Source organism: Opitutus sp. sgz309028 (assembly GCF_059821195.1).
Window position 1 is genome coordinate 164979 of record NZ_JCAMRR010000004.1, and the last position, 56161, is coordinate 221139.

51 protein-coding genes (2 of these 51 only partly in view) are annotated in these 56161 nt (G+C 66.6%); 23 read left to right on the plus strand and 28 right to left on the minus strand.

Going from position 1 to position 56161, the window contains the following annotated elements; translation table 11 throughout:
- Together AC6RV7_RS16290 and AC6RV7_RS16295 are read right to left on the minus strand one after the other, a co-directional pair.
- On the minus strand, nt 1–436 hold the 5' portion of the coding sequence (locus AC6RV7_RS16290; protein ID WP_500095086.1) for a MotA/TolQ/ExbB proton channel family protein. Its footprint begins 236 nt before the window's first position; only the first 436 of its 672 coding nucleotides appear in the window; it begins with the start codon at nt 434–436; its stop codon lies off the left edge, out of view.
- 53 nt (nt 437–489) lie between these two features.
- Nucleotides 490–3117 carry a tetratricopeptide repeat protein gene (locus tag AC6RV7_RS16295; RefSeq protein ID WP_500095087.1) on the minus strand — a complete coding sequence of 876 codons (2628 nt, stop codon included), beginning with the start codon at nt 3115–3117 and terminating at the stop codon, nt 490–492.
- A 128-nt stretch (nt 3118–3245) separates the two neighbouring features.
- On the opposite strand from AC6RV7_RS16295, the gene AC6RV7_RS16300 reads away from it, so the two are divergent.
- Both AC6RV7_RS16300 and AC6RV7_RS16305 read left to right on the plus strand, forming a co-directional pair.
- Nucleotides 3246–3845: a LemA family protein gene (locus tag AC6RV7_RS16300; protein WP_500095088.1), complete on the plus strand. Its 600-nt coding sequence runs from the start codon at nt 3246–3248 to the stop codon at nt 3843–3845.
- Nucleotides 3846–3930: 85 nt separating this feature from the next.
- Nucleotides 3931–5898: a M48 family metallopeptidase gene (locus AC6RV7_RS16305; RefSeq protein WP_500095089.1), complete on the plus strand. Its 1968-nt coding sequence runs from the start codon at nt 3931–3933 to the stop codon at nt 5896–5898.
- 57 nt (nt 5899–5955) lie between these two features.
- Here AC6RV7_RS16305 and dctA read toward each other — a convergent pair whose 3' ends face one another.
- Nucleotides 5956–7275, minus strand: coding sequence for a C4-dicarboxylate transporter DctA (gene dctA, locus AC6RV7_RS16310; RefSeq protein ID WP_500095090.1), 1320 nt, complete (start codon nt 7273–7275; stop codon nt 5956–5958).
- Between the two features lie 101 nt (nt 7276–7376).
- Nucleotides 7377–7826, minus strand: a complete 450-nt coding sequence (locus tag AC6RV7_RS16315) for a hypothetical protein (RefSeq protein WP_500095091.1) — start codon at nt 7824–7826, stop codon at nt 7377–7379.
- Nucleotides 7827–7901: 75 nt separating this feature from the next.
- Here AC6RV7_RS16315 and AC6RV7_RS16320 point away from each other — a divergent pair, with 75 nt between their 5' ends.
- The 3 genes from AC6RV7_RS16320 (at nt 7902) to AC6RV7_RS16330 (ending at nt 10857) form a co-directional block, all read left to right on the plus strand.
- Complete coding sequence (locus AC6RV7_RS16320; protein WP_500095092.1) at nt 7902–8321, plus strand: SufE family protein; 420 nt, start codon at nt 7902–7904, stop codon at nt 8319–8321.
- 11 nt (nt 8322–8332) lie between these two features.
- Nucleotides 8333–9217 carry a TatD family hydrolase gene (locus AC6RV7_RS16325; RefSeq protein ID WP_500095093.1) on the plus strand — a complete coding sequence of 295 codons (885 nt, stop codon included), beginning with the start codon at nt 8333–8335 and terminating at the stop codon, nt 9215–9217.
- 206 nt (nt 9218–9423) lie between these two features.
- Nucleotides 9424–10857, plus strand: a complete 1434-nt coding sequence (locus tag AC6RV7_RS16330; protein ID WP_500095094.1) for a nitronate monooxygenase — start codon at nt 9424–9426, stop codon at nt 10855–10857.
- Between the two features lies 1 nt (nt 10858).
- On the opposite strand, the gene AC6RV7_RS16335 is transcribed toward AC6RV7_RS16330, so the two are convergent.
- A complete protein-coding gene (locus tag AC6RV7_RS16335; protein WP_500095095.1) occupies nt 10859–11653 on the minus strand; it encodes a tRNA threonylcarbamoyladenosine dehydratase in 795 nt (264 codons plus the stop codon).
- Between the two features lie 130 nt (nt 11654–11783).
- On the opposite strand from AC6RV7_RS16335, the gene AC6RV7_RS16340 reads away from it, so the two are divergent.
- Together AC6RV7_RS16340 and AC6RV7_RS16345 are read left to right on the plus strand one after the other, a co-directional pair.
- The gene (locus AC6RV7_RS16340; protein WP_500095096.1) at nt 11784–12089 is read left to right on the plus strand and encodes a putative quinol monooxygenase; all 306 of its coding nucleotides are present in this window, start codon (nt 11784–11786) and stop codon (nt 12087–12089) included.
- A gap of 53 nt (nt 12090–12142) precedes the next feature.
- Nucleotides 12143–13297, plus strand: coding sequence for an iron-containing alcohol dehydrogenase (locus AC6RV7_RS16345; protein WP_500095097.1), 1155 nt, complete (start codon nt 12143–12145; stop codon nt 13295–13297).
- Between the two features lie 24 nt (nt 13298–13321).
- On the opposite strand, the gene AC6RV7_RS16350 is transcribed toward AC6RV7_RS16345, so the two are convergent.
- The 5 genes from AC6RV7_RS16350 to AC6RV7_RS16370 form a co-directional block, all read right to left on the minus strand.
- A complete protein-coding gene (locus AC6RV7_RS16350) occupies nt 13322–13483 on the minus strand; it encodes a hypothetical protein (protein WP_500095098.1) in 162 nt (53 codons plus the stop codon).
- A 42-nt stretch (nt 13484–13525) separates the two neighbouring features.
- Nucleotides 13526–14065 carry an AAA family ATPase gene (locus AC6RV7_RS16355; protein WP_500095099.1) on the minus strand — a complete coding sequence of 180 codons (540 nt, stop codon included), beginning with the start codon at nt 14063–14065 and terminating at the stop codon, nt 13526–13528.
- On the minus strand, nt 14062–14643 hold the full coding sequence (gene pnuC, locus AC6RV7_RS16360) for a nicotinamide riboside transporter PnuC (RefSeq protein ID WP_500095100.1): 582 nt from the start codon (nt 14641–14643) through the stop codon (nt 14062–14064). The genes AC6RV7_RS16355 and pnuC overlap by 4 nt, the downstream gene beginning before the upstream one ends.
- Before the next feature lie 90 nt (nt 14644–14733).
- A complete protein-coding gene (locus AC6RV7_RS16365; protein ID WP_500095101.1) occupies nt 14734–15555 on the minus strand; it encodes a sugar phosphate isomerase/epimerase family protein in 822 nt (273 codons plus the stop codon).
- Nucleotides 15556–15619: 64 nt separating this feature from the next.
- Nucleotides 15620–16438 carry an Hsp33 family molecular chaperone HslO gene (locus AC6RV7_RS16370; protein ID WP_500095102.1) on the minus strand — a complete coding sequence of 273 codons (819 nt, stop codon included), beginning with the start codon at nt 16436–16438 and terminating at the stop codon, nt 15620–15622.
- A 191-nt stretch (nt 16439–16629) separates the two neighbouring features.
- Between AC6RV7_RS16370 and AC6RV7_RS16375 the strand changes: the two genes are divergently transcribed.
- The 3 genes from AC6RV7_RS16375 to AC6RV7_RS16385 all read left to right on the plus strand — a co-directional run bounded on the left by AC6RV7_RS16375 (nt 16630) and on the right by AC6RV7_RS16385 (nt 19745).
- Nucleotides 16630–17772, plus strand: a complete 1143-nt coding sequence (locus AC6RV7_RS16375; RefSeq protein ID WP_500095103.1) for a putative porin — start codon at nt 16630–16632, stop codon at nt 17770–17772.
- Nucleotides 17773–17792: 20 nt separating this feature from the next.
- Nucleotides 17793–18851, plus strand: coding sequence for a transglutaminase-like domain-containing protein (locus tag AC6RV7_RS16380; RefSeq protein ID WP_500095104.1), 1059 nt, complete (start codon nt 17793–17795; stop codon nt 18849–18851).
- 126 nt (nt 18852–18977) lie between these two features.
- Nucleotides 18978–19745, plus strand: coding sequence for a 3-keto-disaccharide hydrolase (locus tag AC6RV7_RS16385; RefSeq protein WP_500095105.1), 768 nt, complete (start codon nt 18978–18980; stop codon nt 19743–19745).
- On the opposite strand, the gene AC6RV7_RS16390 is transcribed toward AC6RV7_RS16385, so the two are convergent.
- Nucleotides 19717–22803, minus strand: a complete 3087-nt coding sequence (locus tag AC6RV7_RS16390; RefSeq protein ID WP_500095106.1) for an autotransporter-associated beta strand repeat-containing protein — start codon at nt 22801–22803, stop codon at nt 19717–19719. The two genes, AC6RV7_RS16385 and AC6RV7_RS16390, sit on opposite strands and share 29 nt — an antisense overlap.
- Before the next feature lie 143 nt (nt 22804–22946).
- On the opposite strand from AC6RV7_RS16390, the gene AC6RV7_RS16395 reads away from it, so the two are divergent.
- Nucleotides 22947–23444, plus strand: coding sequence for a thioredoxin family protein (locus tag AC6RV7_RS16395; protein ID WP_500095107.1), 498 nt, complete (start codon nt 22947–22949; stop codon nt 23442–23444).
- Between the two features lie 102 nt (nt 23445–23546).
- A complete protein-coding gene (locus AC6RV7_RS16400; protein ID WP_500095108.1) occupies nt 23547–24446 on the plus strand; it encodes a LytTR family transcriptional regulator DNA-binding domain-containing protein in 900 nt (299 codons plus the stop codon).
- A gap of 39 nt (nt 24447–24485) precedes the next feature.
- Here AC6RV7_RS16400 and AC6RV7_RS16405 read toward each other — a convergent pair whose 3' ends face one another.
- The 4 genes from AC6RV7_RS16405 to ettA form a co-directional block, all read right to left on the minus strand.
- The gene (locus tag AC6RV7_RS16405; RefSeq protein WP_500095109.1) at nt 24486–25151 is read right to left on the minus strand and encodes a hypothetical protein; all 666 of its coding nucleotides are present in this window, start codon (nt 25149–25151) and stop codon (nt 24486–24488) included.
- A 125-nt stretch (nt 25152–25276) separates the two neighbouring features.
- Nucleotides 25277–26308, minus strand: coding sequence for a glycosyltransferase family 2 protein (locus AC6RV7_RS16410; protein ID WP_500095110.1), 1032 nt, complete (start codon nt 26306–26308; stop codon nt 25277–25279).
- A 38-nt stretch (nt 26309–26346) separates the two neighbouring features.
- Complete coding sequence (msrA, locus tag AC6RV7_RS16415) at nt 26347–26892, minus strand: peptide-methionine (S)-S-oxide reductase MsrA (RefSeq protein ID WP_500095111.1); 546 nt, start codon at nt 26890–26892, stop codon at nt 26347–26349.
- 137 nt (nt 26893–27029) lie between these two features.
- Nucleotides 27030–28718 carry an energy-dependent translational throttle protein EttA gene (gene ettA / locus AC6RV7_RS16420; protein WP_500095112.1) on the minus strand — a complete coding sequence of 563 codons (1689 nt, stop codon included), beginning with the start codon at nt 28716–28718 and terminating at the stop codon, nt 27030–27032.
- Nucleotides 28719–29038: 320 nt separating this feature from the next.
- On the opposite strand from ettA, the gene ilvB reads away from it, so the two are divergent.
- Nucleotides 29039–30784: a biosynthetic-type acetolactate synthase large subunit gene (gene ilvB, locus AC6RV7_RS16425; protein ID WP_500095113.1), complete on the plus strand. Its 1746-nt coding sequence runs from the start codon at nt 29039–29041 to the stop codon at nt 30782–30784.
- A complete protein-coding gene (gene ilvN / locus AC6RV7_RS16430; RefSeq protein WP_500095114.1) occupies nt 30777–31082 on the plus strand; it encodes an acetolactate synthase small subunit in 306 nt (101 codons plus the stop codon). Before ilvB ends, ilvN begins: the two co-directional genes overlap by 8 nt.
- Nucleotides 31083–31119: 37 nt before the next feature.
- Here the strand turns inward: ilvN and AC6RV7_RS16435 are convergent, their stop codons facing one another.
- Nucleotides 31120–31485 carry a YciI family protein gene (locus tag AC6RV7_RS16435; RefSeq protein ID WP_500095115.1) on the minus strand — a complete coding sequence of 122 codons (366 nt, stop codon included), beginning with the start codon at nt 31483–31485 and terminating at the stop codon, nt 31120–31122.
- 255 nt (nt 31486–31740) lie between these two features.
- Here AC6RV7_RS16435 and amrA point away from each other — a divergent pair, with 255 nt between their 5' ends.
- From amrA to AC6RV7_RS16450, 3 genes are read left to right on the plus strand one after another with little or no spacing between them, the layout of a single operon-like run.
- Nucleotides 31741–33102: an AmmeMemoRadiSam system protein A gene (gene amrA, locus AC6RV7_RS16440; protein WP_500095116.1), complete on the plus strand. Its 1362-nt coding sequence runs from the start codon at nt 31741–31743 to the stop codon at nt 33100–33102.
- 40 nt (nt 33103–33142) lie between these two features.
- Entirely contained in the window at nt 33143–34225 is a 1083-nt protein-coding gene (gene amrS, locus AC6RV7_RS16445) for an AmmeMemoRadiSam system radical SAM enzyme (protein WP_500095117.1), read from the plus strand.
- 46 nt (nt 34226–34271) lie between these two features.
- Nucleotides 34272–34949: a DNA methyltransferase gene (locus AC6RV7_RS16450; protein ID WP_500095118.1), complete on the plus strand. Its 678-nt coding sequence runs from the start codon at nt 34272–34274 to the stop codon at nt 34947–34949.
- Between the two features lie 96 nt (nt 34950–35045).
- On the opposite strand, the gene AC6RV7_RS16455 is transcribed toward AC6RV7_RS16450, so the two are convergent.
- The 3 genes from AC6RV7_RS16455 to AC6RV7_RS16465 are packed head-to-tail and all read right to left on the minus strand — an operon-like array spanning nt 35046 to nt 39180.
- Nucleotides 35046–35753, minus strand: a complete 708-nt coding sequence (locus AC6RV7_RS16455) for a platelet-activating factor acetylhydrolase IB subunit (RefSeq protein ID WP_500095119.1) — start codon at nt 35751–35753, stop codon at nt 35046–35048.
- Nucleotides 35754–35809: 56 nt separating this feature from the next.
- On the minus strand, nt 35810–36079 hold the full coding sequence (locus tag AC6RV7_RS16460) for a YkgJ family cysteine cluster protein (RefSeq protein WP_500095120.1): 270 nt from the start codon (nt 36077–36079) through the stop codon (nt 35810–35812).
- On the minus strand, nt 36076–39180 hold the full coding sequence (locus AC6RV7_RS16465; protein ID WP_500095121.1) for a DUF748 domain-containing protein: 3105 nt from the start codon (nt 39178–39180) through the stop codon (nt 36076–36078). Before AC6RV7_RS16465 ends, AC6RV7_RS16460 begins: the two co-directional genes overlap by 4 nt.
- 220 nt (nt 39181–39400) lie before the next feature.
- On the opposite strand from AC6RV7_RS16465, the gene AC6RV7_RS16470 reads away from it, so the two are divergent.
- Nucleotides 39401–39862 (plus strand): YiiD C-terminal domain-containing protein, encoded by a 462-nt coding sequence (locus AC6RV7_RS16470; RefSeq protein WP_500095122.1) that lies wholly within the window; start codon nt 39401–39403, stop codon nt 39860–39862.
- Between the two features lie 52 nt (nt 39863–39914).
- On the opposite strand, the gene AC6RV7_RS16475 is transcribed toward AC6RV7_RS16470, so the two are convergent.
- Nucleotides 39915–40286 carry a dUTPase gene (locus AC6RV7_RS16475; protein WP_500095123.1) on the minus strand — a complete coding sequence of 124 codons (372 nt, stop codon included), beginning with the start codon at nt 40284–40286 and terminating at the stop codon, nt 39915–39917.
- 286 nt (nt 40287–40572) lie between these two features.
- Between AC6RV7_RS16475 and AC6RV7_RS16480 the strand changes: the two genes are divergently transcribed.
- The 3 genes from AC6RV7_RS16480 (at nt 40573) to ruvB (ending at nt 44376) form a co-directional block, all read left to right on the plus strand.
- Nucleotides 40573–41745 (plus strand): translation initiation factor IF-2, encoded by a 1173-nt coding sequence (locus tag AC6RV7_RS16480; protein ID WP_500095124.1) that lies wholly within the window; start codon nt 40573–40575, stop codon nt 41743–41745.
- A 186-nt stretch (nt 41746–41931) separates the two neighbouring features.
- On the plus strand, nt 41932–43221 hold the full coding sequence (locus AC6RV7_RS16485) for a UDP-N-acetylglucosamine 1-carboxyvinyltransferase (RefSeq protein WP_500095125.1): 1290 nt from the start codon (nt 41932–41934) through the stop codon (nt 43219–43221).
- Nucleotides 43222–43335: 114 nt separating this feature from the next.
- Entirely contained in the window at nt 43336–44376 is a 1041-nt protein-coding gene (ruvB, locus tag AC6RV7_RS16490) for a Holliday junction branch migration DNA helicase RuvB (protein ID WP_500095126.1), read from the plus strand.
- Nucleotides 44377–44385: 9 nt separating this feature from the next.
- On the opposite strand, the gene creD is transcribed toward ruvB, so the two are convergent.
- The 8 genes from creD to AC6RV7_RS16530 all read right to left on the minus strand — a co-directional run bounded on the left by creD (nt 44386) and on the right by AC6RV7_RS16530 (nt 52650).
- On the minus strand, nt 44386–45792 hold the full coding sequence (creD, locus tag AC6RV7_RS16495; RefSeq protein WP_500095127.1) for a cell envelope integrity protein CreD: 1407 nt from the start codon (nt 45790–45792) through the stop codon (nt 44386–44388).
- Nucleotides 45793–45978: 186 nt separating this feature from the next.
- The gene (locus AC6RV7_RS16500) at nt 45979–47301 is read right to left on the minus strand and encodes an ATP-binding protein (RefSeq protein ID WP_500095128.1); all 1323 of its coding nucleotides are present in this window, start codon (nt 47299–47301) and stop codon (nt 45979–45981) included.
- Nucleotides 47298–48023 (minus strand): two-component system response regulator CreB, encoded by a 726-nt coding sequence (gene creB, locus AC6RV7_RS16505; protein WP_500095657.1) that lies wholly within the window; start codon nt 48021–48023, stop codon nt 47298–47300. Before creB ends, AC6RV7_RS16500 begins: the two co-directional genes overlap by 4 nt.
- 22 nt (nt 48024–48045) lie before the next feature.
- The gene (locus AC6RV7_RS16510) at nt 48046–49422 is read right to left on the minus strand and encodes an MATE family efflux transporter (protein WP_500095129.1); all 1377 of its coding nucleotides are present in this window, start codon (nt 49420–49422) and stop codon (nt 48046–48048) included.
- A 163-nt stretch (nt 49423–49585) separates the two neighbouring features.
- The gene (locus tag AC6RV7_RS16515) at nt 49586–49972 is read right to left on the minus strand and encodes a hypothetical protein (protein WP_500095130.1); all 387 of its coding nucleotides are present in this window, start codon (nt 49970–49972) and stop codon (nt 49586–49588) included.
- A 298-nt stretch (nt 49973–50270) separates the two neighbouring features.
- Nucleotides 50271–50999, minus strand: coding sequence for an SDR family oxidoreductase (locus tag AC6RV7_RS16520; protein WP_500095131.1), 729 nt, complete (start codon nt 50997–50999; stop codon nt 50271–50273).
- A gap of 63 nt (nt 51000–51062) precedes the next feature.
- The gene (folE2, locus tag AC6RV7_RS16525; protein ID WP_500095132.1) at nt 51063–52043 is read right to left on the minus strand and encodes a GTP cyclohydrolase FolE2; all 981 of its coding nucleotides are present in this window, start codon (nt 52041–52043) and stop codon (nt 51063–51065) included.
- A gap of 106 nt (nt 52044–52149) precedes the next feature.
- Complete coding sequence (locus tag AC6RV7_RS16530; protein WP_500095133.1) at nt 52150–52650, minus strand: 6-pyruvoyl trahydropterin synthase family protein; 501 nt, start codon at nt 52648–52650, stop codon at nt 52150–52152.
- A gap of 181 nt (nt 52651–52831) precedes the next feature.
- Here AC6RV7_RS16530 and AC6RV7_RS16535 point away from each other — a divergent pair, with 181 nt between their 5' ends.
- Both AC6RV7_RS16535 and AC6RV7_RS16540 read left to right on the plus strand, forming a co-directional pair.
- Entirely contained in the window at nt 52832–53680 is an 849-nt protein-coding gene (locus AC6RV7_RS16535) for a sugar phosphate nucleotidyltransferase (RefSeq protein WP_500095134.1), read from the plus strand.
- Nucleotides 53677–56161: the 5' portion of a UTP--glucose-1-phosphate uridylyltransferase gene (locus AC6RV7_RS16540; protein ID WP_500095135.1), read on the plus strand. The gene runs 959 nt beyond the window's last position; 2485 of the gene's 3444 nt are visible here — the first part of the coding sequence; it begins with the start codon at nt 53677–53679; the stop codon falls past the right edge of the window. The genes AC6RV7_RS16535 and AC6RV7_RS16540 overlap by 4 nt, the downstream gene beginning before the upstream one ends.

Below are 56161 nucleotides of genomic sequence, written 5' to 3' on the forward strand. Positions count from 1 at the left end.
TGGCGTAGTCCTTCTCGAAGGCGAGAAAGGTCGTCACCATCCCGAGGATCGTCCCGAGCAGACCGACGAGCGGCGCGACCTGCGCGATCGCCGCGATCGCCCCGAGGCGCCGCTCCAGCGCGGGCAGCTCGATCACCGCCGCCTCCTGCACATGGAATCGCATCTGATCCGCGTTGTCGTCGGCGTGCAGCAGCGCCGCCTTCACCACCGCCGCGACCGGTCCGGGCGTCTCCTCGCACACGGTCAACGCTTCCACGATGCGGCGCTTCGCGAGGATGTTCTTGATGCCGTTCAGAAACGCGGTGGAGCGAATCTGCCCGCGATGCAGATAAAGGGTCCGCTCGACGAACAACATGACGCCGATCAGGCCCATCACGAGCAGCACCCACATCATCGGGCCGCCCTTGGCGAAGAGTAAAAGATCGAGATCGCGCATCGTGATCAGCGTTAGACCGCGTTCCCCGCTCGGCGTAAATGCGAAACCCGCGGTCAGGCCTTGGCCTCGGGAAGCCCGAACCGCGCCAAACGGGCCCGCGCCAGCGCTTCGCCGTAGCCCAGCTTCGCCTCCAGGATCAGCAACCAGGCCTGCTTGGCCTGTTCCAGTTTCTCCTGCTGCTCATACAGCCCGCCGAGCTCGAGCAGGGTCCGGGTCATCCAGTAGCGGCCTTTGTCGCTCAACTGCTCGGCCCGGCCCGGCTGTATCAAAAATTCCGTGACGACGTCGCGCCACCACACCTCTTCCGCCTTCGCCGGCTCGCCGCGCCGGGCGCGGAGCAGGCCGAGGTTGAACCCGGCCTCCACCCGCGCGTCGAGCGGCGCGTCGACGCGATCGCGCACGTGCTCGAACAGCACCAGCGCGCTTTCCGCATGGCTGGGTTCGTTCGCCGACTGGGCGTTGTGCGTCTCCGCCAGGGCGAGCTGCGCCAGCGCCACATCCGGCCGCTGCGAGAACCGGTTCACCAGCTCTTCATAAACGCGCTGCGCCGCGGGGAAATCGTTCAGCTTCCGCAGCAGGTCGCCCTGCTTCATCCGCGCCGCAAACACGAGGTCGCTCTGCGGATACTTGCCGACAAGATCCTCGATCAGTCGGTAAGCCTCGCGGTAATTCGCCTCCTGCCCGCGCCGCTCCGCCTGCAGCGCCGCCTGAAACAGGGCGAACGGCGCGTAGAATTGCTTCTCCGGAAAGCTGTCCTGCTCCGCCAGCTGGATCAGCAACTGCTGCGCCTCGACGGTTTTGTCCTGCTCGGAATAATGCTTCGCCTCGACGAAATACGAAGACACCGCCGCGACCGATCGCGGATAATCCGTCCGCAGTTTTTTCAACGTTTCCAGCGCGGCGGCGTCCCGATCGAGCGCGAAGCTCGCCTCCGCCTTCAAGAGCGCGCCCGAGCTCGCGATCTCGTCTCGCAAGGCCGGCGTCACATTCGCCAGCACGCCGGAAAATGCCTCCACCAGTTGCAGCGTCTGCTCCGGCCGCCCGGCCGCAAACGCCAGCCGCGCCTGCAGCCACGCCATGCGCGCGCGCAACTCCGTCGGCACCGCCCGCGCGCCCGTGGTTTGCGCGCTGTCGAGCACCCGGTTCACCCGTTCCAGCGCCTGATCGGTCTTGCCGCGCACCTGCAGCGCCCGCGCCAGATTCCACTCCGCCTCCCAGCGGTTCACCTGATCGAAGCCCGGATCGCGCGCGAGATCGTCCAGCATCGCGACCGCCACCTCCGGCGTCCCGGCGCGAATCTCCGACAACACACGTTGAAACATCAGCTCGCCGGGATTCGCCTTCGCCGGACCCTCCCGCAGGACGGCCGCATATGCGTCGGCCGCACTGCGATAATCGCCCGCCCGAAACCACGCCTCGGCAATCAACAGGCCGAGCGCCGCGCGCGACGCCCCTTCCGGCAACTCGGCCCGCGCCTTCACCGCGTTGTCCGCCGCCGTGCGATACCGGCGCTGATCCCACGCCGCCTGCGTCAGCACCGCGTAGGCATGCGCCTTCAACGGCGAACCGGGAAACGTCTGCAGCAACGTGCGCGCATCCGTCTCCGCTTGGGCATAACTGGCCGAACCGCCTTCGGCCCGCGCCATCGTCAACGCCACCTGCGCCCGGTAAAGATAAAGGTCCTCGAGCAGCGGGTGCGGCGTCTTCGCAGCGATCAACTCGTCGAGCAGCCTCCGAAACGCGGCCAGCTGCGGATTGCGGGTCGAGGCTTCGGCGAGCGCCTGCAACGCGATGCGCTGCTTGTTGCGATCGTTGCCGCGCTCCAACAACCGCTCGAGCGCGCTTCGCCCCGGTCCTTCGCTCGCGCCGCCGATCAAGCCGAGAAGCAGCCGCGTGTCGTCGAGTTCCCCGCGCTCCTCCGCCGGAAGCGACAGCAATTGCCGCTGCAGCACCGCCACCGCCTCGGCTTTGCGCCCGAGTTCGTCCAGCGTCGTCGCATACACGCGGCCCCATTCGTATCCGCGCGCGCGGCCCTGAAACTCCTCCATGTTTTTCCGCGCCGTGAGCGCCGCCATTTCCGAGACCGGTCCCCGCTGCAGCCGCACCTGTTCGCGTTTGAGAAGGATCTGAGCCCGCGCCGGTGGCGACACCGCCAGCTCGATCGCCTGGTCAAACAGCGCCACCGCCTTGTCTGGCTCGTTGTCCGAGGTCGCGATTAACCCCTGCAAAAACAGATGCCACGCGCGATCCGCCGGCGCCAGTTCCCCGATTCGCGTCGCGTCGCGCTCGTTTTTCGCCGTCGTGATGAAGTTCTGCTGCCACGCCGCCAGGCCTTTCCGCAGATGCCACGCGGGACTGCGCGGGCCTTCCCACGCGTGCAGCACGCGCTCGGCTTCCGCGCCTTTGCCTTCGTCGAGCAAGGCCGTCGCGAGTCCCAACATCGCCGCCTCGCGGTCGACGTCGGGCCGCTGCATCAGCTCGCGGTAGATTGCTGCCGCCGCCGACGGAAATCCCATCTCCTGCGCCCGCTGCGCCGCCACCAGCGACAATGCATCGCGACCGGCAGACTCCATCGCCGAAGACGGCTCGACAAAGGGCACCGGCGGATTGAGCGGCGTTTGCGCACGACCGGCCAGCGCACCCATCAACCACACTCCCGCGAGGAAAATTGAAAATCGCATCACGTCCCCGGTGAAATTGCGCCGCGCCCCGCCAACAATCAACCGCGTTGTCGTCAGTTCCGACTCGCGCGCTCCCCCCGCTCCCGCCATCCTGCGACCTCGTTGCGCAACCACCTCCCCTCCTCCCCATGAGCGCTCTCGTCGTCCTCGGCATCTTCGCCGCCCTCGTTCTCCTGCTCGGCCTCTGGATCGTCGGCATCTACAACAGCCTCGTCAGCCTCCGCAACCGTTTCAAAAACGCCTTCGCCCAGATCGACGTGCAGCTGAAGCGACGCTACGACCTGATCCCGAATCTGGTCGAAACGGCCAAGGGTTACCTGAAGCACGAACGCGAAACCCTCGAGGCCGTCATCCGCGCCCGCAACATCGCCGCCGCTGCCGCGCAAACCGCCGCCGCCAATCCCGCCGACGCCAGCGCCGTCCGCAGTCTCGCCGCCGCCGAAACCGGCCTCACCGGCGCGCTCTCGCGGCTGCTCGTCGTCTCGGAGCAATATCCCGATCTGAAGGCCAACCAGAACATGATGCAGCTCACCGAGGAGCTCACCTCGACGGAAAACAAAATCGCCTTCGCCCGTCAGGCCTACAACGACAGCGTCATGACCTACAACACCGCCCGCGAGACCTTCCCCAACGTCGTTTTCGCCGGCATGTTCGGTTTTCATCCGGCCGAACTCTTCAAGATCGACGACGCCACCGAGCGGACGGCGCCCAAGGTGTCGTTCACCTGAAGCTCAGAGTTCAGAGCTGAGAGCCCAGAGCTCGATCCGCCTCCGATCCGTTCCGGCTCTAGGCTCTTAGCTATCAGCTTCGCCCATGGACTTCTTCGAAGCCCAGGCTCGTGCCAAGAAACGCACGTCCCGGCTCGTCGCGCTTTTCGTCTTGGCCGTGCTCGGCACGATTGCCGCGAGCTACTTCGCCGCCCTTCTCGGCTTCGGCTTCGTCGAATCGGAACAACCCGAGCGCTACGCCGAAACTGCGACCGCGTCTGATTCCGCGCCCGCGTTGTGGCGGCCGAAACTCTTCTTCGGCGTCACCTCCGCCGTGCTCGCCGTCGTCACGTTCGCTTCGCTCGCGAAATGGACGCAGTTCTCCGCCGGTGGCCGCGCCGTCGCCGAGAGCGTCGGCGGCCGCCGCATCGACCCGCGCACGACCGATCTGCGCGAGCGCCGCCTCCTCAACGTCGTTGAGGAAATGGCGATCGCTTCCGGCACGCCGGTGCCGGCCGTCTACGTGCTCGACGACGAACCCGCGATCAACGCTTTCGCCGCCGGGCTCACGACGTCCGACGCCGTCGTCGCCGTCACCCGCGGCACACTCGAGAAACTCAACCGCGACGAGCTGCAGGGCGTCGTCGGCCACGAGTTCAGCCACATCCTCAACGGCGACATGCGCCTCAACCTGCGCCTCACCGCGCTGCTGTTCGGCATCCTCGTCCTCGGACTCGCCGGTCGCGGCATCTTGTGGAGTTTGCGCTACGCGCGCGTTTCCCGCGGTTCGCGCAACAACAAGAATTCCGGCGGCGTCCTCGCCGCGATCGTCTTCGTCGGCCTCGCCCTGCTGGTCATCGGCTATGTCGGCTACTTCTTCGGCCGGCTGATCCAGGCCGCCGTCTCCCGCCAGCGCGAATACCTCGCCGACGCCGCCGCGGTCCAGTTCACCCGCAATCCTACCGGCCTCACTGGCGCGCTGAAAAAAATCGGCGGCTACGCCCTCGGCTCGCGCCTCCAAACCAGCAAGGCTGCCGCGATCGGCCATTTCTTTTTCGCCCAAAGTTTCCGCTCCGGTTTCACCGGCCTCTGGTCAACCCATCCGCCGCTCGCCGAACGCATCCGCGCGATCGAGCCACAATTCGACGACCAGATGTTCGAGCCGCCGGAACAGGTCGACGTCGCCGCCGAGTCGTTTGTCTCCGCCGGCCTCCATCCGCCGAAACGGCAAATTCCCCGGCCCGAACTCCCCACCTTCAGCGCCGCCGCCGCACTCGCTCACGCCGGCACGCTGGGGCCGGAACACGTCACCGCCGCCGAATCGCTCCTCGCCGCCGTCCCCGCAAGCCTGCGCGAGGCCGCCCGCGATCCGTCCACCGCCCCGATCCTCATCTACGGCCTGCTGCTCGATGCGAATCCGGATCTACGCGAGCCGCAGCGCCGCCTCATCTCGCTTCACGCCGGAGCCGACGCCCTTGCTGCCGTCGACCGCCTCGCGCCCGAGTTGCTCGCGCTCGGCCCGGAGCACAAACTCCCCCTCGTTCAACTTTCGCTGCCCGCACTTCACCTGCTGTCACGCGAGGCGCTCGCGCCGTTTCTGCAGACGCTCGACGAACTCGTGCACGCCGATGGACGCGTCTCAGCGTTCGAATTTGCGCTGCAAAAACTCCTCACCCGCGCGCTCGCGCTCGGACGCGATCCCGGCGCCGCTGTCGTACAGTTTCATTCCTTCAACGCTCTCGTCGGCGAGATCGGCACCGTGCTTTCCGCGCTCGCCCATGCGTCGACCGACGATGCGGCCGCGGCCCGACAGGCCTTCGCCACCGGCGCCGCGCAGCTCAAGCTGATCGAGCCGCAGCTGACGTTCGATCCGACGCCAGTCGATTTCGAGCGGCTCGATGCCGCGCTCGACAAACTCGCCGTCGCCAGCGGTCCGATCAAACAACGCACGTTGCTCGCCGCGGGCTGCGTCGTGAGCGCCGACGGCACGATATCGATCACGGAGGCCGAGTTGCTCCGCGCCGTCGCCGCCACGCTCGGCGTGCCGATGCCGCCGCTCGCCGCCGGCGCCTGAGTTCGTCGGCCGGCCACGGCCTGCCGGCGAAGTTTATGCGCGTTCGGATCCGCTTCGCTAAACGTCAACCTGCGCCGCGCCATTCACCAGCACCGGATTCGCCAGCACCTCGCCGGCTTTGGTCACGTCGAGCTCGCGATCCCATTTCGCGACCACCAGCGTCGCGACGGCATTGCCGATGAAATTCGTGATCGCCCGCGCCTCCGACATGAACCGATCGACGCCGAGGATCAGCGCGAGTCCGGCGACCGGCACGTGTCCGGTCGCGGACAGCGTCGCCGCCAGCGTGATAAAGCCGCCGCCCGTCACCGCCGCCGCGCCTTTCGAGGTCAACAACAACACCGCGAGCAGCCCGAGTTGTTGCCCCAGCGCCAGCGGTGTATCCGTGGCCTGCGCGATGAACAGCGCCGCCATCGTCAGGTAGATGCACGTGCCGTCCAAATTAAACGAATACCCGGCCGGCACCACGATGCCGACGACCGGACGCGCACAGCCCACGCGCTCCATCTTCTGCATCAAGCCGGGCAGCGCCGATTCCGACGACGAGGTTCCCAGCACGATCAGCAGTTCGTCGCGGATGAGTTTGAGAATTTTCCACAAGCTGAAGCCCGCCAGCCGCGCCACCAGACCGAGCCCAACGAACACAAACACGAAGCACGTCAGGTAAACGCACGCCAGCAACGACACCAGCCGTGCCAGCGAGGCCAGCCCATACGCGCCCACCGTGAACGCGATCGCGCCAAACGCCGCGAGCGGCGCGATCCGCACGACGATGCTCACGATCCCGAAAAACACGCGGCCGATGTCATTGATCAGGTTCATCACCGGCCGCGCGTGCTCGCCCAGCCCCGCCATCGCCAAGCCGAACAACACCGCGAGCAGCAAGACCTGCAAAATCTCCCCTTCAACAAACGCCCCGACAAAGCTGTTCGGAATGATGTGCAGCAGAAAATCCACCGTGCTGAGCGACTGCGCCGCCGTTGTGTAGCGCGCGATCTCGCCCGCTCGCGCGCCGAGACTCTCCGCCGTCGCGTGAAACCCCGCTCCCGGCTGAAACACGTTCGCCACCACCAGACCGATCAGCAGCGCGAACGTCGTCACGATTTCGAAATACAGCAGCGCCTTGGCGCCGACGCGGCCCACTTTCTTCAAATCGCCCATCCCCGCCAAGCCCACGACCACGGTCGTGAAAATGATCGGTGCGATCAGCATCCGCACGAGCTTGATGAACGCCTCGCCGAGCGGCCGCAGCGATGCGCCAAAATCGGGCCAGACGCAGCCCACGACCACACCCAGCGCAATCGCGATCAGGACCTGCAGATAAAGCGTATCACGACGGCGCTTAACTCCATGCGGGGCAGCGGTAACGGGGGCCATGCTCCGCGACTCCATCGGGTCCGCTAATGGCGGTCAAAGATTTCCTACTCAACGGCGTGAATGAAAACGCCGCTCGCTCGGACGGACGCCAGTGCGCCCGATTACGGTTCCAAAAGCTTCGGGTTCTGCGCGCCGTCGATGCCGGTATCGACTTCGTCCATCACCGGATCGGTCGCTTCCGCGAAACGCAGCCCATGCTCGAAGCGCCAGAGCCAGCACGCGCCGTCGCGGCGGTCGTGAATCAACATGTAATCCGGCAGCCGGTCGCGCGCCGCGCTCGCGATGCTGAACTGACCTTGCGTCACATAGTCGACGACTTCCGGCAGTTGCGAAATCGGCGGCTGCAGATCGAGCGTCACCGTCCAGTTACCGCTGACCGACATGGGAACATTGCCCCGAAAATAATAGGCAAAGAAGCGCGACGGCACGAAATGCCCGGTCGCGCGCAACCGGCGCAGATGTTCGTCCACCGCCGCGATGAAACCGACCCGCCAGGGAAAATCGGTCGGCAGGGAAAAGCCGGGCAGCGGAATGAGGACGTTATCGGACATGGCGGCGCGTTTGTCCTCTATTAACGGCCAACTTCCCTTGGATTTTAGCGCCTAATTCGACAGACTGCGCCTCGCATGCGACTCAACGCCCGCCAGCAAGCGCTGCTCGAAGAACTGGAGCTTTGTCACGATCCGCAGGAACGCCTCGCCGCGATCGTTGATCGCGCCCGTCGCCGGCCGCCGCTTTCGCCCGCGGAACGCACGCCCGAGCGCCTCGTTCCTGGCTGTTCCTCGAGTGTCTGGCTCGTGAGTGAGTTCCGCGACGACCGCCGCTGTTATTTTCGCGCGGATGCCGATTCCCCGGTCGTGCGCGGCCTCGTGAACGTCCTTGCGGATTTCTACAGCGGCGCCCTCGCCGCCGAAATCGCCGCCAGCGACGCCGACCCGCTCGCGACGCTCGATCTCCTGCGCACGTTGTCGCCCACCCGCCAGCGCGGACTCGCCGCCGTGCGCGCCGCCATCGTGTCCTTCGCCCGAGCGCACCTCGCCAGCTGAAAGATTCCGCCGTGGTCCCGTTGCTCGACGCTCATAATCACCTGCAGGACCCGTGGCTGAAGCCTCACCTGGAACGCGTGTTGCGCGAGCTCCCGCCCGCCGGCGTGCGCGCCTGCGTCGTCAACGGCACCAGCGAACAAGACTGGCCCGACGTCGCCCAGTTGTGCCGCACTTCCGACTCTCAACCCTCAGCCCTCAACTCTCAACTCAGCCGTCTCCCCACCTACGGCCTCCACCCGTGGAACGTCGGCAACGCCTCCCCGCACTGGCGCGACGCGCTGCTCCGTCACCTCGACGCCGATCCTCGCGCGAGCATCGGCGAGATCGGCCTCGATCGCTGGATGCTCGATCGCGCAAAGCCCGACGACTCGCGCCTCGCCGGTCTGCGCCGCGCGCCACTCGAGGAACAACGCGACGCTTTTCTCTGGCAGCTCGAACTCGCCGCCGCGCGCAATCTGCCCGTCACGATTCATTGCATCGACGCCTGGGGCGCGCTCGCCGACGCCCTTCGCCGCGCGTCGCTGCCATCGCGCGGTTTCCTGCTGCATTCTTACGGCGGCTCGGCCGAGCTCGCGCGCGAGTTTGCCGCCGCGGGTGCTTATTTTTCGTTCAACGGCTACTTCCTCGGCGAACGCGCCACGGCCAAACGCGACGTCTTCAAGACGCTTCCCTCCAACCGCTTGCTCGTCGAAACCGACGCTCCCGCGATGCCGCTCCCGGCCGAGCGCCGCACACACGAGCTCCCGGGCCTCGCCGATGGCAATCCGATCAATCACCCTGCCAATCTCCGCGCCGTCTACGCCGGTCTCGCCGAGATTCGCGGCCTCGAATTCGACGCCCTCGCGGCGCAGATCGAGCAGAACTTCCACACGCTCTTTGGCCCGCCGACCCGTTAGCCCATTCGCCGCCCCCAGCTTTTCGCGTTTCAGGCAGCCAGGGACGGGCCCCAACTCGCCCTACACCACACGAACGCTCCGCATCGCTTGTCCTGCGCGGCGCGGGCGCAAGATCTGCGCAGTCTTTTCCTGTTCGCGCGGCACGTCCGCCCTTCCGTCCGCGCACCGCCGGTGGCAAGGTCGCGGTTTCACCACACGCCTCACCCGTGTCACTTCCCACGATCATTCAAGGCGGCATGGGCGTCGCCGTCTCCAACTGGCGCCTCGCCCGCGCCGTCTCGCTCACCGGTCAGCTCGGCGTCGTCTCGGGCACCTTGCTCGCGGTTGTCCAAACCCGGCTCCTCCAACAAGGCGATCCAGGCGGCCATCTCCGCCGTGCGTTCGACCATTTTCCGCTGCCCGCCGTCGCCGAACGCATCTGGCGCGATTACTACGTCCCCGGCGGCCTGCCGGCCGGCCAGCCGTTCAAAGCGGTGCCCATGCCCGCGCTCCCGTTGAGTGCGGCGTTCATCGAGCTGTGCGTTCTCGCCAATTTCGCCGAGGTCTTTCTCGCGAAGGAAGGTCACTCCGGCCAGGTCGGCCTCAATCTCCTCGAAAAAATCCAACTCCCCACGCTGCCTTCGCTCTACGGCGCCATGCTCGCCGGCGTCGATACCGTGCTGATGGGCGCCGGCATCCCGCGAGCGATTCCCGGCGTGCTCGATGGACTCGCCCGCGGCGAGGCCGTCGAACTGAAGCTCGACATCGAAGGCGCCGCGCCCGACGACCCGCTGCGCGTGCTGCGCTTCGATCCGCAATCGCTGTTTCCCGGACAACCGCTTCCGCCCGTCCCGCGTCCGCGTTTTCTCGCCATCGTTTCTTCCGCGACCCTCGCGGCCACGCTCGCCAAAAAGTCCTCGGGCCGCGTCGACGGTTTCGTCGTCGAGGGCGCCGTCGCCGGCGGTCACAACGCTCCTCCGCGCGGTTCGTTGCAACTGTCTTCAACGGGCGAGCCCATCTACGGCCCGCGCGACACGCCGGAGATTCCGAAAATCCGCGAGCTGGGCCTGCCGTTCTGGCTCGCCGGCGCATTTTCCCGGCCGGGCAAAATCGCCGAGGCCCAGGCCCAGGGTGCCGTGGGCGTGCAGGTCGGCACCGCGTTCGCGTTCTGCGAGGAGTCCGGCATCATCCCCGATCTGAAACGTCGTTTTCGCGATCTGATCCGCGCCGGCGCCGCCCGCGTTCACACCGATCCGCTCGCTTCGCCCACCGGCTTCCCCTTCAAGATCGCCCAACTCGCGCAAACCCTCTCCGACGCCACCGCGTTCGCGAAACGCCAGCGTATCTGCGACCTCGGCTACCTGCGCCAACTTTTCCGCCGCAGCGACGGCTCCATCGGCTATCGCTGCGCCGCCGAGCCGGTCGCCGACTTCATCCGCAAAGGCGGCACCGAAGCCGAGACCGTCGGCCGCAAATGTCTCTGCAACGGGCTCACGGCGACCGCCGGCTTCGCGCAAGTGCGCGACGGCGAAGCGGAGCTTCCGATCGTCACTGCCGGCGACGAACTCGTGCAGCTGGCCCGCTACTTCGATTTCAGCCGCGATTCCTACAGCGCCGCCGACGTCATCCGCGTTCTGCTGCGCGGAGCCGCGGTCGCGTAAACTAACGCGGACCGGCCTCCGCGATCGTCCGCACCACGTCGCCCGCCGCGGCGAGTCCGAACGCGCCCGTCACGAACACGCCGGTGCCAAACCCGCTCGCGCAGTCGAGCCGGAGTTCCGATCCCGGCTCCGGGTCCGCGGCGCACGTGCCATTGGCCCACGGAAACACCGGCAGCTCGCTCGACCACACGCAGCGCACATCCCAGAACATTTTCCCGGTCTGCTCGCCGTGCGCGAAACCGTGATCGCGGCGCAGCTTCTTCCGCACCTGACGCAACAATTCGTCGCCCCACGAATCGCCGAGATCGCCCGTGCGCACCTGCGTCGCATCGCGTTTCCCGCCCGCGCCGCCGATCGTCAACACGCGAAAACCGCGCGCCCTGCTCGCCGCGATCAGCAGCGCCTTGTTCGAAAGTTTGTCGATCGCGTCGACAACGAAATCGAAGCGCGACGCGAGCAACCGCTCCGCCGAAGCCGCCGTAAAAAACTCCGCGTGCGGCGTCACACGACAGCCCGGATTGATCGCGCGCACGCGCTCCGCGAGCACCTCCACTTTCGGTCGCCCGATCTGCCCGTCGAGCGCCGGCAGCTGGCGGTTGACGTTCGTCACGCACACATCGTCCAGATCGATCAGCGTCAACGCGCCCACGCCGCTGCGCGCGAGGCCTTCCACCACCCAGGAACCGACGCCGCCGACGCCCACCACGCCGACGTGCGCGTCGCGCAGCCGCGCCAGACCCGCCCGCCCCACGAGCCGCGCCACGCCGCCAAACCGATCTTCAAAATCGTCCGTCATCCTGCGCCGATGTAGTCACGCGCGGCGCCGCGTCCAGCGCCCATTCGAAATCGCGTCGCTGGTGCCCGCCGAATCCTGGCGTGTTTTTCCCGTCATTTCGTGGTTGGCTTCCGCCAGCCCCCTCCCCGCCATGCACCTCCTTCATGTTTCGGCTCGCGTAAAACCCGAGTGCATTGACGCCTTCAAGGCCGCCACGCTCGCCAACGCCCGCGCGAGCCTGGCCGAGCCCGGCGTCGCCCGCTTCGACGTCGTGCAGGACCTCGAAGATCCGAGCCGTTTCCTGCTCCTCGAAGCCTACCGCACGCCCGCGGCTCACGCCGCGCATCGCGAGACGCCTCACTACGCCACGTGGCGCGACACGGTTGCGACGATGATGGCCGAGGCGCGCACCGCTCGTAAACTGGTCAACGTCTTCCCGCCCGACACCGAGTGGTAAACGCAAACGCTTCCGCCGCTCCCTTCACCGTCACTTTCCCTTTCACTCCGCCCGTGCGCTTCGAATTCGCCACCGCCGGTCGCATCGTTTTCGGCCCCGGCACGCTCAAGGAAGCCGCCGCGGCCACCCGAGAGCACGGCCGCCGGCCGCTCGTTGTCACCGGCCGCGATCCAGCGCGCGCGCAACGCCTGCTCGAACTGCTCGCGTCCGCCGATCTCGCCACGGCCACGTTTCCGATCACGCGCGAGCCCACGCTCGACGATATTTCGCGCGGCGTGAACGTGGCCCGCGCGGCCGGTTGCGATTGCGTCATCGGTTTCGGCGGCGGCAGCGCGCTCGACGCCGCCAAGGCCATCGCCGCGCTGCTCACGAATCACGACCCGATCCTCGACTACCTCGAAGTGATCGGCCGAGCCCGGCCGCTCGCCGCTCCCGCGGCGCCTTGTATCGCGATTCCCACGACCGCCGGCACGGGTGCCGAAGTTACGCGCAACGCGGTCCTTGCCTCGCCCGAACACCGCGTGAAAGTCAGCCTGCGCAGTCCGCACCTGCTGCCGCGCGTCGCCATCGTCGACCCCGAGCTCACCTCCGGGCTCCCGCCCGCCGTGACCGCCACGACCGGTCTCGACGCCCTCACCCAGCTGATCGAGCCGTTTGTCTCCGCCCGCGCGAATCCGCTGACCGACGGCCTCTGCCGCGAAGCGCTCCCGCGCATCGCGCGTTCGCTACGCCGCGCCTTTGGCGACGGCCGTGACGCCGCCGCCCGCGAAGACCTGGCCTTCGCCAGCCTCTGCGGTGGACTCGCGCTCGCCAACGCGGGTCTTGGCGCCGTCCACGGTTTTGCCGGCCCGATCGGCGGGATGTTCCCCGCGCCGCACGGCGCCGTCTGCGCCGCGCTCCTGGCTCCCGTCACCGCCGCGAATCTCACCGCGCTCCGCGACCGTGCTGCGAGCCATCCGGCGCTCGAGCGCTACGGCGAAATCGCGCGAATCGTCACGGGCAACAAATACGCCCGGCCCGACGACCTCGTCGCCTGGACCCGCGAACTTGTCGCCACCCTGCGCATCCCATCGCTCGCCGCTTACGGCATTCAGACTTCGGATACGAACGCGATCGTCGCCGCCGCCTTGAACGCCAGCAGCATGAAAGCCAACCCGCTCCCGCTCACGCCGAAAGAGCTCAGCCAAACCCTCGCCGCCGCGCTGTAGTCACAAAAACCGGCTCGCCCTCGCTCATTGCGCGAGGCGCCGAAGAAGTTCGCTATTCTCCGTGACCACTTGTTTCAGCGCCTGATCGAATTCGGCATCCGAGGCATACTTGGCCGCCGATTCGTTTGCTGCCGGCTCCGTCTTTTTCACGAACGCCACCACCTCCGGGGGCAGTTTCTTGATCATCTCGATGATCTCGGCAGCGCTCACCCGCGGCGCCTTAGCCGCTTACTTCTGCCCCGCGAGCACGCTCTCCACCGCCGCGATGGCCTGTCGCTCGCGCTCGGCCCAAAGACCGCGAATTTCCACAAACGGCAGGTCGCGGCGCTCAAGCGCTCCACGCCACACGCGCGCCGCTTTCTCGCGATCCTCCGGCAAGGGGAAACAGCGCTGCGGATCCGGCGCAAACGGCACGTCCGCGTCGAGCAGCAGGTAGAGCGCGTAGTTGCGGCAGCGTTGCTCGGCGCCGCGCCGCACTTCCTCCGGACACGTGCCGTAAAGCAGATCGCTCCACAGCATCGTCGTCAGCGCGTCCGTATCACAAATCAGGAGACGCCCGGCGCGCGCCGCCGCCGCGTCCTCGCGCCGCCACTGTTCGCGCGCGATCGGCGTCATGTCGTCGAGCGCGATCGCGCCGTGGCGATCCCAGAACTCCCGCGCATACTCCGGCACCCACTCGACGCCGAAATGTCGCGCGAGCTGCTCCGCCAGCCGCGTCTTGCCGGTCGATTCCGTGCCGAACACCGCGATTCGTTTCGTCTCGCTCATGCGGGCATTTCCCGTTCGCCGGCTTTCATGCTGCGACGCCACTCGACGTGACCCGCGACCGCCATCGCGAAGAACAACGCATACAGGCCCGCGAACAACCGCAGGTCCTTCGTCCAATACACGCCGACCGCCACGAGATTCACGATCATCCACGTCGCCCAATTCTCGAGCCGCTTCCGCGCCTGCAGCCATTGCGCGATGAGGCTGAACGCGAGGATGAACGCGTCCCAATGCGGCAACGCCGCATCCGTGTTGCGCCGCATGAACTCGCCCCACGCCGCCGTGCCAATCGCCCCCGCGGCACTCCAGCCGACCATCGCCCGCACGCTCAATCGCGTCACCGGCAACTCCGCATGCGCGCGGCCCTGCGGGTGGAGCCAGTGCCACCAACCATACGCCTGGATCGCGATATAGATCAGCTGCAGCAAAACATCGGAATACAACCGCGCCTCAAAAAAAACCCACGCGGACACCGTCACCTGCACGAGGCCGACCGGCCACGTCCAGACATTCTGGCGAATCATCAGCCACACGCCGACGACGCCGAGCACGGTGCCGAGGATTTCGAAGAAGGACATTCGCGGTGGAAAAGAAAGCGAGCGCCGGGCGAACCGGCGCTCGAAGAGAATCGCATCAAATCGCCGGCCGGCGCCGGCGCTGGCGAAGGTTTACTTCGTTTTGGCTGCGAACAGCGCTTTCGCGGTTTCGACGAGGTCGTGCGGATTTTTCGCGAAGTTCGCGTTGTCCGTTTCGATCGCCATCACGCCGCTCCAGCCGGATTTTTTGATTTCCGCAAACAGACCGTCGTAATTCGACTGGCCGGCGCCGGCCTCGACATCGAGAACCACGGCCGTGTCGCCGGACATTTCCACTTTCTTGTCCTTCAGGTGCATGTCGAACACGCGGCCGTCGTAGTCACGAAACACCTTCGCCGCATCGAAACCCGCGGCGGTCACCCAGCCGATGTCGAGGCACACGCCGATGCGCGCATCGCGCTCAGCGAGCACTTTTTTCACCGTCGCGGGATCGCCGTAAACCGTGCCTTTGCCGTGATTGTGGATCGCGAGCTTGATGTCGTATTCCTTCACGAGCTCCTCGAGGTTGTCCCACTCGGCGAGATTCTTCGGCTCCACGATGATGAGCCCGATGCCCATGAGTTTCGCGAATTCGAACAGCTTCCGGTTCTCCTCCTTGTCGAGCGAGGTGCCGTTGACGCCGAACGTGTAGCAAACGAGCCCGTGCTGCTCGAGGATCGCCTTCTTGTGCAGCGTCTCCTCGCGCGGGCCTTTCGGATCGATGTGCTTCGCGATCAGCTGGAGGTATTTCAACTGATGCTGCTCGGCGAAGGCCACGACCTCGTCGAAGGTCATGTTGCGACAGGTCCACGACTGCAGCCCGAGCTTCGGGCCGGCGGCAGCGGCATGCGTGACGGTGCAGGACAACAGCGCCGCGAGCGCGGCCGCGAAGAAGAGACGAAGGGAACGTTTCATAGGGGCGAGGCAGGAAACACAAAACCCCGCCCCCGCGGGCATCGAGGCTTTTCTCAAGGACCGCTCAGCGGCTCGCCACGTAGGCCTCAAGCGCTTCGCGCGTGATCGTGTAGCGCGCGCCGCAGCGCGGACAGCGGATCTCGATCTTCTCGTCGCCGCCGAAAAGCCCTTCCGGATCCTGCAGCATCGTCGGCCCGAGCACCTCGAGCATCCGCTGTTGATTGCAACCGCAGTGCCAGCGATACACGCGCTGCTCCATCGGCACGAGCGTCTCGCGTCCATCGAGCGCGCTGACCTGCTCGGCATCGAGTCCGTGCAGCCAGCCCACGTCGCAATCCGGGTGCTCGGTGACCATCGCGAATTCCTCCTCGTCGAGTTGGAAATAACGCGCGGTGCGCTGCTCGCTTTGGGCGTAGAACTTTTCCGCGGCTTCGATCGGATCGTCGCCCTTGAACGCGATCGTGCTGCGCCGCTTCGGTTGCCAGGTGCCGCCGACCGGACCGCGTCGAACGACGTCCGCGTAAAACAGGTTCTCCGGCAACTCCTTCACGTTTTCCTCGAAAACGCGTCCGGCCACGGCACCGGTCTCGTTGTCGCCGGTGAGGAACACGTTGATCAGAGGTTGCTGGAAATTGATCGTCCACGCCACCAGCTCCGTTCGCGGACGCGAGGCGCAGTGCAGCACGAACGCCGCGAGCGCCCGCTTGAAGATCGCATCGGCGGTCGGGCCCGGATGCATCTGGTGCTTGCTGAGGTGGAGGTAGTAGTCGACGAAGAGGTCCCCGAACTCCGCGCGCGCCAGCAGGGCGTTGCGGCTGCGCACGAACGACGTGGCCACGTCGAGTCCGGCATCGTCGAGGTTGGGCGGTGTGATATCTGGCATGGCCGGCAACGTTGCGCGCGATGGACGTTTGTCGAGCCGCCACCGAAAAACGGGGCTTCCGCGGTTTTTCCGCCACTGGCCCCGCGGCAGCGGTGATTCGTCCCCAACCGGTTGCACTCGGCCCGGGAATCCATGCGCTCCGTCGTCGCCCCTTCCCCCACCGCGCCCACTCGGCGCGACCCCACAGCCCCATGCCCCTCCCTGCTCGCCTCCCGGCCCGCCCGCGCGTCGTCGCGTGCCTTCTCCTCACGTTAGCGCTCGCCCCCGCGACTGCGCTGGCGTTCACCCTCGCGCCGAACCTCACCGTCAACGGCGACGTGCGCGTCCGCTACGAATCCGACTGGGATTCCCACACCGCCACCGGCGCGCTCCGCACCGACCGCGAACGCGGCCGCTTCCGTCTTCGAGTCAACGCCGCCTATGCCTTCGACCCGGCGTGGTCCTTCAATGCCCGCGTCCGCACCGGCAATCCCGAGAGCCAGCAGTCACCTCACCTCACGTTCACCGCCAACGACGGCCCGAGCGACGATTTCCGCGTCTCGCTCGACCGTTACTTTCTGCAGTACAAGCAGGGCTCCACCACCGCGTGGTTGGGTCGCAACAGCTCCCCGTTCTGGCAGCAAAACGAGATGTTCTGGGACGAAGATGTCACGCCCACCGGCGCTGCCGCGTCGTTCGACCGCAACTACGGCGCCGCCACCCTCACCACCACGCTCGGCGCCTTTGCCCTGCCCGACGGCGTCAACCACCTCCACGGCCAGCTCTTCGCCGGCCAAGTCAAATACACCGCGCCGGTCGAAACCGCTCGTCTGACCGTCGCCGCCGGGCTGCACGCATTCCAAGGCGAAGGTGGCGCTCGCTATTTGCGCAACCGCAACGGCGCCCGCGACTACCTCGTCGGCGTCCTCAGCGCCCAGTGGAGCACGCCAGCCGCCGGCCTCCCGCTCGCCTTCGGCGTGGACGTCTTCCACAACTTCAAAAACTACAGCGCTGCCGACGTCGCCCCGTTTCCCGCCAACCAGACCGACGAGACGCTGGGTTACGTCTTCTCCGTCGTCGCCGGGCAGCTCAAGCAGCGCGGCGACTGGCTCGGCGGTTTTTACTACGCACACGTCGAAACGTTTGCGACCAACGCGTCCTACGCGGAGGACGACTGGGCCCGCTTCGGCAACGGTCCGCAATCAGACCTTACCGACATCGAAGGCTCCGAATTCCGCGTCGCCTACGCGTTCACCAAAGACCTGAACGTGATGGCGCGTCTCTTTCTCGTCGAAGCGATCACGAGCCGCCAGGACGGCAAACGCTTCCGCCTCGACCTGAATTGGAAGTGGTAAAGCCACCTTTCCCCGCACCCATGAAACTCCCCGCCCTCCTCACCTTCGCCGCTCTCGCGGCCACCGCCGGACTCCATGCCGGCGACTTCCCCGAAACCACCCGCACTTATCACGTTCAACAAACCGTCACGCTCTCCGACCTCCCCGCAGGCTCCAAATCGGTGAAGTGGTGGATCGCCATCCCCGACGACGAGCGCTTCCAGGAAGTCCTCGACTTCGACGTCGTTTCCGCACCGGGCCCCTGGCGCATCGTCACGGAGCCCGATCACGGCAACCGCTTCATGTTGGTCGAAATCGCCAACCCCACCGCCACCTCGCTGTCGTCGAAGGTTGCGTTCACCGTTCGCCGTCGCTCCGTGTTCGTCGATCTCGACCCTGCGAAAGCCGGTCCGATCACCGACTCGCATCGTTCGCTCTTCGTCGACGAGCTTCGCACCGACGCGCCGTACATGAAGGTCACGCCGCGGATCGCCAAGCTCGCGAACGAAACCTGCGGTTCCGAAACGAATATCGCGAAACAAGCGCAGCTGCTCCTCGGTGCGGTGGCCGACTACGCCGACCACTATTCGAAAGATCCCTCCAAACCTCATTGCGGCATCGGCGACGCCGAAGACTGCATGACCAACGCCGGCGGCTGTTGCACCGATCTCCACTCGATGTTCATCGCGCTCGCCCGCGCCCGCGGCATCCCGTCCCGTCTCCAAATGGGTTATCGGCTCCGCGAACCCAACGAGGGCAAGGAGGTCGATCCCGGCTACCGCTGCTGGGCCGAGTATTTCGTTCCCAACTACGGCTGGGTGCCCGCCGACATCGTCGAAGCCGACGACCCCAAGGGCCTCGGTCGCACCCGCTGGTTCACCGGTCTCACCGAGCGCCGCCTCTGGCTCAACGAAGGCCGCGAATTTGACCTCGCGGGCCGCGCACTCACGGAGAAACGCGTCAACACCATGGTCATCGGTTACGCCGAGATCGACGGGGTCGAAGCCCGCGTCATCCCCGAGGGCGACCTTCCCGCCCAGCTCTCGCGCACCGTCTTCTACACCGAACAGAAACCCGCCGCCGCCGTGGCCGCGCGTTAATTCCGCGCCTCCTTGTCATTGCGAGGAGCAAAGCGACGAAGCAATCCAGCCGGACTCTACACCCAACCGCGGCCACGGCCGCGGTTCTTTTTTGCACATCCTGCCTCCCTCGCCAGCGTTTGGTCCATGAAGCGATTCGTTCCCCTCGCGCTCCTCGCCCTCGCCTCCTGCTGCCTCACCGCGTTTTCCGCCGCCGATTGGCGCCCGCTTCCGCTTATCGAAAACAACCGCGTCGCGCCCGCCTGGCAGCACGTCGGCTTCGGCCAGATGATCGTCGAAGGGGACACCGTTCGCACGGATCCCGATCCGCGCGGACTCGGTCTCCTCGTCTACACGCAGGAAACCTTCGGCGATTGCCAGATCCGCATCGTCTACCGCCCCGACGAGCCCAACGACAACGCCGGCGTCCACATTCGCATGGATCGTGGCATCCTCGACCAGATCGGCCGCGACGACCTCATCGGCGTCACCCGCGGCCCGAACAACCGCCTCTCGGACGCCGAAGCGCAAAAGATGGCGACCGCGTCGGAACAGGAGAACGGCGCCTGGTTCGCCGTTCATCACGGCTTCGAAGTGCAGATCATGGATAGCGGCGACGCCCTTCACCGGACCGGTTCCATTTACTCCTACGCGCCCGCCGCCGAGCTTCCGCCCGCACCCGCCGACGGCTGGCGCACGATGATCATCACGCTGCGTGGCACCGAAGTCGTGGTGGAGCTCGATGGTAAAACCCTCACCCGTTTCGACTCCGCCACCACCGACGTCCCGCCGCGCGAGGCTTGGTTCGCCCCGAAACGCGAACCGCTCCGTCCGACCCACGGCTACATCGGCCTCCAAACCCACGACCCCGGCGACATCGTTTATTTCAAGGAAGTCTCCGTGCGTCCGCTGTAGAGGCGGATTCGTCCCCGCGAGTTCCCGGCGTTCCGGCAAGCGCACCAGCCGCCGCCTGCACTGCACGAGCGGGCCTGGGCCCGGCGGCGACCCGCCCGCGGCGCCAGACCGCGAGTCCCAGCGCCACCAGACCCGCGAGCCCGGCGTAGGTCGAGGGCTCCGGGATCGCCGAGGTGGTGTAGGCCAGCGAGAGACTGTAACCGTCGCTGGTGATCGACCACGTGCCGTCCGTGGCGTTCAAAAATGAGGTCGTGTCGATCGCGAACCCGTCCGCGAAAAACCCGCCGATCCCGCCGCTCGTCTCGACGAAAATCCAGGCGTAGGACTGCGCGCGATCGAAGTCCGCCAGCGCGCCGAAGGAGTTGTCGGCGAGGAGCGACGTGATGGAGAGGTGAAACGGGTTCGCCTCCGAGAGGCCGGTGAGGTCGAGCGTGCCGCTGATGCTGAGCAAATCCCATTGAGTGCCGGCGACGCCGTTGGCGGCGTCGATCTGGAAATCGAAGATGCCGCCGCCGGCAAAAACGGTATCGCCCGCGGTGAGAGTGCCGGGCGAGTTGCCGGGCGCGAGCGTGCCGCCGCTGGCGATTGTAAGCGCGCCAACGGAGCCGGAGCCACCGAGCGTCGCGCCGGCAGCGACGGTCGTGCGCTCGCTGTTCGCGATCCAGCCGTCGACAATGAGCCGCCCCGCCGCGATCGTCGTCACGCCGGTATAGGTGCTCGCGCCCGTGAGCGTGAGCGTGCCGCTGCCGGATTTGGTCAGGCCGCCCGTCCCGGCGAGCATCGTGGCAAGCGAGCGATCAGAGCTGGAGTCGTGCGAAAACGTGCCCGAGCCCGTGAGTAGTCCGTCGCCGGATACGCGCGTGAGATCGAAACCGTGCGCCGCCGAATTCAACGTCGCCCCGCTGGCGATCGACACCGCTCCCGCCTGCCCGAGCGCCGTCGCGTGGCCGAGAGTGAGGGTGCCAGCCTCGATCGCGGTCGCACCGGTGAAACCGGCGTTGCTTCCCGAGACAACGAGCGTGCCGGAGCCGGTCTTCGTGAGCGCACCGGACCCGGCGAGCGTGCCGGACAGCGTCAGCGTGCCGGCGTCCGTCTGGATCGTGCCGGCGCCAATGAGCGCAAGATCGCGAGCCGACGTGAACGCCGCGGTGGTCGTCAGCGTGCCGCCATCGAACGCGATCGATCCGCCCGCCGCGCCAAGCGAGGCGTCGGAGGCGACGCTCACCGTTCCGCCGGCAAGCGTGAGTCCGCCGGAGAAATCCTGGGAGCCGGAAAACGTGAGCGTGCCCGCGCCGGACTTGACGACGGCACCGGTGCCGCTGAGGGCGCCGCAGAACGTCCGATCGGAGTCCTGCGCGACCGTGAGCGAGCCCGAGCCGAGCGTCACGGTTCCGCCGCCCGCGAGTCCGGCGACGGTTTGCGCGTGGCCCGCAAGGTCGAGCGTAGCGCCGGACGAAACGGAGACCACCGCGTCACGGCTGAGCGTGCCGTCGGCCGTGGTCTGGAGCGTACCGGCAGCAATGGTAAGCGTGCCGGCGAAGGTGTTTGCGCCGCTCCAACGCGCAATCGAGGCGCCTTCCTTGATGACGTTGCCTTCGCCCGTGATCGCGCCGGCCCAGATGTTCGTTACGCGGGTGAGCGTCGTCAGCGTGGCGCCGCCAAGCGCGAGCGTGCCGGCATCGAAGGTGTCGTGAGCGGCATCATAGGAATCGAGATCGCCCAACGTCTGATCGTGACCGGCGAGATCGACCTGCGCGCCGTTGATGAGGAAGAGCGCGGAGCCGGCGCTCAGCACGTTGTCCGTGCCGGCTCGCAACGTGCCTTCCTGCACGAGGGTCGCGCCCGTGTGGCTGGCGGCTCCGCTCAGGACGAGCGTGCCCGCGCCCGATTTCACGAATCGACCGGAGCCCGTGACGGCGCCCGCCCAGGTCGTCGAGCCGTCAACTCCCACCGAGGTGGAAACGGCGACCTCGAGCGTGCCGCCGCCGAGATGAGCCCCGCCGGTGTGGCCGGTTTCGCCGGTCAGCACGAGCGTGCCGGCGCCGGTTTTGTCGATCCCGCCCGCACCCGACGTGGCGCCGCTCCAGGTCGCCGTGCCGGTCGCGACGTCGAGCGTGGCGGTGCCGTCGGCGAGTTCGAGCGCGCGATTCGAGGAGGCGAAACCCGCGGCCAGGATCAAACCGGCGCCGTCGGCGAGCGAGACGGCGGTATCCGCCGCGCCTAGATCGCTGTCGTTGCCGAGCGAGAGCGAGCCGCCACCGACCTCCGTGCCGCCCGTGTAGGTGTTCGTCCCGGAGAACGAGACCGTGCCGCTGCCGAGTTTGTTGAACCGGCCATCGCCGGTGATCGCGCCGGTGACGGTGAGGTCGGCATCGGTCACGAGCGCGGCATCCGTGCCGGTCACGCTGAAACCGCGCACCGAACCGCCGTCGATCGTCTCGAGCTGGCCCGTTCCGGACAGCGCGAGTGCGCCGCCGCCCAGACTGCCGTCATCGTAGATGCGAAGACGTCCGCCCGCCACTTCCGTCCCGCCGGTGTAGGTGTTGAGCGAATAGTAAGCGACGTTGTTGGAGTCGGTGTTGACGTAGCTGCCGGACGGATTGAACCGCAGCGTGCCGGCCAGAAGGCGGAAAGATCCGCTGCCGGAAATCGTGCCCACGTAGATCATGTTGTCGGTGCCGGATACGCTCAGGCGCGCCCCCTCGGCCAGCGCGTAGCGATAAAAATCCACGTCGCCGCCCCCGTGATGGTAGCTGAAGGACGTCTGACTGTTGGCCGCCGCATCCCACGCCTCGGTGACGTCGCCGTAAATGGGAGCATCGTAGGCCCCGAAGAGCACGAACGGCGGTGGATCCTCGCCGCAAAAGATACCGTCTTCCGGGCTCGGGATGCAGCCTTCTTCATCGTCGGCGTGCGCCGGCGAAGGGACCAATGATGCGCTGAGCAGAATGAGCAGGGCGAAAAGCCGGCGGAGCAAAAGCGACGCGCTGACGACGGGAAGATCCGTCCGCGTCCCGCTCTGCCGCTGGAGCGCAGCGAGGGAAACGAAAATGGGCATGGGAAAGGTGTCGGGGCATTGCGCGGACAATCCGGCCGGGCCGAAACCGGCAATCGACGAACGGCATCCGTTGTCGCCCAACGACACCGCCGCGGACGGACTTGCGGCTTGGCCGCGGCGTCCGCGGGCCGCAGCGTCGGCCGATGTGGTCTCTTCGTCGCGCGATCGTTTTCGCCGTCCTGCTCGTGTCCGCCGCGCGCGGCGCCGAATACCCAGCGCTGGGCATGGACGTCTACGATCCGAAGGCGAACGGGATGGAGGCGGTGGACGCGGCGATCGCCCGGGCGCAAATCGAGCGCAAGCGCGTCATGGTGGTGTTCGGTGCGAACTGGTGTCCGTGGTGCCACCGGCTCGACCAGGCGTTCCAGAGCGATCCGGCCCTGTTACAGTATTTGGATCGCGACTACATCCTCGTGAAGATTGACGTGAACGCGAAGAGCGGCACCCAGCGCAACCGCGACGTCGTGCTCCGTTTCGACACGGCGACGCGAGCGGGCCTGCCCGCAATCGTCGTGCTCGACGAAACGGGCCGGCGGCTCGTCACCCAAGGCACGGGCGCCTGGGAGATGAAGGAAAAGAAAGCATATCGTCGCGCCGCGATCCTGGAGTTTTTCCGGCACTGGGCACCGCCGCGCGCCTGAGCGCGAACTTGCGAGAGAACTCGTCGCCGTCGAAGGCGTTGCAAAGCACTCCGCGCACCCTGGGTTGATTCAGGCCTCATCGGGCTTCACAACGTTCTTTTCATGCTGCGCGATGACCTGCTGTTCCGAGTGGCCCGGAGCCTTCTCGAGTTTCCCCCCACGACCGCGCCTGCCGAAGCGCTGGCGTTGATCGGTCCGGCTTTCGATGCCGATCGGGCCTGGCTCATCCGGATCGACGAGCGCCAGCAGACCTTTGCCGTGGCTTACGAATGGTGCGCCGATCGCGTGCCGGCCTGCCTCCCGGATCTGCCCGATGTGCCGACGGCCTTGATCGCGCATCCGCTGCGCGAATTTCTCCGCGGACATCCGGTGGTGCTGGCGGACATCGAAACGCTGCCGCCGGACGCCCAGAGCTTGAAGGAAGAAATGCGGCGCGAGGGCAATCGCGCGACCGCGGGCGCGCCCCTGTTTCGCGACGGCCGGCTCGTCGCGCTGATCGGACTCGACGACACCCGCAAAATCCACGCGTGGACCAAGGCCGAGATGATGGCCCTCGGACGCCTCGGCGAACTGATCCTGGCGGCGGCGGACCGCCCGCGCGACGAGCCCGCAGCGTCACCTCCCACCTCGCCGGCAACGTCGGAGACGGGAGGCTGCTTCGTGCGCGCGGGGAATTGCCACGTGCGCGTCAACTGGGACGAGATCGCCACCATCGCGGCGGACGGCGATCATTCACGGGTGCGGCTGTCCGGCGGCCGGGAGTTCTTCGAGTTGAAGGCGCTGAGCGTCTGGACCGCGATGCTGCCGGTGGAGTTGTTCGGTCGCGTGCACCGCTCTCATATTGTCGGCTGGAAACACGTGCGCCGGTTGCGGCGATCCTCCGGCGGGCGATGGGTGATCGAACTCGACGGCGCCAACCTGCCGCCGGTGCCCGTCGGCCGGCACTACCAACCAGCGGTCCGCAACCACATCAATCTGCGGCCGGTGCGAGCGCGACGCTAGCGGCCGTAAGCGCCGCAGGGACCGCGGCCGAAAACCGCCTCACCGCTCCCTCGCCCATGGCGCCGGCGGCAACTCCACGCCCATCGCGCGATTGACCGCCCGCGTCGCCGAAATCCCGATACACTCCGCCAAGGTCCGTCGCGCCTCCTCCTTCGCCTCCGCCCAAACGGGCTTCCGCGCGAGCGCCAGTTCCTCGCCGCGGCGGACTAGCAGGCCCCAGCCCGCCGGGATTTCCGCCTCCCCAAAGATTCCATCTTCACTCACGAGGTAAAAATAATCCGCCGCCCGCCAGCGGAACAGCTTCGCGAACTTCGTCCCGCGCAGCACGCGCCCCTGCCAGGTCGCGAGCTGCTCGAGCGTGCGCCGGTGCGTCGCATGGTCGACGCCCGAAAAGTCCCACGCGTCAAATTCCGCGAAGAGCGCCTCGCCTTTCCGCAAGTCCGGCCGGTGCCCGCCGATCAGTTCCTCGAGGTTCCGCACGCGTGCGCTCAGCTCCTCCACCTTTCTCCGCGCCTCGTCCTCGCGCTGCGCATCTTTCAACAAATCCGCCCGCGCCTGCTTGCACTCGAACACCGCCGTGCGCCGCTCCGCCCCGCGCGAACACGCGGCGACATCCGCCCGATACCCACTCTTCGGCACCCGCACCTCGCACGCCGCGATGGAAAACCCATTCGTCTGCGCCCAACGCAGCGCGAGTCGCTTCAATTCCCGATGTTTCTCTGTTTCACCGCCCACCACGTCGCCAACGACCCTGCATCAATCTTCCCGCATCTCCATCCCGATTCTTCGCGCATCTTCGCCGACTTCGCGTCTTCGCGCTTGGTCGGCCCTCATGCACCCATCAGAAAATCCCGACCTTCCGCAAACCCGCGCGCGCGCAATGCCGCGCGAATGAACTCCCGCGCCCCGCGCGAGCTCACGTAGCCGAGCACGAAAACGTCCTCCGGCCGCGGCAGCTTCTCCGGCCCGATCACCGGCACGCCCACGCCGCCAAGCGCCCGCGTCCATTTCTTCGCATCCACATCCACAAACCCCGCGATCCTGACGCTCCACTTCTCCAATTCCCGCGCCCGCTTCCGCGTCGGCCGTCCCGCACCCCAGACCCAAACCTCCCGCCCGCCGCCGATACGCTTCAACTCCCGCGCCATCCACTCCGCCTTCACACGATAAAACGCTTCCTCGGCATAACGCCCCTCGACCCGCGACGCCCGTCCGGCCGAATCGTTCCAGCGCAACAACACCCGCGGCACCTTCGCCATCCGCACACCGGCGTCCAGCCACCGCAGCCACAGCTCATAATCCTCCGGAAAATCGCCCGCGCGATACCCGCCGAACCGCTCCATCAGTTCGCGCCGGAACATCACGCTTGGATGCGCCAGCGGCGATTCCACGAAGCGATCCAGCGCGATCGCCTCCGGCGTCACCAGCGAGTTGATCCAATCGACGTGCAGCGCATAACCCGCATTCGCCGCCCGATCGCCGCCGAACTCCACCCCGCAGCCCACGAGCCCGATGTCCGCATGTTCCGCGCGCCGCAGAAACGCGACCTGAGCGTCGAGCCTTTCCGGATACATTTCGTCGTCCGCATCCATCCGTGCCACGAACTCGCCCCGCGCCTCCGCCAGTCCGGCGTTCAACGCCGCGACGATGCCTTCGTGCGGACGCGCGAGCCGCCGCACACGCCGATCCTCCCGCGCTGCGGCCTCGACGATCTGCCCCGACGCATCCGTCGACCCGTCATCGACCGCGATCAACTCCCACTCGGTCCAGTTCTGCGCCCGCACGCTCGCGATCGCCCGCGCCACGGTCGCCGCCGCATTCCACACCGGCAGAATCACGGAAACCGTCGGCGAAGCACTCACGCGTTATTCGCGCCGTTCGCGATTTCCGCTTCCGAGCGTCACTTCGTTTTCGCTTCCAGCTGCTTCTCCAGCTTCCGGATCTTCGGCGCGATCACATATGAGCAGTATCCGGCGTTTGGATTCTTCCGGAAATAATCCTGATGATAGCGCTCCGCCCGCCAGAACTTCTTCAACGGCACGATTTCCGTCGTGATCGGATCGCGAAACTCCTGCGCCGCCTTCGCCTTCGACTTTTCCGCCGCGGTCTTTTGCGCGTCGTTCGCGTAGAGGATGATCGAGCGATACTGCGGCCCCATGTCGTTGCCCTGCCCGCCCACCTGCGTGGGGTTGTGCACGTGCCAGAAATAATCGAGCACCTCGTCGAGCGAGACCTCCGCCGGATCGTAGTCGATCTTGATGACCTCCGCGTGACCCGTGACGTGCGCGCACACCTGCTCGTAGGTCGGATTTGGCTCGTCCCCGCCGGCGTAGCCGCTGACGACGTCCTTCACGCCGGGAAGGAGTTCGTAGGCCGCTTCCGTGCACCAGAAGCACCCGCCGCCGAGGACGATCGATTCGAGTTTCTTTTCAGCCGCTTGAGTCATGAGAGGAAAGAGGAGCGCCACCGCTGCCAGCCAGGTTTTCATGCAGGTGAGATTCACGGTGCCCAATTCTATTCCCGCCGCAAGGCCTTCACTCCGTCCTCTCACCCCTCAACTCTTACCTCTCGCCCCTCGCCTCTCTACCGCGTCAGCTTCCGATACTTCACGCGATGCGGCTGGTCCGCGTCCTTGCCTTTCCGACGCCGGTAATCCTCGTGATACGCCGAGAAGTTGCCGTTGAACCACTTCACCTCGCTCTCGCCTTCGAACGCTAAAATGTGCGTCGCCACCCGGTCGAGAAACCAGCGATCGTGCGACACCACGACCGCGCAACCGGCGAAGTTCTCCAAGCCTTCCTCCAGCGCGCGGATGGAGTTCACATCGAGATCGTTCGTCGGCTCATCCAACAGGATCAGATTGGCGCCGCTCTTCAGCAGCCGCGCGAGGTGCACGCGGTTGCGCTCGCCACCTGACAGCACCCCCACCTTCTTCTGCTGGTCCGCGCCGGTGAAACCGAACTGCGCGCAATACGCGCGGCTGTTCACCTCGCGGTTCGGCAGCCGCATGATCTCCTCCCCGCCGCTGATCGCCTCCCAGATCGTCGCCTCGTTCGGCAGCGATTCGCGCGACTGATCCACGTGCGCGATCTTCACCGTGTCGCCCACGCGCAGCGTTCCCCCATCGGGCTGTTCGACGCCCGTGATGAGCCGGAAGAGCGTCGTCTTGCCCGCACCGTTGGGACCGATCACGCCCACGATGCCGCCCGGCGGCAACGTGAAGTTCACGCCTTCGAACAGCACGTTGTCACCGTAGCTTTTCGCCAGGTCCTTCGCCTCGACCACGAGGGTGCCGAGTCGCGGGCCGGGAGGTATCAGGATTTCGAATTCACGTTCCTTTTCGGCGACGTTCTGCTTCAGCATCGTCTCATAGGCGTTGATGCGCGCCTGGCCTTTCGCCTGCCGCGCCTTCGCCCCCGAGCGGATCCACTCGAGTTCGCGCGCCATCGCCTTCTGCCGCCGGTCCTCCGTGCGCTGCTCAATCGCCTGGCGGCGCTGTTTCTGCTCGAGCCACGAGGAGTAGTTTCCCTTCCACGGAATCCCGTGCCCGCGATCGAGCTCGAGGATCCACTGCGCGACGTTGTCGAGGAAGTAGCGGTCGTGCGTCACCGCGATCACCGTGCCTTCGTAACGGGCGAGATGCTGCTCGAGCCAGTTCACGCTTTCGGCGTCGAGGTGATTGGTCGGTTCGTCGAGCAACAGGATCGCGGGCTTCTGCAACAGCAGCCGCGCGAGCGCCACGCGGCGGCGTTCGCCACCGGAAAGTTTGTCCACGATCGCCTCGCCCGGCGGACAACGCAGCGCGTCCATCGCCATCTCGACCTGCGGCGCGACGTCCCACGCGCCGAGCGCGTCGATCTTCTCCTGCAGTTCGCCTTGGCGCGTCATGATCCGGTCCTTCTCCGCCTCGTCATCCGTCGCCGCGAGTTCGTCCCAGGTCGCGTCGTAGGCCGACGTGAGATCGGTCAGATGCTTCACGCCTTCCTCGACGCACGCGCGCACCGTCGCGCCGGGCGTCAGCTGCGGTTCCTGCTCGAGCAGCCCCACCGAATAACCCGGCTCGAAATGCACGCGTCCTTCAATATCCGTGTCGCGGCCGGCGAGAATTCTCAGCAGCGATGATTTGCCGGAGCCATTGAGGCCGAGCACGCCGATCTTCGCGCCGTAGTAAAACGACAGCGAGATGTCGCGGAGGATCTCCTTGCGCTCGATCTTCTTCGAGACGCCGAGCATCGAGAAAATGATGGTGGGAGCTTCGTCGGCTTTGGCCATGGGCCGCGAAATTGGCCAGCCTCCGCGACGCGCGCAACTCCCGCGCTCAGGTGGCGATCGCGAGTGGACGGAGCCGACACGGGACTTGACACCCGTCGCGCGTGGGGACTTTCTGCCACTCACGTTCATGATCCTCTCCGGCACACGCGCCCTTTCGAACTCCGTCGTCCTCGCGGTCGTCGTCGTCGTCGCGCCTGCCGGCACGCGAGGGTTCTGATCGTTAACGCGACTTTGCCCCTCCGGTGCCGAACCGGAGGGGCTTTTTTTTGGCTCCATCGGCGCGGCACGGGAACGGGCACTCACCCGAAACCGAAACCAACATGCACCTCACTGGAGCTCACATCCTCCGAATCCTGCTCGAACGACAGGGGATTCGCACTCTCGCCGGCATGCCCGGCGGCGCCAACCTGCCGTTCTACGACGCGCTGCACTCGTCCGAGTCCGCGCAACCCATCGAGCACATCCTCGCCCGCCACGAACAGGGCGGCGGATTCATCGCGCATGGTTACGCGCGTGTCACCGGCCGCGCCGCCGTTTGCCTCGCTACCTCCGGCCCCGGCGCGACGAACCTCCTCACCGCCATCGCCGATGCGCAACTCGACTCGGTGCCGCTCGTGGCCATCACCGGTCAGGTGCCGCAGGCGCTGATCGGCACCGACGCGTTCCAAGAGGTCGACACCTACGGGCTCACGCTGCCGATCACGAAACACAATTTCCTCGTGCGCTCCGCCGCCGAGCTGCTGGAAACGATTCCGCTCGCGTTCACGATCGCCGAATCCGGCCGTCCCGGCCCGGTGGCGGTCGACGTGCCGAAAGACGTGCTCAACGAGCGCGTCGAGGTCACCGCCTGGCCCGGGCCCGGCGGCCGCAAGCCGACGCCGCCGTGCTCCGATGATCTCGTGGCGGCCCTCGCGCATCAACTCGTCCACGCGCAACGGCCCGTGCTCTATCTCGGTGGCGGCGTGATTTCCGCCGGCGCCGCCGACCTCGCGCGCGAGCTCGCGCATCGCGTGAACGCACCCGTGGTGTCGACGCTCATGGCGCTCGGCGCGATGCCCTGCGACGACCCGCTCTTCATGGGCATGCTCGGCATGCACGCGTTGAAAGGGACCAACTTCCTCCTCGAGGAAGCCGATCTCGTGCTCGCGATCGGCGCGCGTTTCGACGACCGCGCCACCGGCAAGGTGGCGGAGTTCTGCCCACGCGCCGCGATCGCACACATCGACATCGACCGCGCCGAAATCGGTAAAATCAAAAACCCGTTCCTCGGCCTCGTGGGCGATGCGGCCGACATCCTGCGCCGGCTCCTCGATCGTCTGCCGCCCATCGAGCGTCGCCGCTGGTGCGGTCGCGCGGCCGAACTGCGCGCCGCCTATCCGCTCGCGCATCCGCCGCGCGCCGAGGATCCACTGCATCCGGTGAATCTCTGCCGCTTCCTCGGCGAATCGCTGCCGTCCGACACGATCGTGACGACCGACGTGGGCCAGCACCAGATGTGGGTCGCGCAAGTGTGGCCGTTTCGCCAGCCGCGCACATTGCTCACGTCCGGCGGACTCGGCACGATGGGCTTCGGCCTGCCCGCCGCCATCGGCGCCGCGCTCGCGCTGCGTGACGCCGCGAACTCTGAGCTCCAAACTCCGAATTCCGCGACGTCGCCTCAACCTCGCGTCGTGTGCATTTCCGGCGACGGCTCGATCCTGTTGAACATCCAGGAACTCGCCACGCTGGCCGAACTGGACCTGCCGGTGACCGTGGTGATTTTCAACAACGGCAGCCTCGGCCTCGTGCGCCAGCAGCAGCAGCTGTTCTACGGGCAAAACTACGCCGCCTCGCGTTTCCACGCGGTGCCGGACTTCGCCGCGCTCGCGCAGGCGTTCGGCATCCGCGGTGTGCGCATCGAGGCCGACGATCGCGATCCGCTCGCAACCCTCGCCGCCGCGCTCGCTGCGCCCGGCCCGTGCGTGATCGACATCCCGATCCACGAAACCGCCAACGTGCTCCCGATGGTGCCGCCCGGCGCCGCCAACCGCAACATGATCGCCGAAACCGCCCTCACCCATGCCTGACACCGCTCTCCTCCCCGCGACCGCCGCGGCCCGCTCCACCGTGCTCGAGCTCCTCGTGCGCAATCATCCCGGCACGATGTCGCACATCACCGGCTTGTTCGCGCGCCGGGCGTTCAACCTCGACGCAATCGTCTGCGCGCCGGTCGGCGACGGCACCACCAGCCGCGCGCTGCTGCTTGTTGGCGACGAACCGCGCCTCGAACAGGTCGAGCGGCAGCTCGCGAAACTCTACGACGTGCTCGAGGTGCGCCACCGCACCGACTTGAACGCGAGCCACTTCGTCGGGCTGCTCCCGTGATCAAGTCCGCCGTTAGCCCGGCGGCAGGCTGCGAGCGCTATGCCTCGCACTTGCCGCCGGCCACGAGCGGACGCACTTCGAGCGTCGCGCCGACGCCCAGCGCCGGAAACCGCCGCGCGATCGTCACGGCCTCGTCGATATCGGCGCACTCCAGGATTTCGAAGCCGCCCAACAGCTCCTTCGTTTCCGCAAATGGGCCATCCGTAACCAGCACCTGCCCGCCGTTTTCGCGCAGCGTCTTTGTCGCAGCCGAGGGCTGCAGCCCGTTGGCATCGACGCTCTGGCCTGAGCGCACGAGTTCGTCGTGCCACGCTCCGCATGCGCGGTGCACCCGGTTTTGTTCTTCCTTCGGCAGGGCCGTGAACGCTTTTTCGTTCAAATAGATCAGCATCGCGTAGCGCATGAGGGGAATGGGTTGGTTTCCTTGTTTGGGTTCATCTCTTCGTCGTCTGAAGCCCGCCGAATTCGACCACCCACTTCGAAATCCGCGTTCACCGAACCCCGCCAATTCCTGCCGAGCAATCGCCAATTTTTGCGCACCGCTGGCGCCCGGAAGGAGTAAGGTGTCGTGGGAAACGTCCGGTCGACGAATCCTCTTTCGACGCCTCGAGCTGACGCGCGGAGAATGCCCAACGACTCCATCGTTTTTGTCGGGCTCATGCCCCACGCTCCCATCCTCGTTTCCGGGGTGGGACGGGAACATCACACGCACGTGCGCCGCACGCTCGCCGCGATGCAGCAGATCGCCACGCATACGCTCGCCGTCCAGCCCGACACGGTTCTCATCATCTCCCCGCACTCGCCACGACGCGCCGGCGCCTTCGGCATCTGGCAAACACCGCTGTTGCACGGTTCGTTCGAGGAGTTCGGCTCGGACGAAAGCCGCGTTGACCTGCCGCTCGACCGCGAATTCACCGAGCAGCTCGAAAAGCAAACCGCCGCCCGCGGGCTTCACACCTGGCGCATTCTCAGCGGCAAACTCGATCACGGCGCGACCGTCCCGCTGTCGTTTTTGGTCGCCGCCGGCTGGCAGGGGCCAACCGCAATCGTGAGCCTCAACGAACCCGCCGACGAGGGTCTCGATGAATTCGGCCACGCGATCGCCGCCGCGGCGGGCACGCTCGGCCGGCGGCTCGCGATCATCGCGAGCGGCGACATGAGCCACCGGCTCAATCCTTCCGCACCCTGCGGTTTCCACGCGGATGGCCGCCGCTTCGACGAAACGTTCATCGACCTGCTCCACAACGGCTCGCTGCAGGAAGTCCGTCATCTCAATCCCGTTCTGCTCGAAAACGCGGCGCAGGATGTGGTCGAGTCGACCCGCATCGCACTCGCCTCCACCAACTACGTCACGCCGGGCCGGACGGTCCTTAGCTACGAGGGTCCTTTCGGCGTAGGCTATGGCGTTGCAATTCTGGCGGAACAGCCGGTCGCCACGTCAACCGCACCCGCCGCCGCCGTCGGCCCGCTGGTGCTTTCGCATTGGGCGGATCTGCCGGGCGTCGCCCGCGCCGCCGTCGCCGCGCATTTCGCCGGGGGCCCGGAGGAGCCGCCGTTTGTCGCGGCCGGCGAGCTCACGCAACCGCACGGCGTGTTCGTGACGTTGCGCGGCAAACACGAGGTCCTGCGCGGCTGCCGCGGTTCGCCCACCCCGGAGCAACCGGATCTGATCCACGAAACCTGGCGCTGCGCGCGCGAGGCCGCGCTGCTCGATTCGCGTTTTCCGCCGCTCCGCGAGGAGCAGCTTTCACAGGTGCGCTTCAGCGTCAGCATCCTCGGCCCGCTCGAACCGGTGGCCTCCCTTTCGCTGCTCGACCCGGCACTTTACGGCGTGCTCGTGAGTTCGAAGAAGGGCCGGCGCGGCCTGCTCCTGCCGGCGATCAAGGGCGTCGACACGGTGGCGGAACAGCTGCGCCTCGTCCGTCACAAGGCCGGGATCCAGCCGGAAGAGAAGATCGAGATCCAGCGTTTCACGACGCAGGTCTTCCAGGAGCCGCCGCTCCCGCCGGACGACGAGTAGCTTTCCCGCCCCCACCGGGCCATCTCCTCCGCGGCCGTCCATGAACTCCACGCCGACCAGCCAGACCTTTGTCGCCCGTTGGTGGATACGCCGCGCCGACGGTCGCATCGAATGCCGGCTCTGTCCGCGCTTCTGCAAGCTGCAGGACGGGCAACGCGGCTTCTGTTTCGTCCGCCAGCGCGTGGGCGATCACCTCGAGCTCACGACCTACGGGCGCAGCAGCGGTTTCTGCATCGACCCGATCGAGAAGAAGCCGCTGCACCATTTCCTGCCGGGCACCAGCGTGCTCTCGTTCGGCACCGCGGGCTGCAATCTCGGCTGCCAGTTCTGCCAGAACTGGGACATCAGCAAGGCCCGCGTTTTCGACCGGCTCTGCGACACCGCGTCGCCCGAACAGATCGCCGCCGCGGCCGAAAAGCTCGGTTGCCGCTCCGTCGCCTTCACCTACAACGATCCGGTGGTGTTCGCCGAATATGCGATCGCCACCGCGCACGCCTGCCGCGCGCGCGGCCTCAAGACCGTCGCCGTCACCGCGGGTTACATCACGGACGAAGCGCGCCCCGAATTCTTCGCGGCCATGGATGCCGCCAACGTCGATCTCAAGGCGTTCAACGAACACTTCTATCAACGACTCTGCCTTGGACACCTCCAGCCCGTGCTCGACACGCTCGTTTACCTGCATCGCGAGACGTCCGTCTGGCTCGAGGTCACCACGTTATTGATACCGGGCGAGAACGACAGCGACACGGAACTCGAGCGCGCGGCCGCCTGGTTCGCCTCCCACCTCGGTCCCGACGTGCCGTGGCACTTCACCGCGTTTCATCCCGACTACAAGCTGCTCGCGACGCCGCCCACGCCGCGCTCCACGCTCGAGCGCGCCCGCACCATCGCCCGCGCGCATGGCATCAACTTCGTCTACACCGGCAATGTGCGCGATGCGCTCGGCGAATGCACCTGGTGCCCGACCTGCGGTGAACTCCTCATCGAACGGACCGGTTACAAGATCGGCCGCTACGCGCTCGACGAAAACCACTGTCCCGCCTGCGGGCGCCGCATCGCGGGAGTGTTCGAGCCCGAACCGGGACATTGGGGCGCGCGCCGACAGCCCGTCCTGCTGGGTTGATCCGCAGCTTGCGCGAAGGCCGCAGACCTGCGGCGATCTGCGACGCGTGACCGAATCCGCCGCCACCTCGTCCTCATCTGCCGCACGGGAAATCCACTGTGCCGACGCGATGCCGTGGATGCGCACCCGCGGCGCGATTGCCGGCACGTGCGCAGTCACCTCGCTGCCTGACGTCTCCGAGGTGAATCTCTCGCTGCCGGCCTGGCGCGAGTGGTTTCTCGCCGCCGTCCGGCTCGTGGTCGACTGCGTGCCGGCCGAAAACGCCGCCTTGTTTTTTCAATCCGACATCAAACATCAGGGCGTCTGGATCGACAAAGGCGCGCTGGTCGTGCGCGCGGCCGAGGACGCCGGCGCCCGCGTGCTGTTTCACAAGATCGTCTGCCGCCGCCAGCCCGGACTCCTCACGTATGGACGTCCTGGTTACACGCACCTGATCGCGGTCTCGCGGGCGCTGAAATGTCCGGACGTGCTGCCGATTCCCGACGTGATCGTGGATCCGGGCCGGCAGCCGTGGGTGCGTGCGATGGGAATTCGCGCCGCGGCGCACGCGGTGCGCTTCGCCCGCGATCACGCCGGCGCGCAGACCGTCCTCGATCCGTTCTGCGGCGTCGGCACCGTGCTCGCCGTGGCCAACGCGCTCGGCCTCGCCGCCGTGGGCGTCGAACGCTCGGTCAAACGCGCCGAACAAGCGCGCCACCTGCAGGTCTCCGCGGCCGAGCTCTAGTTTGAGGTAAGCCCGGCGGCGTCCGCCGGGCTCGCAACCGACCGTCTCTGACCGAACGCTTCTGCCGCGTCGGGGATTTTCGAATACAACCCCCGCTTAGCGCAGGAGCTCGCGGAATTTGGCGTCCATCGCCCCGGCCCAGATGCGATAGCCTTCCTCGTTCGGATGCAGGAAGTCAGGCATGATCGACGCCGGCAGCACGCCATCCGGCCGCAGGAACTTGTCGCCGATATCAAGGAAGAACACGCGCCGGCCGTCGTCGAATTTCGCGATGAGCTTCGTCACGTCCGCGACCTTCAAGCGCAGCGGGTGATCCGGCTGCTCGCCGCGCGGAAACACGCCCAGCAGGAGGACCTTGGTTTTCGGCGAGCGTTGGTGAATCTCATCGAGGATGGCGCGCACGCCTTCGGCGATCTGCGGCGCGGTGTCCCGTCCGCTGTTGTTGGTTCCGATCATGAGCACGGCGAGTTTCGGCGCGATGCCGTCGAGCTCGCCGTTCTGGAGACGCCACAGCAGGTGCTCGGTCTTGTCGCCGCCGATGCCGAAGTTCACCGCCTTCAACGGCTCGTAGCGCTCGTCCCAGATCGCCTTGCCCGTGCGCCGCCAGGCGTCGGTGATCGAATCGCCGATGAAGAGGACGTCGACATCGCCCTGCCGGGCGCGTTCGACGAAGCCCTCGTGACGGGCGATCCAGTCGTTGCGCGGCACGGGCGTGGCGGCCGGATTGGCGGTGTCAGCGGCGAAAACGGCAACAGGCGAAACCGCGAGCAACGCCGCGGACAACAACAGGGTGAGTTTTTTCATGGGGACACGCATGCAGCCGGCGAAGGCCGGCCGGCTCAACGCCAAATCTTGCCCGCTCACGGCGCCGTCAGCGCCTCCAGATCCTCGAGCCGGCGCCGCGCGTCCTCACGATCGACGCCGCACATTTCCTCAGACGGCCGCAGGCTGACACACACCGCCGGCCGCTCCGGTTTCCCGAACAGGGCGCAACGCAAATCGGGCGACAACTGCACGCACGGCACGCCGGCAGGCTTGCCGTCGGGCATGCCGGGGATGGGCGAAGAAATGCTCGGCGCGATGCAACAGGCGCCGCAGCCGGTGCGACACGCGATGAGGTTGCTCCTCATTGCAGCTGCAGCGTCACGCGCGCGCCACCGGCCGCGCTCTTCGGATCGAGCGGCGAAATCTGCAGGCGCTCGGCCGCGATGCTGCCGTCGGCGAGGAGTTGTTCGCGCACCCGCTGGGCGCGGGCCTCCGCCAGCGCGCGCAGCTCGTCGTCGGTGACGGTGATCGTTTCCCGCAAGCGCGCTTCCATCTCCTCTGGAGAAAGCGTGGGCGGAGCGCCGGCGGCCAGACTCTGCGCCTCACGCGTTCGCGCTTCCGCGTCCGCTTTCGCCGCGGCTTGCGCGCGAGCGGCTTCCTCTTTCGCGCGCTCCTCCTCGCGCGCACGCTCCTTCCGGTCGTGCCACCAATTGCGCGCGCCTTTCAGGGTCGCGAGATCCCAGGCCCGCCGCACCAGGCCGCGATGCTCCTCGGGTTCCGCTGACGCCGCCGCGCTGGCGGGCGGCGTCGCCGGGGCCGGCGGCAGCGGCACCGCCGCGGTCGGGGCCGCGTCGTTCGCAAACGCCTGCACGAACCACGTCTCCACGGCCGCGCGTCGCTGCTCCGGCGTCAGCTCCGCCGCCGGCGCTCCGGCGCGCTCGCGCAGCTGATCCTCAAACTTCACCGCCTGGAGCGACCGCCGATCCGCAGCCGGATCGAAGCCACCGCTGATCCGCAACTGCAGCGCGGGGCGCGCAGTGAGCGCACGCTGCACGGTCTGCAAGCGCTGGAGACTCGTCTCGGTGAGCGTCGTCTGGCCTGGCAGAAACTCCTGCTGCGCGAGCTCCTCGCCGCCACCGCCGAACATCGAACCGAGCAGCGCGAACGGCGACGTCGCCGCCTTCGACAGCAGTGACGTGATCGCATGGCTCACCACCGGGCCGACACTGAACTGCGGATCGCTGAGACTGCCCTGCACCGGGAGATCGAGGACGATTTTCCCGCTCGAATCCTTCAGCAGGGCGACGCCGAATTTCACCGGCAGTTTCACGGCATCGGGATTCGGCGTCGGTTGCCCCAGCGTGAAGTGATCGAGCGTGACCTTGTTGTTCAAATCGAGCTTGTCGCCGTCGAGTCGCGCCTGGCTGTTCAGGAAAAGCTGGCCGTTCTCCAGCGCGAAGCCCGCATATTTCGCCACATACGGGCCCGCCGGCATGAGGTCGATCACCTCGCCGGTGAGCACCACATCGGCAACCGGCTGCTGACCGAGCGGGTTCAGTCGGCCGGTCGCGGACACGTCGCCGCCGTTCACCTTCGCGCGCATCTCGATGCTGCCGAGCTCGGGATGCAACGAGGAGAAATTTCGCAACGCCCCGCCGAGCTGCGTCACCGTGAACTTCGCCGGCGGTTGCACGGAATCGTCCTCGAACGTCACCTCGCCGCCGTCGATGAGCACCCGCGAAATCGTGATTTCCGGCTGCGAGCCGCCCGCGTCGGCCACGGCCGGTGGTGGCGACGGCTCTTCCGTTTTCGCCGCGCCGGTCGGCTGCGGAAGATTGAGCTTTCCCTCCTGATCGCGCCGGAGATGACCGACCGGGCGGACCAGTTTGACCTCGCCGATCGACGCGACGAGGCGCGGCGCGGTCGAGAGTTTCACATCGGCGACGCTCAACTCCGCCAGCGCCGCGAGCTCGTTGTCCGCCTCCGCCGGGGTGACGCTCACGTCCTCGAGGCGGGCGCCGCCGGAAAACAGGATGTCCGGCGACCGGTTCTCCGGGAGCGACACCCGCAGGTTCCCCTGCGTCGAGGCGGCGCCGCGCGCGAGCTTCGCGGCGAATCCGGATTCCAAATACGGGCTCAGCGGCGCAAGCGCGACGCCGGCCAGATCGAGTTGAAGGTCCGCGCCGAGCGGATCGAGCGTGACGTTGCCGCCGAGATGAAGCGTGCCGCCCGCGCTCCACTCGCTCCGCACGTCGAGCGCCATCGCGGCGCCCGGCTTCAGCGCGAAGCCGTCCAGCGAGGCATCCAGGCGGGTCAACGCAAACTCCGCCGGACGCGGACCGCTGAGATCGCGGACGGCGACTTCGAAATCGCGCACGCGCACTTCCTTCACGGAAAACTCGAGCGGCGGCGACGCGGCTCCCGTCTTCGTCACGTTCACGCTGGCCTCCGGCTTTTTCGCCACGAGTTCGAGCAGATTGATCGCGCCATCGGCCGCACGCACCACCTGGATCCGGCCGCCCTCCATGCGCACGGCATTCACCGCGCCGCTCGGCGCGAGCGCGTCACCGGTGAGACCGTTCACTTCCAGGAGGGCGAGATCCACGATCGGCGTGCGATCATTCGCGTCGAGCAACTTGAAATCCTGGAGCTTCAGCGAGCCATCGGTGAGCGCGGCGCGGCGATGGTCGGGACTCAGGTCGAGCTCGTAGCTGGCGGTGAGCGCGAGGCGGCCGGACTCGAGCTGGGCCTTGATGAAATTCGCCAGATAGGGCGCGTATTTCGGCAGCGAAAAATTCTCCACGCGGACTTCGCCGGTCGAGGTCAACGGCACGGCCGTGAGCGAACCGATCCAGGTGAGTTTCTCGCCCGATTCGCTGACCGCCTCGAAGCGGCCCGGGGCGCGGCTCACGCCGGCGGTGCGCAGGTCGATCACGGTGAAATTCGCCGGGCCCACGGTCGTATGAAACGGCGTCGCCTGCGATTCGTCGGTGAACTCGAGTCCCGCCTGGACAACATCGAGTCGATGAATGCGCCACGGGCGACCGGGTTCGTCGGATGCGGGCGTGGCGTGACGCTCCTTCACGTGTTCCAGGACATCGGAAAAGTTGAGCGAGCCATCGGGCTTCACCCCGACGACTCCCTGCAGGCCCGCGAGCGACACGTCGCTCAACACCCACTCGCGTCCGATCGAGGCGATCGCGTCGAAGTTGACGTAGAGTTTTTGCCAGCCCAGCGCCGACTCGCTGCCGTCCGGCGTGCGGATGCTCACGCGCTCGAGCGCGAACGACAGCGCGAACGGATTCACATACACGCGACCGATGCTCACCGGCCGGCCGATTTCGGCGGGCAGGCGTTTTTCCAGCTGCCACTTGATGAGGGGCGGCAGCGCGAAGAATCCGATCGCCGCATACAATCCAACGGCGACCACCACCCAACGCAGACGACGACGATTTTGGAATTTCATGTGAATGTGGGGGCTGGTCAGCACGGACAGGGAAATCCGTCGTGCGCTCCCGCAGAGTTTCCCACCGCGCCGGCCGGCCCGCAATCCTGCGCGCGTCCCAACGCCGCTCGCTGGCATTTGCGTCGCAACTTGCTAAAACAGCGTAAGGTCAGCGCGGCCGAAGGAACCTTTGCGGTCCGCTTTGACGAACCGCTTTTTTTTGCTCAACGTCCCCGTTCGCATGAAATCGGTGAAGGTCCCCGCGCTGGAGCTGTTCCTCCACGAAATGATTCCCCTCGCAAAGGCGATGGGCGTCGGCGTGGCCGTTAGCGATGCCCAAGCGCTCGTCCTCACCGCCCCGAAGGAGCAGAACAAGAATTCCCTCGGCACCGCGTTTGGCGGCAGCCTCGTCTCCCTCGCCACGCTCGCCGGCTACGGCGTCGTCTGGGAACTGATGAAGGAAGAGGTCTCGCCGGAAAAAACGCACTGGCACATCGTCGTGAAGGAAAGCCGCGCGGCCTATCGTCGCCCGGTGCTCGGCGACCTGCGCGCGATCTGCGAACGCCCCGCGCAGGCGGCGATCGCCGAGTTCAAGGAGGCGCTCTCCCGCTACGGCAAGGCCAAGTTGAAGTTGAAAGCGTCCGTCGTGGAAAACGGCGCCGTTGCGGTCGACGTCACCGCGGCCTTCGTCGTTTCGCGCTAAGCGCACGCGCCGCAGCGGCGTCGTCCACCGGCAGAGCGCGTCGCGACACCGATCAAATGTGACGCGAGTCGGCTTCGTCCTTCTTCGCGTAGCCGGTCTCCTGACGCTGGTGATTGACCGCGTTTTTCTTCAGATACGCCTGGTAAACATCCTCCGCCGTCATGCCGAGCGTCTGCGCGAGCGACACGAGAAAGTGAAACAGGTCGACCACTTCGACCTTCGCGTTCTGCTCGTCGAACTTCTGATATTTCGCCCACCATTTCCACGGCACGGAGTCGATCAGCTCGGCGGTTTCCTGCTGCAGCGCGCGCGTGTAGTTCAAAACCCACTTCGCCTTCTCCTCGTCGGTCGACGGTGGCAGGGCGACGCCGATCCGACGGTTTAACGCGTCCTGCATGCGGAAAATTTCCTCGAGTTTGTCCATGCGGGAAAACTGCGCCGCGCGTCGCCGCCCTTGCAAGTGACAACTGCGGCTCCGCCGATCGCCTAAGCCGATGACTGCAAGGCGCCGTCAGCTGCGGCCGGCGCGGGTCGGGCCGGAATTTGCAGTTGCTCCGCGGCAGCGATTGCACGACGTTCCGGCCTTCACGCTTGCGTCGAGCGCACCCGCGCTCCGCGAGCCCTCCAACCACGGCGCTCGCCGCCTGCCCCTGCCGCCTCCTGCGTGCAGGCGCCCGATCGGCGGACGCCAGCCATAAACAAAGATAAACATGTCAGAACAAACCACGTCGGGTGAGCCGGTTGCGGCTCCCGCGACTGCCGCCGGCGCCGCTCCTGAAGCGCCCCCCGCGGCCTCGAACCCGCCTGCGGCCCAGCCCGCCCCCACCGCGGTTGCCGCGGTAGCCCCCGAAACGCCGGCTCCGGCCGGGTCCTTCGGCAACGCGCGCGGCTCCGGCCTGTCGCGCGGCAAACGCCCGAGCCCGACCAACGCTCCGACCGCCGCCGCTCCCGCGACCGGCGGTTACAAGCCCACCGCCGTCGAGGTCATCACGCCGCGGCGCGAATACACCAACCCGTTTGCGAGCGAGCAGCCCGCAGCGAGTCCCGTCAACGAGCCCGCGGCTGCTGAAGTCGCGCCGGCCGCTACCGTCGAAAACACCCAGATACCCGTGGCCAACGCGCCCGTCACCGGCGCGTCCGAACCGCCCGCCGCCACCGCCCCGGCGGCCGGCGAGCCGGTCACCCCGCCCGCCGAAGTCATCCAGCCTTCGGTCGAAAAAGCGGCGATCAAGATCCTCCCCCCGGCTCAGGCCCAACGGCCCACCGTCAGCTGGGGCGAAGGCCAGAACGCCGAGGATACCCGCGAGCAGGGTCGCGAACCCCGCGCCACGTTCCGCCCGGAACGCGGCGAGCGCCGCGATCCCCGTGCTTACGAACCGCGTGACACCGGTCGTCCGCAGGACACGCGTTTCCCGCGCCGCGAACCGTCGCTCGAACCGCGCGGTCCACAGTCGGGCGAAGGTCGTGAAGCTCGCGAGCCCCGCCAAGGTCGCGAGCAGCGCGAACCGCGCCCCGCCCCGCAACCGGAGCAGAAATCCGGCGGCTTCATCGGCTGGCTGAAAGGTCTGTTTGGCAAACCCGAGACCCCCGCGGCCGCTCCCGGCAACCGCGAGCATCGCGGCGAAGGCGACGGCGAATTCCGCCAGCATCGGCGTCACCGCGGCGGCCGTGGCCGCGGCGGTTTCCAAGGCGAAAATCGCGGTCCCCGCGAAGGCCAGCCGCGCGAACCGCGTGGCGAGGGTTTCCAGGGCGGCGAATCGTCGCAGGGCGAGCGTCGCTTCGAAGGCGGCGGTCGTCGCCGCCGGCGCGGAGGTCGCGGACGCCATCGCGGCGACCGCGGCGGCCCTGCAGGCGAAGGCCAGCAGGGCGGCGGCGCGATCTAAGCGCTCCAACCGCTCACTTCGTTCAGCTCTCAGGCGTCCGCTTTTTGGCGGACGCCTTTTTTGTCGGCAAAAAGTTTGTCATTCTCGGCCGCGCCGGGGATCCAGTTCGACGCCCGTCTCGCGAGGCGATTCGCTTCCGCTCATTCTTTTTTCGGACCTTTCCATTTTCAGACTCTCCGCTTCTCCATGGCCGACCTCATCGTCAACGGCGGTAAGCCGCTCTCCGGCACCATCACGCCGTCCGGCAACAAGAACTCCGCGCTGCCCATTCTCTGCGCGACGCTCCTCACCGACGCGCCCGTGCGGCTCCTCAACGTGCCCGCCATCACCGACGTCGAGAAGCTCGTCGCGTTCTTCACCGAGCAGGGCTCGCGCATCGCGTGGGACCGCGCGGCCGGCACGATGACGATCGATCATTCGCGTTTCGACGGCGACCGGCTGCAGGGCGAGTTGCCCGCCGGCATGCGTTCGTCGGTGCTGCTGTTCGCGCCGCTCCTGCAGCGCGTGAAACGCATCGCGATCCCGTCCAACGCCAAGGGCTGTTCGCTCGGTATCCGGGAATTGGATCCGCATCTCGAGATTCTCGAAAAGCTCGGCGCCCGCATCACGCACAACGGCGAGGTGAAAATGGTGCTCAAGGATCGCTTCACCGGCGCGCGCCACTGGCCCGACTACATGTCCGTCACCGCGACGGAAAATTTCGTGATGGCCGCCGCGCTCGCCGACGGCGAATCGACGCTCATCAACGCCGCCAGCGAACCGCACGTGCAGGATCTCTGCGACGTGCTGGTCGGCATGGGCGCGAAGATCTCCGGCATCGGCACCAGCAAGCTTGTGGTGGAGGGTGTGAAACGCCTGCGCGGCGGCACCTTCACCATCAACACCGATTACCACGAGGTCGTCACCTTCCTCGCGCTCGGCGCGATCACCGGCGGCGAAATCAAGGTCCGCCAGTCGCTCCCGCATCACTTCGACCTGATCACCCGCGCCTTCGGCAAGCTCGGCGTCAACGTCGAGCACCAGGCCGACACCGCCGTCGTGCGCCGCAAGCAGAAGCTCATCATCGAGGCACCGTTCACCACGAACCTGCTGCCCAAGATCGAGGCCGCGCCGTGGCCGTATTTCCCGGTGGACCTGCTGCCTTGCATGATCGCGCTCGCCGTCCGCGCGAAGGGCGCGATGCAGTTTTGGAACAAGATCTACGAGGGCGGTTTCACCTGGATGCCCGAGCTTTCGAAGTTCGGCGCACACGTCGTCGTCAGCGATCCACACCGCATCATCGTCTTCGGCGATCGCCCGCTGCGGCCCGCGACAGTCGACGCGCCCTACATCATTCGCGCCGCCGTCGGTCTTTACATGGTCGCGGCCAGCATTCCTGGCCGCTCGATCGTGAAGAACGCCGACACGATCAAACGCGCGCATCCGAACTTCGTCGAAAACCTGCAATCTCTCGGCGCCGATGTGGACTGGCAGTAGCATCCGTTGAAGCGCAAAGCCGCAAAGCCGCGAAGATTTTCGAGTTCAGGGATCGAAACTCCTCCTCTTCTTCGCGTCACTTCGCCACCGTCGCGTCTTCGCGCTTAGCTCCTCATGGCTTCCGAATCTTCCAAAGGCCTCGGCTACATCACCAGCACGCTTGCAGCCCCCGTGTCGCCGGCCGAGGCCGCGCTGCGGCCGCTCGCGTTTTCCGATTTCACCGGCCAGCCCAAGACCATCGAGCGCCTGCAGGTGATGGTCGGCGCCGCCCGCCAGCGCGGCGAGGCACTCAATCACATCCTGCTCTCCGGTCCGCCGGGTCTCGGCAAGACCACGCTCGCGTTCATCCTCGGCAACGAGCTCGGTAAAAACGTCCGCGTCACCTCCGGCCCGGTGGTGGAAAAAGCCGGCGACCTCGCCGGATTGCTCACGAATCTCGAGGAGGGCGACATTCTTTTCATCGACGAAATCCACCGCATCCCGAAAACCGTCGAGGAGTATCTCTACTCGGCGATGGAGGATTTCCGTCTCGATATCATGATCGATCAGGGCCCCAACGCACGCAGCGTGCGGCTCTCGATCCCGCGGTTCACCCTCGTCGGCGCGACGACGCGCGCGGGCCTGCTCACCGCACCGCTGCGTTCGCGTTTCACGCTGCAGACGCGCCTCGATTACTACGACGTGCCGACGCTCGTCACCATCGTCCGCCGCAGCTGCGGGCTCCTCAAGGTCGTCGTCGACGACGGCGGCGCGAGAGAGATCGCAGCGCGTTCGCGCGGCACGCCGCGTGTGGCGAACAACCTGATCAATTTCGTGCGCGACTACGCGCAGCAGCGCGCCGACGGAAAGATCAACCAGCGCGTCGCCGCCGCCGCGCTCGAGTTGCTCGAGATCGACGCCTCCGGACTCGACGAAATGGACAAGCGCATGCTGCGCGTGATGGCGGAAAATTACGGCGGGCGCCCGGTCGGCATGAGCACGATCGCCGTCGCGGTGGGCGAAGAGGCCGAAACGCTCGAGGAAGTTCACGAGCCGTTCCTCATTCAGGAAGGCTATGTGCAACGCACGCCACAGGGCCGCATCCTCACGCCGAAGGGTTACGCCGCCGTCGGCCTGAAACCTTTCGGCGGCGCCGAGCAGGGTGCGTTGCTGTAGGCTGCGGGCTCACGTCGGATTTCGGTCTCCTTCTGGTTCGCGCTTCGCCGCGCCCAGGTCCACCGCATACCAGTCGATCCGGCGCGTGCAGAACATCAGCAGCGCCAGCGCCACAAAGAGCGCCGCGGTGCCGGCGAGTAGCGCGTAATCCTGCGACTGGAGCACGAAATACAGGTAACCATACGTCGCGGCCAAAGCTCCGGCGAGGGCAAGCGTTCGCCGACCGGCTTGGAGAAAGCTGCGCGCATAAAGCGACACGAGCGTCGTGCACGCCGCCGCCGCCACCGCGTAGGCCAGCCCGACCGGCCAGAACTCCGAGAGCGCGAGAAAGGTCAGGAAGAACAGGCAAAGCCCGGCGCCGACGAGGGCGTATTGCAGCGGATGAATGCGCAGCCGCGCCGTGACTTCGAAAAGGAAGAAGACCGCGAAAACGAGGACGAGAAAGAGCACACCGTATTTGCGCGCACGTTCGACCATGCCATAACCGTCGATCGGCTGCGCGAAACTCACGCCGAAACCGGCGGCAGCGAGGCGGTCCAGCGCATCGGCATTCGACACGAATCGATCCGACCAGCTCTGCGCGAAGCCGCGGCTGAACCGCGCGCTTTGCCACTCGGCGACAAACCTTTCGTCGCTCACGCGCCGCGTCACCGGCAGCGCCGCGCCGACGAACGATGGATCCGGCCAATCCGCTCGCAGCATCGCTGCGGTCTTGCCACCCGCCGGTGCGATCTGCAGCCGGCCGCTACCCTGCACGGCGACGGCGAAGCGAAACGCGTGTTTCTCTCCCGCGATCACGCCCGGCGCCTTGGCCGCGAGCGGCAGCAGGGTATCGCTCGCCGAATCGAACGCCTCGCCGTCGCGGCCATTGCGCTGCTGCGGCCCCACCGCGCGCACGCCGTGCACATCGGTGACGCCGAGCAGCACCCTCGCCGCCGCCCAGTCGATTCGCTCCGCCTCGATTCCCGCCGCGGCAAAATCCGGCTGGAAGAAACCCTCCAGCTCGAGCTTCGCCACATATACCACCGTCTCGTAAATACCACGATGCCGCCGCTCCGGCTCGGCAGCTCCATTCACGTTCAACACCTCCGGAAGAAAATAAGCCGTCGCCGGGAGCAGCTCGCTGCCGGCCATGCCGTTCGCAACATCCTGCGGCGAAGCCGGCCGTCGCACCGCTGCGCGATAGACGTAAGGAATCGCCAGCACCGGACCGGTCACCAACTGCTCGCGCCCCCACAGCCGTGCGATGTCTTCGGTCGCCTGCGCCTGATAACCGCGGCGCTCGCGCAAAACCCCGCCGATCATTGCCAGCGGAATCAGCAGCACGCCAATCAGCACGAGAATCCCCACCAGCTTCGCGAACAACATCACCCGTTGCCGCACCGATGCCCCGATGACAGGCAGCTCCACGTTCATCGGCCACCTCCGTTCTGCTCCCGCGAACGCGGTAGAGCCGGATACGCCAGGCGATGGAACCGACTCGCACGTTCTGGCCAAAAAATCTCGGGGAACCGGAGAGTGTCAGGGAAGAGAGTCATCCCGCCACTCTGCCCGCGCAGTGTGAAACGCGCATGAAGCGCGGATGAAATTGCGATGAGAAACTCAGGCAGACGGCAACGTGAGCACCGCCCGCGCCCCACCGCCTGCACGATTGTCGAGCGACGCCTCTCCACCGTGCAGATGCGCGATTTCGCGGACGAGCGTAAGCCCGAGGCCCGTGCTCTTCCGCTCCGTGCCCGGCCGCGGCAACGAGTAAAACCGCTCGAAGACCTGCGCCAGCGCATACACGGGCACGCCGGGTCCGCCATCTTCGACGGCGAACACGATCCTCCCGTCCTCGCGACGACAGCCGATCCGCACTTCGCCGCCCGCCGGCGAAAACTCGATCGCGTTCTGCAACAGGTTCACCAGCGCCTCGCGCAGCAACACCCGCTCCGCCCGGAGACGCAGCGCCGTTTCGCCCTCGGCAACGAGACGCAGGCCCAGCGCTTCGGCCGTCGGTGCCACCACCGCTACCGCCTCGCGCATTACCTCGTCCGCCGCCACCGTTTCCGTGCGCCGCAGCGCCTTCCGCGCCTCGAGCGACGAGAGTTCGAGCAAGCGATCGATCATCGCATGGATGCGCGCTGATTCCGAACGAATGTTGCTCAGAAACTTCTTTCGGGTTTCCGCCGGCATCTCCTCGTCCAGCAACTCGGCAGCTCCGCGAATCGCCGCAAGCGGCGCCTTCACTTCATGCGCCAGCGCCTGCGTGTAGCGTTCGGCATGACGCCGCCCTTCAAGCGCCTCGCGCATTTCCTCAAAGGCCCGCGCGAGCTCCGCGATTTCCTTCGCGCGCGATTCCGGCACCTCCGCCTTGCGGCCATCCCGGATCTGCTGCGCATAAATCGTCAGCCGCTCGAGCGAACGCGTCAGTCGCAACGCGAGCAGCCAGCCGGCCACCAGCATCACGCTCGCCACGATCAGCGCCATGCCGGCCAGCTTGCTTCGCTCCGACCAGATCAACGCGTTCACGGTGCGAATCGGACGCGAGAGTTCGACCATCGCCGGCGCGCCGTCCGCCAGCGTCGCAGTCGTCCGCACCCGCACCTCGTCATCGGTCAGCGGACTTTCCTGCCCGAGCAAACGGCCGCCGTACCGGTCCGCCAATTCCTCGGCGGCCGCCGGCGCGCCGGAGTCGAGCAACACGCGACCGTCCGGCGTCAGGACACGCAACCGCAGCCCCGGGCCGGGCGATTCGATTTTCGCCGGCAGCGGCCGCTCCGCGAGCGCGGCCGCGATCAACCGCGCCGCATCGCCCAGCGTCGTCCGCAACGACGCGACGTAGCGCGGCCGCACCTCGGCGAGCATGAAGTACATCAGCACGAGAAAACCCACCGCCGACGCCGCGACATACACGCCAAAGATCGAGGTGCGGATTCTCACGTTTCCCTCAACGCGTATCCAAGTCCTCGATGCGTGACGATCGCGTCCTCGCCCGCGCCGGCGGCCCGCAGCTTGGCCCGCAGCAGTTTCACATGGGCGTCGACGGTGCGATCGAGCGCTGCGCCGGGATCCTCCCACGCCGCGTTCATCAACTGCTCGCGACTGAACACGCGTCCGGGCGATTGCAGCAGCACGGTGAGCAGCCGGTACTCGTTGCGCGTGAGTTCCAGCGGCCGGCCGTCGTAACTGATCCGGCAACGCGCCTCGTCATGGCGCCAGCGTTCATCCGCCACGTTTTCGTGCCCGCCCGCAACGAGCGACCCGTCGCACCGGCGCAGCACCGCACGCACCCGCGCCGACAGCTCGCGAGGACTGAACGGCTTGGCGACGTAATCGTCGGCGCCGAGTTCGAGGCCCACGATGCGATCGACCTCCGCGCTCCGCGCCGTCAGGAAGATCACCGGCACCGGCCGCTCGCGGCGGAGCTCGCGGCAGACGTCGTAGCCGTTCATGTCCGGCAGCCCGATATCGAGCACCACCAGCGCGATCGGTTCTTCGCGCAAGACCGCCAGCGCCTCGCGGCCGGTCGTTTTCCAGATCGCGCCGAGGCCTTCGGTTTTCAGCGCGTAAACGATCGTCTCCGCGATGGCCGCCTCATCCTCCACCACGAGAATCGCCTGACGCGTGCCGGTCATGTCGAGCGTGATGCCGCGCTCCGGCATCGGTTTCAAGCGCCGCGCGCGACTACACCGGCAGCGCGTCGGAGGGCGGCGTCGGCGACGAGGCGACCGGATCGGAGCCGACGATGCCCATCGCCTTCCACTTTCCGGTGCGCCAGCGCCAGAGATTGATGCCAGCGCGGATGATTTCGTCGGCGGCGAAACACAACCAGAAGCCCGCGAGGCTCATGCCCCACGTGCGGTCGACGAAGACGATGATCGGCAGGATGCCCCAGATGAACGCGATGCCGACGAGGAGCGGAAAGCGCGCATCGCCGACCGTCTTCAAGCTGAACCCGCCGATGATGTTCACCGCCCGCGCCGGCTCGTAGAACACCGCGATCAAGAGCAGCGTTTTGCCGAGCGTTTTGATCTGCGCGTCCTCCGTGAAGATCCCGAGCACCTGGTCCGCAAACAACCAGATCGAAAACGAGTAGAGAAACGCCACCGCCATCGCGCGGCGCAGCGCCTTCCAGAACAGCCGGTCCACGTCCTCGAACCGCCGCGCGCCCATCCAGTGCGCCATCAGGATCTGTGCGCCGAGCGCGAGCGACACCGAGAACGTGATCTGAAACATCTGCGCGCGACCGGCATAGGCGTTCGCCGCCATGGCATTGACGCCCAGCGCGATGATCATCGTCGAGAGAATGATCTGCTGGATCGTGTAGCTGAACGGTTCGAGCGCATTCGAAATTCCGATACGCAGCATCGGCCGGAACACCGGGCGCATGTCGTGCCACGCCCCTTTCAGATAAAACCGCACCCGCAGCCGAAGGTGCACCAGCCAGATCGCCAGCAACATCGCCGTTGCCACGCTGATAACCGACGCCCAGACCACGCCGCGGATCTGCCAGCCCCAGCCGAGCACGAACAGCGACGCGAGCGCGACGTTCAGCGTCGCGACCAGGAACGAGCTGTACATCAGCCAGTGCGTCATCCCGCGCGACGAGAGCACGGCGTTGTAAGAAACCAGCACGCCCATGAACACGAAGTAGAAACTCATCGCGCCGAGATAGGTGGCGGCGATGGCGTTGAGCGACGTGTCCAATCCCATCCACCGGCCGATGTCGTCACCCCAGATCCACAAGCTCGCCGCAAACAGCAGTCCTAGCGCGCCCGTGAGCCCGAGGTTCATCATGTAGGCGGGCACCACTTTCTCGAAGCGTTTCGCGCCCATGTATTGCGATGCGACCGACACGCCGGTGCCGGCAAACACCGGAATCACAAACGCGCCCACCCAGATGATCGGCAGCAGTTGTCCCACGGTCGCTGCCACGCGATCCGACAAATGACTGAAAAACCAAAAGTCCACCAGCAGCACAAAGCTGTGCGTCGCCTGCTGGAGAAAGATCGGCCAGGTCAGCTGAAAGAGACTTTCCGTGCGGAGCGTAGGTTGCGTCATGGCGGTGCCGGGAAACGGCACGAATCTCCGGAATCAGCGGCCGGACCGAGGGACACAAGCTGGAAGGGGCCAATCGCTCCCCGGAATCCGGCAAAAAAAAGCCGCGGGGAAATCCCCGCGACCGAAAGGACGATTCTGGCGCCGCCCGCATGCGGCGGCAAAATCAAGCCGCTCGCTGCTGCTCGAGGAGGCCGGTCCGCAAGGCCGCGACCGGCACCGGGATGAGCTTGCCCGGACGAACGCGGCGCACCATCGCCGGACGCACCGCCGCGATCTCGATCGCCTGCGCGCCGACCGGCATCGTTTCCAGCTCCGGCTGCTGCGCCACGCGGCGCGCATCGTATTCCAGCATGCTCGCGAGCACGCTCAGCACCCGCTGGCAGATGCTGATCACCGCCACACCGATCAACACCGCGCTCATCAGCTGCAACCAAAGCTCGCGCGCGCTCGAGCCATCCAAACCCACCGGGCACAAACCCGGCGCAAACCGGGGCAACAATCCGAAGACGGTACCGACAAACAGAAATCCAAAGGCGTGATTCATATTCATGATGCTTGTTTAAGCGCCCGCTGTGCCAACGTCGGTCGGTCAGTGCTAAAGCGCGAGGGAACAGGGAACTGCGATTTTGTGGTGTGCGTGTAGCGCGGCGATCGCCCGAATTCCGCACGAAGCGCAGGAAACGACTCGTGCAATCCGCCGGAATTCCGGCCATCACCGCTGAAGGCCGGCGACAGGACGGCCGCTTCCACAGTTCCCACGACTTTCCCCGATAGCCGGCTATGACACGCCCAGGAAAACGTTCACGGGCAGTGACAACGATTGCGACGCCGCCCGGCTGCGTCTGGCGTCACACGTCGCCTGCCAGCGGTCGCAACACGATCTCCTCGACCACCGTGCGCCGTGACATCCGGTAAACCGCGAAGAACGCCCGCGCGATGTCGTCGGCCGGCATGGTGCGTTCCTCCGCCACGCCGCTGCCGTCCCACGACGGCGTCCATGTCGCGCCCGGATGCACACAACAGACGCGCAGCCCCGTGCCGGTCGTCTCCGCCCGCAACACCTGCGCCAGTCCGGTCACGCCGAACTTCGCCGCGCAATACGCCGCACTCCGCGGATAAGCGCGCAGCCCCGCGATCGAACTCATGAAAAACACATCGCCTCCGCCGCGCGCGATCATCCCGGGCACGAAGGCCCGCGACACGAGAAATGCGCTGCGCAGGTTGGCGTCGATCATCGCATCGAACGCCGCGACGTCGGTCTCCAAAAACGGCGCCGGCACGAAGGCGCCGGCGTTGTTGATCAACACGTCGACCGCACGGAAACGCGCGCTGACGTTTCCCGCGAGCGATGCCACCGCAGCTTCGTCCGCGACATCGCAAACGAACCCTTCGGCCTTCGCCCCGAGCTTCGTGCACGCCTGCGCGACCGCGCGGAGTTTCTTCTCGTTGCGAGCAACGAGCGCGAGCCGCACGCCGCGAAGCTCGCGCGCAAACACCCGCGCGATCGCCGTGCCGATGCCTTGCGACGCTCCGGTGATGAGCACGACCGGTTTACTCATCGTTACAGATTTATTCATGCTTCCAGGTGGAGCCCGCTGTCCCCAGCGGGCGCGATTTCGGCATGGGTCTTTCTCTCATCTTCAGCACACGAGCTGACCGAAATCCATGAAGTCGGCCGTGAAACCGCCTTTCACGCCTTTGCAGATCACGCTCACCGCGTCGTGCGAGTGCAGCGATTCGAGATGCGAGCACGCGATGCGGAAATCCTTGATCCGCTTATCGGCGTCGAACTCGCGATAGAGCAGCCGCGCCGCGTCCTCGACGAACTTGAGATGCGCGCCATTGAGCTCCGCAAACGCCTGCTCGTCCTCGCGCTTCACCATCACCTGCGTCTCGGTCTGCAGCGCCTGCAGGCAGAGCGCATGCACGTCCTCGATCCAGATCTTCTTGCCGGGCACCTCCTCGACGACGACCCGGGCCTTGCTGCGCTGCGAATGCGGCACGCTGTAAACGCCGCGGGTGTCGCGCGCATGCTCGGCCAGCTCTGCGGAGCACGGGCACGCCGACGAATAAACAAAGTCGAAATGGATGAACCGACGGTAGTCGCCGCGGCTCGTGAGCACGCCTTCGAAGGCGACATTGTAGAACTGATACCCCTCAAGTCCGCTGCGCAGACTTGGGTGCAGCATCGGATACGAGAAGTTCACCTTCAGCCGCGCGTCCTTGCTCCGCACGTTTTTCAGATAGGCGCGCAGGATTTTGCCCAGCCATTCGCCGGTGAACACCTCGTGCTTGTGATCGTAGAACGAGCGCACAATCCGGCTCATGTTAATGCCTTTCAGATCGGCCTCGAGCGACACCGTGCCGGTGATGCTCGCCTCGAGCGTGAGCACGTCGCCCTTCTTCGTGCGGAACTTCAGCGGAAGTTTAAAATTGGATACACCGACCTGCTGGATCGGCACGTGGGCACCCTGGATCGCGTCGTGCGCGGCCTCCATCATATCCGGCAACGACTCACGATAGGCGTCAGTCACGCGGAAGCGCCGGTCGTAGCCGCGCTTGATCTTCGGATCCGCGCCGCTCGCGGAGCGGTGCAGGTACATCGGCTTCTTTTTGCTCATGTTCGTTTTTGGCTGAAGCGCGCCGGCAAAGGCGTGCCGTGCTCTGGCTGGGGCGGGTGACGATAACCGCCGTCCGGCGCAGAGGAAAAATCGTGGTGTAGCGCGTTCATCCGCGTGCCGCCGGGCCGCGCTCGACCGGGTCGGGCCCGAAATACTCGGCGAAATTGCGCGGCGTCTCGAACAGCCGCACGCAATGCAATTTTCCCGCCGGCAGCCGCGGCTCGATCTGCTCCCAAAACGCGATCACGAGATTCTCCGTCGACGGAATGATCCCGCGGAGGAAATCAACTTCGTCGTTGAGGTTGTGGTGATCGCATTTGTCGACCACCGCCTCGTGCAGGATTTGTTTCAATTGCGCGAGATCGAGGATGTAACCCGTATCCGGATGCGGTTCGCCTTTCACCGTCACCTCGAGCACGTAATTGTGACCATGCCAGTGCGGATTCGTGCAGCGGCCGTATTGGCGGGTGTTCCACGCCTGGCTCTTGGACGGGTTGTGCAGCCGGTGCGCCGCGTTGAAATGCACCTGACGCGTGATGTACACGGTGCCGCGCAGCACGCGCGGGACACGGCTGGCGGCTTTTCGACGACGGGACTTCGCTGGCATGGAGGGTCAGAAGTAGCGATAAACCGCGCCCGGTCAACCGCGCCGCCCGACCCTTGCAGCGCGTTCGAAAGTGCCTGACAACGCTGTCGTCCAAACCCTCGCCTCCTCCGATCTGTCCTAAAGTCCGGAACCAGCGCTTTCTCCCGACTTACTATCCCGCCGCAACCGGTTCAGCTCGTTCATGAAAATCCGCAAAGCCCTCATCACCGCCGCCAATCCCGGCCAACGCTCTCTTCCGCTCCAAACCTTGATCGACGCGCAGGGCCAAACGAAAACCGCCCTCCAACTCGTCCTCGAGGAAGCCGCCGACGCCGGCGTCGAGGAGTTCTGCGTCATCGTCTGTCCTGGCGACGAAACCGTTTACGCCGAAGCCTCCGGCGCACTCCGTCCGCGGATCCGTTTCATTCCCCAAAAAGCCGCCCGCGGCTACGGCCACGCCGTCCTCTGCGGCCGCGACTTCATCGGTGACGAACCTTTCCTGCATCTCGTCGGCGATCACCTGCACGTCGCCCACGGGCAAACGAGCTGTGCCCGCCAACTCATCGACGTCGCCACCGCGGAAAACACCTCCGTTTCCGCCGTCCAGCCGACGCGCGAGAGCCAGATCACGTCCTACGGCGCCATCGGCGGGCGCCTCGTCGGCGGCGAAAAACCGCTCTACCAGATCGAATCCGTCCTCGAAAAACCCACGCCTTCAATCGCCGAACAGCACCTGATCGTCCCGGGCCTGCGCGCCGGTTTCTATCTTTGTTTCTTCGGTCTCCACGTCCTCGGCGCCGAAATCTTTACGCTGCTCGAAGAACACCGCGCCGCCGCCCCCGATAAACCGCTCGGCCTCTCGCCCGCGCTCCACGCGCTCGCCAATCGCCAGCGTTACCTGGCCCTCTCAGTCGCAGGCCGCCGCTACGACATCGGCGCGCATTACGGCCTCCTCTTCGCGCAGCTCGCGCTTTCGCTCTCCGGGCGCGAACGCGACCAGGTCCTCACCCAGCTCGTCGAGCTCCTCGCCCTCCGCCAAACCGAGTCATGAGCACGCTCGCCCCGGAATCGCCGCGCTCCTCCGCGCGCCCGCCGCTCCGCGTCACCGACATCATCGACGCCGCCGACTCCACGATCCGCGACACCGCCGTCGATCGCTGGGCGGAGGGAAAATCCGTCGAGGAACTCGTCGCCGCCTGCGCCGAACTCGACGCCTACCGTCGCCGCGAAACGAATCTCTACAAACGCGTCCGCGCGCTCTTTTTCATCACCGCGATTCAGCGCTACCACCTGCCGGCGCGCCCCGAGCTGCCGCGCTCCGGCCGCGTGCCATTCGCCGGTTTTCGTCATTTGCTCGAGCGCCGTTTCGAGGAAGCGATCGCCGAGTTTCTTCACGCCCAGACCGAGCAGGGCCCCAACGAAACCCTTTCGAGCGCGCTCGCGGCCGCCCACCACGCCCTCGCGTTTCAAACCCTCGCCGACCAGGTCCGCCGCACCGTCCGCTCCACCCGCGGCAACGCCTGGATGTTCCGCCTCGGCCACCCGCTCGATCAACCGCTGCGCGTCCGCCCCGAGCTCCTCGCGCGCGACTCCGCCGAATCCAGTTTTCCACTACTGCGCGAGCGCACGCCCGTGCGCATGGATCTCACGCACTGCGGCTGGAGCGACATCTTTTTCCTCGGGATGGATTTCCCCGAGGGCGCGCGCGTGCTCAACATCTCCGTCGACCTCGGCGTGCACGGCCGCGACGCCGCCCCGCGGCCGCCCGTCGAAGCGTGGTTTCGCGTCATCGACGAACCGGTGATCCGCCTCGCCAGCGTCGACCTCGAGACCAGCGCCACGATCGCCACTCTCGACGAGGTGTTCGATTTCGGCCGCGACTACCTCGGCCTGCTCAAGGCTGCGGTGATCGCCGCCGGTATTGTCCCGCCCGGCATCGAGCGCTCCGGCGCCAGCCTCGCCGAACTGCTCGCCGCGATCTTCGGCAGCGGCCGCGGCTTCGAGCTCGTGAGCAACGTCAACCGCATCCCGAAGGGCTCGCGCCTCGCGGTTTCGACGAATCTTCTCGGCGCGCTCATCGGCGTCTGCATGCGCGCCACGAGCCAGATCCGCTCGCTCACCGGCGCGCTCGAGGAAACCGACCGCCGCATCGTCGCCGCGCGCGCGATCCTCGGCGAATGGCTCGGCGGCTCCGGCGGCGGCTGGCAGGACTCCGGCGGCCTCTGGCCCGGCATCAAACTCATCGAGGGCGCGACGGCGCAGCCCGGCGACCCGGAACACGGCATCAGTCGTGGCACATTGCTGCCACGCCACACCTTGCTCGGGCGCGATCGCATCCCCGCGGAAGCGCGGCAGAAACTCCAGGACTCGCTTGTCCTGGTCCACGGCGGCATGGCGCAAAACGTCGGCCCAATCCTCGAGATGGCGACGGAGAAATATCTCCTGCGCAGCGAAGCCGAATTCGCGGCCCGTCATCGCGCCGTCGCCACACTCGACGAAATCCTCGGCCATCTCGCCGCGGGTGACATCAAGCAGCTCGGCGCCGCGCTCACGCAGAATTTCTTCGGCCCGCTCCAGACGATCATCCCGTGGGTCAGCAATCTCTACACCGAGCGACTGATCGAGCGCACCCGCGCCGCGTTCGGCGACGACTTCTGGGGCTTCTGGATGCTCGGCGGTATGTCCGGCGGCGGCATGGGTTTCATCTTCGCCCCGCACCGCAAACGCGAAGGCCAGGAAAAGCTCCGCGAGATCATGCTCGCCACCAAACGCGAGCTCGAAGCCTCCCTGCCGTTCGCGATGGACCCCGTCGTTTACGATTTCGCGATCAACGAACACGGCTCCGTCGCCGCGCTGTTGTCGGGAGACGACGCGCTGCTGCCGGTGGATTTTTATCGTCACACCGTTCCAGCGCTCCTCCGCCGCTCCGCGCGCGATCTCTCTTCGCGTGAGCGTCACGACCTGCAGCAGTTCACCCGCGCCGCGCGCACGCTGCCTGAATTCTCCGGCGCGTTGCCCACGCTGCTCGACCAGCTGCTGCCTTCGGCGGACAACACCAACGATCATGCGCAACGCCTCGCCGAGCTGCTGGCGCAAAACGGCTTCGATCGCGCGCAGCACGAACAGATTCGCGCCGATCTCCGCGCCGGCCGCATCGGTCTCGCGATGAACCGGCTCCCGCCGAATACGAAGATCGAGGACGTCCCGCCCGCCGCGCTCTTCGATGGCTCCGTCTCCAACAACCCGGAAGTCCAAACCCGAAACCCGGAACTGGTGCGCTTCCGCGCCGCCGGCGAAGCGGCCCTGAAACGCGGCGAACTCGTCGTCATCACCTACGCCGCCGGCGTCGGCAGCCGCTGGACGCAAGGCGCCGGCGTCGTGAAAGGCCTGCACCCCTTCGCCAAGCTCGCCGGTCGCCATCGCAATTTCATCGAGACGCACCTCGCCCGCACCCGCCGCGCCGAACGCGACTACGGCACGACGATCCCGCACGTATTCACCACCAGCCATCTCACGCACGCCCCCATCGAGC

Excerpts from the sequence above, each read along its gene's own strand:
- AC6RV7_RS16295 (WP_500095087.1), bottom strand. The coding sequence starts at position 3,117 with ATGCGATTTTCAATTTTCCTCGCGGGAGTGTGGTTGATGGGTGCGCTG.
- pnuC (WP_500095100.1), bottom strand. The coding sequence starts at position 14,643 with ATGTCCTTCTTCGAAATCCTCGGCACCGTGCTCGGCGTCGTCGGCGTG.
- AC6RV7_RS16300 (WP_500095088.1), top strand. The coding sequence starts at position 3,246 with ATGAGCGCTCTCGTCGTCCTCGGCATCTTCGCCGCCCTCGTTCTCCTG.
- AC6RV7_RS16460 (WP_500095120.1), bottom strand. The coding sequence starts at position 36,079 with ATGAGGAGCAACCTCATCGCGTGTCGCACCGGCTGCGGCGCCTGTTGC.
- ilvN (WP_500095114.1), top strand. The coding sequence starts at position 30,777 with ATGCCTGACACCGCTCTCCTCCCCGCGACCGCCGCGGCCCGCTCCACC.
- AC6RV7_RS16370 (WP_500095102.1), bottom strand. The coding sequence starts at position 16,438 with ATGCCAGATATCACACCGCCCAACCTCGACGATGCCGGACTCGACGTG.
- creB (WP_500095657.1), bottom strand. The coding sequence starts at position 48,023 with ATGCCGGAGCGCGGCATCACGCTCGACATGACCGGCACGCGTCAGGCG.
- AC6RV7_RS16365 (WP_500095101.1), bottom strand. The coding sequence starts at position 15,555 with ATGAAACGTTCCCTTCGTCTCTTCTTCGCGGCCGCGCTCGCGGCGCTG.
- AC6RV7_RS16435 (WP_500095115.1), bottom strand. The coding sequence starts at position 31,485 with ATGCGCTACGCGATGCTGATCTATTTGAACGAAAAAGCGTTCACGGCC.
- amrA (WP_500095116.1), top strand. The coding sequence starts at position 31,741 with ATGCCCCACGCTCCCATCCTCGTTTCCGGGGTGGGACGGGAACATCAC.
- AC6RV7_RS16380 (WP_500095104.1), top strand. The coding sequence starts at position 17,793 with ATGAAACTCCCCGCCCTCCTCACCTTCGCCGCTCTCGCGGCCACCGCC.
- ilvB (WP_500095113.1), top strand. The coding sequence starts at position 29,039 with ATGCACCTCACTGGAGCTCACATCCTCCGAATCCTGCTCGAACGACAG.
- AC6RV7_RS16385 (WP_500095105.1), top strand. The coding sequence starts at position 18,978 with ATGAAGCGATTCGTTCCCCTCGCGCTCCTCGCCCTCGCCTCCTGCTGC.
- AC6RV7_RS16510 (WP_500095129.1), bottom strand. The coding sequence starts at position 49,422 with ATGACGCAACCTACGCTCCGCACGGAAAGTCTCTTTCAGCTGACCTGG.
- AC6RV7_RS16355 (WP_500095099.1), bottom strand. The coding sequence starts at position 14,065 with ATGAGCGAGACGAAACGAATCGCGGTGTTCGGCACGGAATCGACCGGC.
- AC6RV7_RS16390 (WP_500095106.1), bottom strand. The coding sequence starts at position 22,803 with ATGCCCATTTTCGTTTCCCTCGCTGCGCTCCAGCGGCAGAGCGGGACG.
- AC6RV7_RS16400 (WP_500095108.1), top strand. The coding sequence starts at position 23,547 with ATGCTGCGCGATGACCTGCTGTTCCGAGTGGCCCGGAGCCTTCTCGAG.
- AC6RV7_RS16475 (WP_500095123.1), bottom strand. The coding sequence starts at position 40,286 with ATGGACAAACTCGAGGAAATTTTCCGCATGCAGGACGCGTTAAACCGT.
- creD (WP_500095127.1), bottom strand. The coding sequence starts at position 45,792 with ATGAACGTGGAGCTGCCTGTCATCGGGGCATCGGTGCGGCAACGGGTG.
- AC6RV7_RS16305 (WP_500095089.1), top strand. The coding sequence starts at position 3,931 with ATGGACTTCTTCGAAGCCCAGGCTCGTGCCAAGAAACGCACGTCCCGG.
- AC6RV7_RS16335 (WP_500095095.1), bottom strand. The coding sequence starts at position 11,653 with ATGACGGACGATTTTGAAGATCGGTTTGGCGGCGTGGCGCGGCTCGTG.
- AC6RV7_RS16320 (WP_500095092.1), top strand. The coding sequence starts at position 7,902 with ATGCGACTCAACGCCCGCCAGCAAGCGCTGCTCGAAGAACTGGAGCTT.
- AC6RV7_RS16520 (WP_500095131.1), bottom strand. The coding sequence starts at position 50,999 with ATGAATAAATCTGTAACGATGAGTAAACCGGTCGTGCTCATCACCGGA.
- ettA (WP_500095112.1), bottom strand. The coding sequence starts at position 28,718 with ATGGCCAAAGCCGACGAAGCTCCCACCATCATTTTCTCGATGCTCGGC.
- AC6RV7_RS16535 (WP_500095134.1), top strand. The coding sequence starts at position 52,832 with ATGAAAATCCGCAAAGCCCTCATCACCGCCGCCAATCCCGGCCAACGC.
- msrA (WP_500095111.1), bottom strand. The coding sequence starts at position 26,892 with ATGACTCAAGCGGCTGAAAAGAAACTCGAATCGATCGTCCTCGGCGGC.
- AC6RV7_RS16395 (WP_500095107.1), top strand. The coding sequence starts at position 22,947 with ATGTGGTCTCTTCGTCGCGCGATCGTTTTCGCCGTCCTGCTCGTGTCC.
- AC6RV7_RS16530 (WP_500095133.1), bottom strand. The coding sequence starts at position 52,650 with ATGCCAGCGAAGTCCCGTCGTCGAAAAGCCGCCAGCCGTGTCCCGCGC.
- AC6RV7_RS16465 (WP_500095121.1), bottom strand. The coding sequence starts at position 39,180 with ATGAAATTCCAAAATCGTCGTCGTCTGCGTTGGGTGGTGGTCGCCGTT.
- AC6RV7_RS16340 (WP_500095096.1), top strand. The coding sequence starts at position 11,784 with ATGCACCTCCTTCATGTTTCGGCTCGCGTAAAACCCGAGTGCATTGAC.
- AC6RV7_RS16480 (WP_500095124.1), top strand. The coding sequence starts at position 40,573 with ATGTCAGAACAAACCACGTCGGGTGAGCCGGTTGCGGCTCCCGCGACT.
- AC6RV7_RS16315 (WP_500095091.1), bottom strand. The coding sequence starts at position 7,826 with ATGTCCGATAACGTCCTCATTCCGCTGCCCGGCTTTTCCCTGCCGACC.
- AC6RV7_RS16350 (WP_500095098.1), bottom strand. The coding sequence starts at position 13,483 with ATGATCAAGAAACTGCCCCCGGAGGTGGTGGCGTTCGTGAAAAAGACG.
- AC6RV7_RS16515 (WP_500095130.1), bottom strand. The coding sequence starts at position 49,972 with ATGAATATGAATCACGCCTTTGGATTTCTGTTTGTCGGTACCGTCTTC.
- amrS (WP_500095117.1), top strand. The coding sequence starts at position 33,143 with ATGAACTCCACGCCGACCAGCCAGACCTTTGTCGCCCGTTGGTGGATA.
- AC6RV7_RS16485 (WP_500095125.1), top strand. The coding sequence starts at position 41,932 with ATGGCCGACCTCATCGTCAACGGCGGTAAGCCGCTCTCCGGCACCATC.
- AC6RV7_RS16375 (WP_500095103.1), top strand. The coding sequence starts at position 16,630 with ATGCCCCTCCCTGCTCGCCTCCCGGCCCGCCCGCGCGTCGTCGCGTGC.
- AC6RV7_RS16455 (WP_500095119.1), bottom strand. The coding sequence starts at position 35,753 with ATGAAAAAACTCACCCTGTTGTTGTCCGCGGCGTTGCTCGCGGTTTCG.
- dctA (WP_500095090.1), bottom strand. The coding sequence starts at position 7,275 with ATGGCCCCCGTTACCGCTGCCCCGCATGGAGTTAAGCGCCGTCGTGAT.
- folE2 (WP_500095132.1), bottom strand. The coding sequence starts at position 52,043 with ATGAGCAAAAAGAAGCCGATGTACCTGCACCGCTCCGCGAGCGGCGCG.
- ruvB (WP_500095126.1), top strand. The coding sequence starts at position 43,336 with ATGGCTTCCGAATCTTCCAAAGGCCTCGGCTACATCACCAGCACGCTT.
- AC6RV7_RS16470 (WP_500095122.1), top strand. The coding sequence starts at position 39,401 with ATGAAATCGGTGAAGGTCCCCGCGCTGGAGCTGTTCCTCCACGAAATG.